The organism is Streptomyces sp. ADI95-17 (assembly GCF_003846175.1).
Classification (GTDB): domain Bacteria; phylum Actinomycetota; class Actinomycetes; order Streptomycetales; family Streptomycetaceae; genus Streptomyces; species Streptomyces sanglieri.
Genome location: NZ_ML123050.1, coordinates 775,287 through 832,957 on the forward strand (window position 1 = coordinate 775,287; position 57,671 = coordinate 832,957).

General features: G+C 72.4%; 45 protein-coding genes and 2 pseudogenes (2 of these 47 cut by a window edge). 26 read left to right on the forward strand and 21 right to left on the reverse strand.

From position 1 onward, the window contains the following. Together EES42_RS34255 and EES42_RS34260 are read right to left on the reverse strand one after the other, a co-directional pair. Positions 1-846 carry the 5' portion of a glycoside hydrolase family 13 protein gene (locus EES42_RS34255; RefSeq protein ID WP_164495422.1) on the reverse strand. The gene continues 777 nt to the left of window position 1, outside the view, so the window shows 846 of its 1,623 coding nt (coding positions 1-846); it begins with the start codon at positions 844-846; its stop codon lies off the left edge, out of view. Between the two features lie 108 nt (positions 847-954). After that, positions 955-1,440 (reverse strand): GNAT family N-acetyltransferase, encoded by a 486-nt coding sequence (locus EES42_RS34260; RefSeq protein ID WP_124722086.1) that lies wholly within the window; start codon positions 1,438-1,440, stop codon positions 955-957. Positions 1,441-1,640: 200 nt separating this feature from the next. Here EES42_RS34260 and pgm point away from each other — a divergent pair, with 200 nt between their 5' ends. Beyond that, positions 1,641-3,281 (forward strand): phosphoglucomutase (alpha-D-glucose-1,6-bisphosphate-dependent), encoded by a 1,641-nt coding sequence (gene pgm, locus EES42_RS34265; RefSeq protein ID WP_124722087.1) that lies wholly within the window; start codon positions 1,641-1,643, stop codon positions 3,279-3,281. A 46-nt stretch (positions 3,282-3,327) separates the two neighbouring features. Here the strand turns inward: pgm and EES42_RS34270 are convergent, their stop codons facing one another. Then, positions 3,328-5,025, reverse strand: a complete 1,698-nt coding sequence (locus EES42_RS34270) for a PHP domain-containing protein (protein WP_124722088.1) — start codon at positions 5,023-5,025, stop codon at positions 3,328-3,330. A 171-nt stretch (positions 5,026-5,196) separates the two neighbouring features. After that, on the reverse strand, positions 5,197-7,098 hold the full coding sequence (locus EES42_RS34275; RefSeq protein WP_124722089.1) for an alkyl/aryl-sulfatase: 1,902 nt from the start codon (positions 7,096-7,098) through the stop codon (positions 5,197-5,199). A gap of 294 nt (positions 7,099-7,392) precedes the next feature. Here EES42_RS34275 and EES42_RS34280 point away from each other — a divergent pair, with 294 nt between their 5' ends. Continuing rightward, positions 7,393-8,712: a DUF2254 family protein gene (locus EES42_RS34280; RefSeq protein WP_124722090.1), complete on the forward strand. Its 1,320-nt coding sequence runs from the start codon at positions 7,393-7,395 to the stop codon at positions 8,710-8,712. A 45-nt stretch (positions 8,713-8,757) separates the two neighbouring features. On the opposite strand, the gene EES42_RS34285 is transcribed toward EES42_RS34280, so the two are convergent. Further along, a complete protein-coding gene (locus tag EES42_RS34285) occupies positions 8,758-10,128 on the reverse strand; it encodes an MFS transporter (protein WP_124722091.1) in 1,371 nt (456 codons plus the stop codon). Then, the gene (locus EES42_RS34290) at positions 10,125-10,733 is read right to left on the reverse strand and encodes an ArsR/SmtB family transcription factor (protein WP_124722092.1); all 609 of its coding nucleotides are present in this window, start codon (positions 10,731-10,733) and stop codon (positions 10,125-10,127) included. Before EES42_RS34290 ends, EES42_RS34285 begins: the two co-directional genes overlap by 4 nt. Before the next feature lie 218 nt (positions 10,734-10,951). Here EES42_RS34290 and EES42_RS34295 point away from each other — a divergent pair, with 218 nt between their 5' ends. From EES42_RS34295 to EES42_RS34310, 4 genes are all read left to right on the forward strand, one after another. Continuing rightward, positions 10,952-12,991, forward strand: coding sequence for a SpoIIE family protein phosphatase (locus EES42_RS34295; RefSeq protein ID WP_124722239.1), 2,040 nt, complete (start codon positions 10,952-10,954; stop codon positions 12,989-12,991). A gap of 112 nt (positions 12,992-13,103) precedes the next feature. Beyond that, positions 13,104-13,715 (forward strand): TetR/AcrR family transcriptional regulator, encoded by a 612-nt coding sequence (locus EES42_RS34300; RefSeq protein WP_124722093.1) that lies wholly within the window; start codon positions 13,104-13,106, stop codon positions 13,713-13,715. A gap of 98 nt (positions 13,716-13,813) precedes the next feature. Next, positions 13,814-15,517, forward strand: coding sequence for an acyl-CoA dehydrogenase family protein (locus EES42_RS34305; protein ID WP_124722094.1), 1,704 nt, complete (start codon positions 13,814-13,816; stop codon positions 15,515-15,517). A gap of 135 nt (positions 15,518-15,652) precedes the next feature. Beyond that, positions 15,653-16,504 (forward strand): SCO6745 family protein, encoded by an 852-nt coding sequence (locus EES42_RS34310; RefSeq protein WP_124722095.1) that lies wholly within the window; start codon positions 15,653-15,655, stop codon positions 16,502-16,504. Here EES42_RS34310 and EES42_RS34315 read toward each other — a convergent pair. From EES42_RS34315 to EES42_RS34350, 8 genes and pseudogenes are all read right to left on the reverse strand, one after another. Then, positions 16,501-17,123 (reverse strand): annotated as a pseudogene (locus tag EES42_RS34315) (DUF6629 family protein). The gene EES42_RS34310 and the pseudogene EES42_RS34315 overlap by 4 nt on opposite strands. A 70-nt stretch (positions 17,124-17,193) precedes the next feature. Beyond that, entirely contained in the window at positions 17,194-17,886 is a 693-nt protein-coding gene (locus EES42_RS34320) for an SRPBCC family protein (protein ID WP_124722096.1), read from the reverse strand. A 19-nt stretch (positions 17,887-17,905) separates the two neighbouring features. After that, complete coding sequence (locus tag EES42_RS34325) at positions 17,906-19,063, reverse strand: XdhC family protein (RefSeq protein WP_124722097.1); 1,158 nt, start codon at positions 19,061-19,063, stop codon at positions 17,906-17,908. Beyond that, positions 19,056-19,634, reverse strand: a pseudogene (locus EES42_RS34330) (VWA domain-containing protein); the annotation flags it as partial. The gene EES42_RS34325 and the pseudogene EES42_RS34330, both read right to left, overlap by 8 nt. A gap of 57 nt (positions 19,635-19,691) precedes the next feature. Next, positions 19,692-20,555 carry an FAD binding domain-containing protein gene (locus tag EES42_RS34335; protein WP_124722098.1) on the reverse strand — a complete coding sequence of 288 codons (864 nt, stop codon included), beginning with the start codon at positions 20,553-20,555 and terminating at the stop codon, positions 19,692-19,694. Beyond that, positions 20,552-22,939 (reverse strand): xanthine dehydrogenase family protein molybdopterin-binding subunit, encoded by a 2,388-nt coding sequence (locus EES42_RS34340; RefSeq protein WP_124722099.1) that lies wholly within the window; start codon positions 22,937-22,939, stop codon positions 20,552-20,554. The genes EES42_RS34335 and EES42_RS34340 overlap by 4 nt, the downstream gene beginning before the upstream one ends. Further along, complete coding sequence (locus EES42_RS34345; protein WP_124722100.1) at positions 22,936-23,496, reverse strand: (2Fe-2S)-binding protein; 561 nt, start codon at positions 23,494-23,496, stop codon at positions 22,936-22,938. The genes EES42_RS34340 and EES42_RS34345 overlap by 4 nt, the downstream gene beginning before the upstream one ends. A 16-nt stretch (positions 23,497-23,512) precedes the next feature. After that, complete coding sequence (locus tag EES42_RS34350) at positions 23,513-23,812, reverse strand: DUF1876 domain-containing protein (protein WP_124722101.1); 300 nt, start codon at positions 23,810-23,812, stop codon at positions 23,513-23,515. Positions 23,813-24,079: 267 nt separating this feature from the next. Between EES42_RS34350 and EES42_RS34355 the strand changes: the two genes are divergently transcribed. The 3 genes from EES42_RS34355 (at position 24,080) to EES42_RS34365 (ending at position 28,021) form a co-directional block, all read left to right on the forward strand. Next, positions 24,080-24,910 carry a PP2C family protein-serine/threonine phosphatase gene (locus EES42_RS34355; RefSeq protein ID WP_124722102.1) on the forward strand — a complete coding sequence of 277 codons (831 nt, stop codon included), beginning with the start codon at positions 24,080-24,082 and terminating at the stop codon, positions 24,908-24,910. Positions 24,911-25,069: 159 nt separating this feature from the next. Beyond that, a complete protein-coding gene (locus EES42_RS34360; RefSeq protein WP_124722103.1) occupies positions 25,070-26,065 on the forward strand; it encodes an MASE1 domain-containing protein in 996 nt (331 codons plus the stop codon). A gap of 408 nt (positions 26,066-26,473) precedes the next feature. After that, positions 26,474-28,021 (forward strand): sugar transferase, encoded by a 1,548-nt coding sequence (locus EES42_RS34365; protein ID WP_124722240.1) that lies wholly within the window; start codon positions 26,474-26,476, stop codon positions 28,019-28,021. Between the two features lie 63 nt (positions 28,022-28,084). On the opposite strand, the gene EES42_RS34370 is transcribed toward EES42_RS34365, so the two are convergent. Continuing rightward, complete coding sequence (locus EES42_RS34370) at positions 28,085-29,068, reverse strand: GDP-L-fucose synthase family protein (RefSeq protein ID WP_124722104.1); 984 nt, start codon at positions 29,066-29,068, stop codon at positions 28,085-28,087. Between the two features lie 128 nt (positions 29,069-29,196). Here EES42_RS34370 and gmd point away from each other — a divergent pair, with 128 nt between their 5' ends. The 4 genes from gmd to EES42_RS34390 all read left to right on the forward strand — a co-directional run bounded on the left by gmd (position 29,197) and on the right by EES42_RS34390 (position 34,058). Then, complete coding sequence (gmd, locus tag EES42_RS34375) at positions 29,197-30,210, forward strand: GDP-mannose 4,6-dehydratase (protein ID WP_124722105.1); 1,014 nt, start codon at positions 29,197-29,199, stop codon at positions 30,208-30,210. Positions 30,211-30,280: 70 nt separating this feature from the next. Then, positions 30,281-32,545 (forward strand): LamG domain-containing protein, encoded by a 2,265-nt coding sequence (locus EES42_RS34380; RefSeq protein ID WP_124722106.1) that lies wholly within the window; start codon positions 30,281-30,283, stop codon positions 32,543-32,545. Further along, a complete protein-coding gene (locus tag EES42_RS34385; RefSeq protein ID WP_124722107.1) occupies positions 32,542-33,234 on the forward strand; it encodes a hypothetical protein in 693 nt (230 codons plus the stop codon). Before EES42_RS34380 ends, EES42_RS34385 begins: the two co-directional genes overlap by 4 nt. Next, on the forward strand, positions 33,231-34,058 hold the full coding sequence (locus EES42_RS34390) for a glycosyltransferase family 2 protein (protein WP_124722108.1): 828 nt from the start codon (positions 33,231-33,233) through the stop codon (positions 34,056-34,058). Before EES42_RS34385 ends, EES42_RS34390 begins: the two co-directional genes overlap by 4 nt. On the opposite strand, the gene EES42_RS34395 is transcribed toward EES42_RS34390, so the two are convergent. Further along, positions 34,030-35,220: a glycosyltransferase gene (locus EES42_RS34395; protein ID WP_124722109.1), complete on the reverse strand. Its 1,191-nt coding sequence runs from the start codon at positions 35,218-35,220 to the stop codon at positions 34,030-34,032. The two genes, EES42_RS34390 and EES42_RS34395, sit on opposite strands and share 29 nt — an antisense overlap. A gap of 106 nt (positions 35,221-35,326) precedes the next feature. Between EES42_RS34395 and EES42_RS34400 the strand changes: the two genes are divergently transcribed. Then, positions 35,327-36,838, forward strand: a complete 1,512-nt coding sequence (locus EES42_RS34400; RefSeq protein ID WP_206433732.1) for a hypothetical protein — start codon at positions 35,327-35,329, stop codon at positions 36,836-36,838. Here the strand turns inward: EES42_RS34400 and EES42_RS34405 are convergent. The 3 genes from EES42_RS34405 to EES42_RS34415 are packed head-to-tail and all read right to left on the reverse strand — an operon-like array spanning position 36,801 to position 40,983. Further along, positions 36,801-38,051 carry an MATE family efflux transporter gene (locus EES42_RS34405; RefSeq protein WP_124722110.1) on the reverse strand — a complete coding sequence of 417 codons (1,251 nt, stop codon included), beginning with the start codon at positions 38,049-38,051 and terminating at the stop codon, positions 36,801-36,803. The two genes, EES42_RS34400 and EES42_RS34405, sit on opposite strands and share 38 nt — an antisense overlap. Beyond that, positions 38,048-39,721 (reverse strand): lipopolysaccharide biosynthesis protein, encoded by a 1,674-nt coding sequence (locus EES42_RS34410; RefSeq protein WP_124722111.1) that lies wholly within the window; start codon positions 39,719-39,721, stop codon positions 38,048-38,050. Before EES42_RS34410 ends, EES42_RS34405 begins: the two co-directional genes overlap by 4 nt. Beyond that, positions 39,718-40,983, reverse strand: a complete 1,266-nt coding sequence (locus tag EES42_RS34415) for a glycosyltransferase (RefSeq protein WP_124722112.1) — start codon at positions 40,981-40,983, stop codon at positions 39,718-39,720. Before EES42_RS34415 ends, EES42_RS34410 begins: the two co-directional genes overlap by 4 nt. Before the next feature lie 222 nt (positions 40,984-41,205). Here EES42_RS34415 and EES42_RS34420 point away from each other — a divergent pair, with 222 nt between their 5' ends. Then, positions 41,206-41,646, forward strand: coding sequence for an adenylyltransferase/cytidyltransferase family protein (locus EES42_RS34420; RefSeq protein ID WP_124722113.1), 441 nt, complete (start codon positions 41,206-41,208; stop codon positions 41,644-41,646). Here EES42_RS34420 and EES42_RS34425 read toward each other — a convergent pair. Next, positions 41,621-42,352 carry a CDP-alcohol phosphatidyltransferase family protein gene (locus EES42_RS34425; protein ID WP_124722114.1) on the reverse strand — a complete coding sequence of 244 codons (732 nt, stop codon included), beginning with the start codon at positions 42,350-42,352 and terminating at the stop codon, positions 41,621-41,623. The genes EES42_RS34420 and EES42_RS34425 overlap by 26 nt on opposite strands. A 147-nt stretch (positions 42,353-42,499) precedes the next feature. Further along, complete coding sequence (locus EES42_RS34430; RefSeq protein WP_124722115.1) at positions 42,500-43,195, reverse strand: RNase H family protein; 696 nt, start codon at positions 43,193-43,195, stop codon at positions 42,500-42,502. A gap of 130 nt (positions 43,196-43,325) precedes the next feature. Between EES42_RS34430 and EES42_RS34435 the strand changes: the two genes are divergently transcribed. From EES42_RS34435 to EES42_RS34485, 11 genes are all read left to right on the forward strand, one after another. After that, entirely contained in the window at positions 43,326-43,517 is a 192-nt protein-coding gene (locus EES42_RS34435; protein WP_124722116.1) for a DUF6381 family protein, read from the forward strand. Positions 43,518-43,754: 237 nt separating this feature from the next. After that, a complete protein-coding gene (locus EES42_RS34440; RefSeq protein WP_124722117.1) occupies positions 43,755-44,717 on the forward strand; it encodes a DUF6807 domain-containing protein in 963 nt (320 codons plus the stop codon). Beyond that, positions 44,711-45,676, forward strand: a complete 966-nt coding sequence (locus EES42_RS34445; RefSeq protein WP_164495424.1) for a D-2-hydroxyacid dehydrogenase — start codon at positions 44,711-44,713, stop codon at positions 45,674-45,676. Before EES42_RS34440 ends, EES42_RS34445 begins: the two co-directional genes overlap by 7 nt. Before the next feature lie 13 nt (positions 45,677-45,689). Further along, complete coding sequence (locus EES42_RS34450) at positions 45,690-46,931, forward strand: mandelate racemase/muconate lactonizing enzyme family protein (protein ID WP_124722118.1); 1,242 nt, start codon at positions 45,690-45,692, stop codon at positions 46,929-46,931. A gap of 91 nt (positions 46,932-47,022) precedes the next feature. Then, on the forward strand, positions 47,023-48,093 hold the full coding sequence (locus tag EES42_RS34455; RefSeq protein WP_124722119.1) for a LacI family DNA-binding transcriptional regulator: 1,071 nt from the start codon (positions 47,023-47,025) through the stop codon (positions 48,091-48,093). A 182-nt stretch (positions 48,094-48,275) separates the two neighbouring features. After that, a complete protein-coding gene (locus tag EES42_RS34460) occupies positions 48,276-49,451 on the forward strand; it encodes a GntR family transcriptional regulator (RefSeq protein WP_124722120.1) in 1,176 nt (391 codons plus the stop codon). Positions 49,452-49,465: 14 nt separating this feature from the next. After that, on the forward strand, positions 49,466-51,100 hold the full coding sequence (locus tag EES42_RS34465; RefSeq protein WP_124722121.1) for an FAD-dependent oxidoreductase: 1,635 nt from the start codon (positions 49,466-49,468) through the stop codon (positions 51,098-51,100). Positions 51,101-51,203: 103 nt separating this feature from the next. Further along, positions 51,204-52,307, forward strand: coding sequence for a Gfo/Idh/MocA family protein (locus EES42_RS34470; RefSeq protein WP_266497169.1), 1,104 nt, complete (start codon positions 51,204-51,206; stop codon positions 52,305-52,307). After that, positions 52,304-53,029 (forward strand): polysaccharide deacetylase family protein, encoded by a 726-nt coding sequence (locus tag EES42_RS34475; protein WP_124722122.1) that lies wholly within the window; start codon positions 52,304-52,306, stop codon positions 53,027-53,029. The genes EES42_RS34470 and EES42_RS34475 overlap by 4 nt, the downstream gene beginning before the upstream one ends. A gap of 46 nt (positions 53,030-53,075) precedes the next feature. Further along, positions 53,076-56,081 (forward strand): alpha-mannosidase, encoded by a 3,006-nt coding sequence (locus EES42_RS34480; protein ID WP_124722123.1) that lies wholly within the window; start codon positions 53,076-53,078, stop codon positions 56,079-56,081. 106 nt (positions 56,082-56,187) lie between these two features. Further along, a protein-coding gene (locus EES42_RS34485; protein WP_241196767.1) for a serine/threonine-protein kinase crosses the window boundary here: on the forward strand, positions 56,188-57,671 show its 5' portion. The gene runs 274 nt beyond the window's last position; the window shows 1,484 of its 1,758 coding nt (coding positions 1-1,484); the start codon lies at positions 56,188-56,190; its stop codon lies beyond the right edge, outside the window.

The window sequence follows — 57,671 nt, forward strand, 5'->3', positions numbered from 1 at the left end:
GAAGGCGGTGTGCAGTTCGTCCGGGCGCAGATAACGGGCGAAGCGCTCGCTGTCCGGGAGCCAGACCTCACCGACGAAGACCGCCCCGTACTCGTCGGCGATGGCCCGCCAGGAGCGGTAGATGTCATGGAGTTCGTCGCGGTCGGAGAACGGGTGCGGGTCGCGGCCCTCGACGAAGTCGGGCAGCGCGGGGTCCTTGGCGAGCAGGGCCGCCGAGTCGATCCGTACGCCCGACACACCCCGCTCGAACCAGAAGCGGAGCACGTCCTCGTGTTCCTGGCGGACCGTCGGGTGTGCCCAGTTGAGGTCGGGCTGCTGCGCGGCGAACAGGTGCAGGTACCACTCGCCGTCCGCGAGCCTGGTCCATGGGACGCCGCCGAATTCGGAGACCCAGTCGTTGGGCGGCAGTTCGCCGTCCGGGCCGCGCCCGGTCCGGAAGTGGAACAGTTCCCGCTCGGGGCTGCCCGGCCCGGCGGCGAGGGCCGCGCGGAACCACGCGTGCTGGTCGGAGACATGGTTGGGGACGATGTCGACAATCGTTCGGATGCCCAGTTCACGGGCGTCCGCGATCAGTCCCTCGGCCTCGGTGAGGCTGCCGAACGCGGGATCGATGGCGCGGTAGTCGGCCACGTCGTATCCGCCGTCGGCGAGCGGCGACAGATACCAGGGGGTGAACCAGATCGCGTCCACGCCCAGTTCGACGAGGTGGGGCAGCTTGGCGCGTACTCCCGCGAGATCGCCGGTTCCGTCACCGTCACCGTCGGCGAAGCTGCGTACGTAGATCTGGTAGATGGCGGCGTCCCGCCACCATTCCACGGTGACCTGGGGCGCGGGGCCGGCTGCCACGTTGGCCTTCCTTTCGCGGGGAGTTGGCACGAAGTCCTCGGCCGGAACTCCGCCGGCGCGTGCCACACTCAACCACCGCACACGGTGGAGATCAACGTCTCGCGTGGATCACGCGCGATCGGCCGTCCACCGGTACCGGACGTCCGGTACCCGCTCCTCGTTGCGGCTGCCGTCGTCGAACTCGACGGCGGTGAACCCGTGCCGCTCGTAGAAGGCCCTGGCGTCCGTATTTCGCTGGAAGACGTACAGCGTGAGCTCACCGGCCGCGAGCCGGCGCGCCTCGGCCAGGAGCAGCGAGCCGATGCCCCGGCGCCGAACGTCGGGGCGCAGGTACAGGTGTTCCAGCTCGGTTCCGTCGAGGGAGGCGAAGCCCAGCAGTTCCCCGGTGCCGGTCTCGGCGATCCGCACCGTCGTGCCGGGCAGCACCACATGGGTCATCCAGGCGAGTGTGTCCTCGTCGCTGTGGACCTTCGGCAGATACGGCATCGACGCGGCACGCGAGTCGAGGAAGAGCCGGGTCAGCGGCCCGGCGTCCGCCGCGGTGGCCTCGCGCAGCAGTACCCGGCCGTCCGGCCCGGAATCGTCTCGTGACATCTCGTCTCTCCTGGTCCGGCAGGAAACCCGCCGTCGTACGCGATCCGCGGTGAACCGCTCGTGGTCGCGGACGAACCTATGCCGGGGCCCAGCCCGGCCGCCAGCGGAATTCGGCGGGGCAGTCACGGACCGGTGCGGGCCACCCGCGAAAATGTGACGGGGGAACACCGAACGACCGACCGACACGGAGGAGTGGGCAGATGCCGCACGAACGAGCTGGACAGCCGGCCCGGCCGGAGGATCTCATCGATGTGGCCCGGCTGGTGACGTCGTACTACGCGCTGCACCCGGACCCGGCCGAGCCGGACCAGCGGGTGGCGTTCGGCACCTCCGGTCACCGCGGGTCGTCCACGGCCACCGCGTTCAACGAGGACCACATCGCCGCCACCAGCCAGGCCATCAGCGAGTACCGGGCCATGCAGGGCACCGACGGGCCGCTCTTCCTCGGCGCCGACACCCACGCGCTGTCGGAGCCGGCCCGGATCACCGCCATCGAGGTGTTCGCCGCCAACGACGTGACCGTGCTCATCGATCCGGCCGACGGCTACACCCCGACCCCGGCCGTCTCGCACGCGATCCTCGGCCACAACCGGGGCCGGACGGCACGGCTCGCCGACGGTGTGGTGGTCACCCCGTCCCACAACCCGCCCGGTGACGGCGGGTTCAAGTACAACCCGCCGAACGGCGGCCCGGCCGGCTCCGACACCACGGGCTGGATCCAGGAGCGGGCCAACGAGATCATCGCCGCCGGGATGAAGGACGTGCGCCGGCTGCCGTACGCCCGCGCACGGGCGGCGTCGACCACCGGGACGTACGACTTCCTCGGCAACTACGTGGCCGACCTGCCGTCCGTGCTCGACCTGGACGCGGTCCGGGCGGCCGGAGTACGCATCGGCGCCGACCCGCTGGGCGGCGCGTCGGTGGCGTACTGGGGGCGGATCGCCGAGCAGCACCGGCTCGATCTGACGGTCGTCAATCCGCTGACCGATCCCACCTGGCGGTTCATGACGCTGGACTGGGACGGAAAGATCCGGATGGACTGCTCGTCGCCGTACGCGATGGCCTCGCTGATCGGGCAGCGCGACCGCTACCAGATCGCGACCGGGAACGACGCCGACGCCGACCGGCACGGCATCGTGACACCGGACGCCGGGCTGATGAACCCGAACCACTACCTCGCCGTCGCCATCGACTACCTGTACGCCCACCGGGAGCGGTGGCCCGCGGCCGCGGGGGTCGGCAAGACGCTGGTGTCCTCGGGAATGATCGACCGGGTCGCCACCGGTCTCGGCCGTGAGCTGGTCGAGGTGCCGGTCGGCTTCAAGTGGTTCGTGGACGGCCTGGTCGACGGATCGCTCGGGTTCGGCGGCGAGGAGTCCGCCGGGGCCTCGTTCCTGCGCCGCGACGGTTCGGTGTGGACGACCGACAAGGACGGCATCATTCTGGCGCTGCTCGCCTCGGAGATCCTCGCGGTGACCGGTGAGTCGCCGTCCGAGCGCTACGCCGCGCTCACCACCCGGTTCGGCGAGCCGGCGTACGCCCGGATCGACGCTCCCGCCGACCGCGCGCAGAAGGCGGTCCTCGCGCGTCTCTCCCCCGAGCAGGTCACGGCCGACACGCTGGCCGGTGAGCCGGTCACGGCCGTGCTGACCCGGGCGCCCGGCAACGGCGCGCCGATCGGGGGCATCAAGGTGACCACCGAGAACGCCTGGTTCGCGGCGCGCCCCTCGGGCACCGAGGACGTGTACAAGATCTACGCGGAGTCGTTCCTGGGCGCCGGACATCTCGGCCGGGTGCAGGAGGAGGCCAGGGCAGTGGTGTCGGCGGCGCTGGGGTCCTGAGCCGGGCCGGGGCGGCTTACGGGCCGCCCCGGCCGTCCGCGCGGGTTCAGCGCACCACGTCGACGAAGACCGGGTTGGTGTAGAACCAGGTGTCGAGCCACGGGTTGCCCTGTCCCGGCTCGTGCGGCAGCGGTCCGTGCGGGTCGATCGCGGAGCCGAGGAAGCCCGCTCCGTGGCGCTTGCCGTCGCTGCCGCGCAGCCGCAGGTAGAACGGCTCGTCCGCGCGCCCGACCGGGATGCGCAGGGTGTACGTGCCCCGGCGGCCCGAGACGTCGGCGGTGTGGGCGAGCCGGGTGTCGGGGGCGTGCCAGTCGTCGCGGTCGGCGGCCGGGCCGCGGACCGCGCCGCGGATGACGTCGACGTGCTCCAGGCGCGGCAGCACACCGTACGGGTTGCGGCGGGAGGCGGCGGTCACCGTGACCGTGAGGGTGAGCCGCTCACCGCGCCTGGCGCGCAGCCGGCCGCCGAGCGTGGCGCTGTTGCCGTGCTCGCCGCGCACCTTGACGTCGATGCCGTCGATGAGGTGGCCGTGGTCGACCCAGACCCGGCCGGCCCGCAGCCCCTCCATCACGTTGCGGTAGCCGTACCGGGTGACGCCGACGTGGGTACGGCTGAACTGGCCGGGCCAGAAGTCGCCGCCGGGCTGCGGTTCGGTGGTGTTGTACGGGTCGGGGAGGTGGCCGGTGTTGTCGAAGTCCCGGCCGGGCGGCCACTCGCCGTTGACCCAGGTGTCCTGGGCGACACGGTGGACGTCGGAGTTGGAGGTGATCGTGAAGAGCTTGCCCTCAGCGAGCATCGCGTCCCACAGGCCGCCGACGGTCGCGGTCGCCCAGTCGAAGCCGCCGTAGGTGACGTATGCCTCGCGCGGGTAGCCGGGCCAGGAGTCGGCGGAGGGTGAATTCGTGTACTCGCCGCGGACGTTGGTGTCCGGGTGCCAGCCCGGGATCGCACCGGCCTGGGCGCCGGGGGCGCCCTCCATGCCGATCATGATCCCGGGTGCGGCGTCGCGCCAGCCGCGCATCTCGTGCGGGGAGTCGATGCCCAGGCGCATGGGGTGGTTGGCGAGGACGAGTACGTCGTCGACGTACCGGGTGCGGCGCTGTTCGGCCAGCCACTTGAGGGCCTTGACCGCGTGCGCCTCGTTGCGCGGGGTGTCGGGGTGCGTCGGGCCGCCGGCCGTGTAGCCGAGCAGCTTGCCGTCGAAGGCCTCCTCGAAGCGGGTGAGGAGGTCGACCTCGTGCCGTCCGGGCGGCGAGAAGACGGTGCAGTGCTCGGCGCCGGGGATGTACCACTCCAGCCCCTGGAAGATCAGCATGCGCTTGTTGTCGGCGCGGGCCTTGAGGATCTCCCGGTGCTCCTGCGCGGCACCGAACTCGGCGTGGCCGATGTTGCTGTGCTCGGTGAAGACCATCCAGTCGAGGCCGAACTTCTGCCCTGCCGAGGCGAGTTGGGAGAACGTGTACTTGGCGTCGTGGCTGTAGACCGAGTGGTTGTGGTGGTCGCCGACCAGATAGACGAGATCAGGGGCGTGGCCGTGCCCGTTCCCGTGCCCGTTCCCGTGCCCGTGCCCGTGGGACCGTCCTCCCCGGCTGTCGGCCAGCGCGGGCAGTGGCAGCGAGGCGGCGGCGAAGGCCGCGCCGAACAGACCGGCGCGGCGCATCAGCCCCCGGCGGCTGAGGCCCTGGGGGTCGAGCGACTCCGCGGGAACCTGGGGGTCGGCCCATTCGGGCACGGGGTGGGACATGACGCGTCGTTCTCCTTCGTGCGGGCGGCGACGGTCCGGGGCCGGACCGCGGGGCCGCCGACAGAAGGATTTCCTGGTTCCGGAACCATCCGGTGAACCCGGGGCGAAGTGCGGGGGTCGCCGCCGTGGCACACCGGTGGCGACCGCGCGAGGTCTACGGAGCGACGGTGTTCACGGGGTGACGATGGCGAAGCCGGGGTCGGGCTCGCCGAGGTGGCCGAGCAGTTCGTCCACCTTCGCGAGATCACCGTCGGCCTTCGCCCTCCCCTGCTCCACCAGACCGGGGACGGACGCCTCGCCCAGGAGCACGGCGCGCAGGGCGTCCTCGTCGAGCGTCACCTCGACGTCCGGCTCGCCGGCCGCGGGCCCGATGCCCGTCACATGGGTGAGCACGCCGTTGCGCAGCCGCATGGTGACGGGTTCCCGGTCCTTCACGCTCCAGCGGACGCAGATGTCCGCGTCCCAGCTGCGGGGTCCGTCGACACGGATGGCGAGGGCGTCGAAGAGCTGGTCGAGCGTCAGGGCGCGCATGAAATCGGGGGCCGCGGTGGTGGTCGGGGTGCCGACCGGGCCGTGGCGAAGTTCCAGCGCCCCGGTGAGATAGAAATTGCGCCAGGTGCCGTTCTCGCTGCCGTAGCCGAGTTGTTCCAGGGCGTCGGCCTGGAGGTCGCGGGCCTCGGCGTTGTCCGGGTCGGCGAACACCACGTGGTTGACGACCTGGACCACCCAGCGGAAGTCTCCGGCGGCGAAGGACTCACGCGCCCGGCGCAGCACCTCGTCGGCGCCGCCCATGAACTCGACGTACCTCGTGGCGCTCTGGACCGGCGGGTGCTCCCACAGATGCGCGGGGTTCCCGTCGAACCATCCCATGTACCGCTGGTAGACGGCCTTCGTGTTGTGGCTGACCGATCCGTAGTAGCCGTGGGTGTGCCAGGCCCGTTCCAGGGCGGGCGGCATCTCCATCATCTCCGCGATCTCCAGCGGGGTGTGTCCCCGGTTGAGCATGCGCAGGGTCTGGTCGTGCAGATAGGCGTAGACGTCGCGCTGTTCGGTGAGGAACTCGACGGCGCGCTCGCGGCCCCATACGGGCCAGTGGTGCGAGGCGAAGGCGACGTCGGTGCTGTCGCCGAAGAGGCCGACGGCCTCCGTCAGGTACCGGGCCCACTCCCTCGGGTCGCGCACCTCGGCGCCGCGCAGCGTCAGGAGGTTGTGCAGGTTGTGGGTGGCGTTCTCCGCCATGCAGAGCGCCGAGCGGTCGGGGAAGTGGATGTTCAGCTCGGCGGGGGCCTCGGTTCCGGGTGTCATCTGGAAGACCATCCGGATGCCGTCCACCGACTCCGTCTGCCCGGTGCGGGTGATGTCCAGCGTGGGCGGGATCAGTCCGACGGAGCCCGTGGAGGTCGTCTGTCCGAGTCCCGCTCCGATCTGGCCCCGCTCGCCCGTCGGCAGCGCGGCACCGTACATGTAGGCGGCGCGGCGGGCCATCGCCGTGCCGGCGTAGACGTTCTCGCTGACGGCGTGCTCCAGGAACCCCCTGGGGGCGATCACCGGAACACCGCCCCCGATGTCGGCGTCGGTCACCACGCCCCGTACGCCGCCGAAGTGGTCGACGTGGCTGTGGGTGTACAGGACGCCGGTCACCGGGCGGTCACCCCGGTGTTCGCGGTACAGGGCGAGGGCGGCGGCAGCGGTCTCCGCCGAGATGAGGGGGTCGATCACCAGGACGCCCCGCTCCCCCTCCACCACCGTCATGTTGGACAGGTCGAAGCCGCGGATCTGGTAGATGCCCTCGACCACTTCGAACAGGCCGTGGTCGGCCGAGAGACGGCTCTGGCGCCACAGGCTGGGGTTGGCCTCGTCGGGGCAGTCCCCGGCGAGGAATCCGTAGGCTTCGAGGTCCCAGACCGTGCGTCCCGCGGCGTCACGGATCACCGGCTCGTCGGCGGTCCCGATGAATCCCCGGCGGGCGTCGTCGAGGTCGCGGGTGTCGTCGAAGGGGAATCGCCGCAGGATCGCGGCGTTGCCCTCCGCTATCCGGCGTTGCGCGGGCTTGCAGTCCGTCTTCCGGGTCATCTTTTCGGTCTCCCTCTCGCGCGGCCCCTCGGCCGAAGTGCGCGGACGCGTCCGGCCCACCCTCCGACGGCGGGCATCGGGGCACGATCGGGGCTGCTCCGAACGGGGGACGCGAGGGCGGGGCCGGGCCCGTTGCCGTACCGGGCCTCGTCGCCCGCCCGGAGCATCGCGGCTTGTGGGACCTGTGGCGGGGTTCCACGATGGCGGTCTCGGACGTGACGGCATCGGGGTCAGGAGAGGTATGAGCAGCGCCGCATCCCCGCCCGGCCCCGCGCACTCCCCGCACGCCCCACGATGACGCCGCCCGCCCGCGCCCGGGCACCCCGCCGCAGCAGGGGCTCCAACCGGGCCCGCAACGTACGCAGCCGCGGCGCGGCCGTTCTGCTGGTCGTGCTGGGCGCCTTCCTCGGGTGGGCCGTACCCCGCTGGGAGCAGCATCTGCCGTCGACGGGGCTGGGGTTCGACGCGTCGACGGCGCAGGCGACGCTCGCCGCCATCGCGGGCGGCATGATCACGCTCGCCGGTTTCATCGTCACGGCGATCACGCTCGTGATCCAGACCGTCCAGTCGATGTCGCCCCGGCTGGTCTCGGCGCTGGGGCATTTCAGCCGGTACCTGGTGCTCTTCGGACTGCTGATCGGCACCGCTCTGTACGCGCTCGTGGCCCTCAGCCAGGTGCAGAACGATCTGGTCCCCCGGGGAAGCGTCACCCTCGCCGTGGGGCTGGTGCTGGTCGATTCCGTCGTCGTGCTCCGTCTCCTGGCCTCCCTGCGGCACGCGGTGACGGGCGGCGGCCTCTCGCGCGGGGTCGCCGAACGGCTGCGCACCGTCATCGACCAGACGTATCCGCCGGGGCCCGCGGTGCCAGTGCCGCCCACCGCCGACGACACCCACCGCGGCGCCCGCGTACCCGTCGTCCACGGGGGCGGGCCGGCCGTCCTGCTCTCCGTCGACGAGCCGAGGCTGGTACGGCTCGCCGCCCGCCGCGGTCTGCGGATCCGCTTCGTCCGCGCGATCGGGGACTTCGCGGGGGCCGGTGCCACGATCGCGTTCGTGGAGCCGGTGGGCGGCGGGGGCAGTGTGGACGTCCGCCGGGCGGCGCGCGTCGCCGCCTGTGTCCGGTACGGCCCCAGCCGCACCGTGGAGCAGGACGCCGCGTACGGGTTCCGGCTGCTGGCCGACATCGCGATCAGGGCGCTCTCACCGGCCGTGAACGACCCGACGACAGCGGTACAGGCCCTGGACCAGATCGAGGACGCGCTCCTGCGGCTGTCGCGACGCTCCCTGGGCGACGCCTGGCTGCTCGACGGCAGCGGCACTCCCCGGGTGTCGTACCCGGCGCCCGGCTGGGCGGACTTCGTCTCCCTCGCCCTGGACGAGACGCTGCTGTACGGCTCGTCCAACCCGCAGGTCGTCCGGCGCCTTCGCGCGCTGCTGGAGCACGTGACCGCCGCCGCGCCGCAGTCGCGCAGGCCGGAACTCGCCCGGCGCACGGCCGCGTTGGATCGCCTGTCCGCGACGGCCCTCTCCGACCCCCTGCTGTCTGCGGTCGCGGACGTCCCCGACCACCAGGGTCTGGGCGGCTCGGCCCCTCGGGGGGACTCCCCCGGCTGAGGCCGGAGCGGTGTCCGTGGTCCGCACCGGGCCGCCGCCCATGTGTCATGGAGCCACCGGCCGACTGCCGGCGTCCGCGTCGTCGGTACCGCCCTCGGCGTTGTCCGGTGCGTTGTCCTCAGTGTTGTCCGGTGCGTTGTCCTCGGTGTTGTCCGGTGCGTTGTCCGGGGCCAGGGAACGGATGCGGGGTATCGGCGAGGGCAGCAGCCAGAGCAGCGACAGGGCTCCGCCGACGGCGGCGACGAGCAGCGTGGCCCGCAGGCCGACGAGGGTGGCGAGCAGCCCGCCGACGACGGCGCCGACGGGGCGTATGCCGTAGTTGATCGTGCTGTACGCACCGGCCACCCGGCTGCGCATGCCGTCGGGGATCACCGCGGCCTGGAGGGAGTTGAGGTTGACGTCGAACAGCATGACGCCGAAGCCCGAGACGAACTGGGCCGCGGCCAGGGCTCCGGCGCGGAGCCAGAGCGGGCCGCCCGCGGCGGCGGCGATGGCGAGCGGCGCCGGGAACAGCACCGCACCCAGGGAGATGCTGCGCCCCACGCCGAAGCGGAGCGAGATCCTCGGGGCGAGCACCGCGCCGAGGAGCGCACCGGTCGCGCCGATCCCGAACGCGATGCCGATCACTCCGGCGGAGAGTCCGAGGCTCCGGCTGGCGTACAGCACGAACAGTCCGCTGCCCGCCACGAAGGTGAAGAAGTTGACGGTGGCCGCGCAGCCGAGCCCGGCCCGCAGTACCGGATGCCGGACGACGAAGGCCAGGCCGTCCCTGGCGCGCCGCAGCAGTGAGGGCTCCGCGGTGGCGGCGGCCGGCGGTTCGGCGACCGGGACCCTGCTGATCAGGACCGCCGACGCCAGGAACGTCAGGGCGTCCACCACTATGGCCACGGGCGCGGTCAGCACCTGGACCAGTGGGCCGCCGATGGCCGGTCCCGCGACGAACGACACGGACCGGGCGGCGCTCAGCTTGCTGTTGGCGTCGACGTAGGAAGCGCGCGGCACCAGGCGCACGAAGAACGGCGGATAGGCGGTGTTGAACAGCACTCCCGCGGCGCCGGTCAGCAGCGCCACGACGTACAGCTGCCCCAGGGTCACCGCGTCCAGGAGGTAGGCCGCCGGGAGGCTGAGCAGCACCGCGGCCCGCACCAGGTCGGCGAGGATCATCAGTCGGCGTTTGCGGGCCCGGTGGTCGACCCAGGCCCCCAGGACCATGGCCAGCAGGTTCGGCGTCCAGATGAGCGCGGTCAGCCACGCCACCTCGTTGGCTGTGGCGTCCAGGGCGCCGACGGCGATCAGGGGCAGGGCCAGCTCGGTGATCCGGTCGCCGAACTGCGAGACGGACTGACCGGCCCAGAAGCGGCGGAACCGCCGGTCCCGCCACAGCGATGGCTCGGCGCTCCGCGCCGGGCCGGTCACGGTGTCCGCCCGGTCTGCTCCTCGGCGCCTTCCGGCAGGACGTAGCGCAGCAGCCGGACGCCGCGGGCCCCGGCGGGCCGCTCGGCCACGTCGCGGGTGACGTAGGGCGCGAGAAGGCGCTCGATGCCGTCCTCGATGGCCGCGAGTTCCTCGGCGGAGACGACGACGCGGGTGTTGGCCAGCCCGGCGTGCCCGAGCCAGGCCGGGTCGAGTCCGGGTTCGACCTCGGCGGCCCATCGTTCCGGGAGGCCGGCGGAGCGCCGGAACATCTCCTGCGACAGCACCCGCGCGGCCGACCGGCCCTCCTCGTCGGCCGGGTCCTGCGGCGTCTCGAACCGGAAGCCGCTCGCCACCGCCTCCCACCGCCGTTGACGGCGGTCCGGGCCCGGTTCGCTGTCGCGGACCAGTCCGAAGCCTGCCAGGTGGCGCAGATGCCAACTGGTCACGGATGGAGTCGCTCCCACGTCGGGCGCGAGCTGTGTGGCGGTCGCGGGCCCGTGCCGCTGAAGGTGGTCGAGGATTGCCAGCCGCACCGGATGTGCCAGTGCCCGCATGGCCTGCGGATCGGTGATCTCGATATCGCCCAGTCGGTTATTGGAATCCATAACGTGAGAGCTTCCTCTCATAATATGTGAGAGTCAACTCTCACATCTGTGCTCCGAGCGGCCTGCGGGCGGCCCCCGGTGGCGAAGTCCGCAGGGTGCGCCGACGCTTGTCCCTAACCTGCCGATCCGGGCGGGCGGCGGAGCCTGATGGGGGTGAATCCGTGTCGGACGTGTCGGACGCCGGTGCGCCGGTGCCCGCTTCGGCAGGGGCCGACGACATGGCGGCGGCGATCCTGCACAGCCTGTTCACCCAGTCCGCCGTGGGGCTGCATGTCCTGGACACGCAGTTGCGGGTGGTGCGGACGAACGTCCTCTCCGACGCCGTTCCGGCCGAGCGCCTGGCAGGGCAGTACTTCACCGACGCGTACCGGGTGGAGCGGCCGCACGAGGCGGAGCGGGTGCTGCGCGAAGTGCTGGACAGCGGGGTGGCCGTGCGCGATCTGGTGGTCCGCGGCCGGCTCGCGGACAGTCCCGGCCGCGATCGCAGTCTCAAGGTCTCCGTCCACCGGCTGGACGACGCGCGGGGGCGGACGCTCGGGCTGCTGGCCACGCTCGTCGACGTCGACGAGCAGGAGAAGGCGCGCACCCGGGCGGCCTGCCTGGCCGCGGTGCGTACCCGGGTGGGCAGGTCGCTCGATGTGGCGGCCACCTGCGAGGGGCTGGTGACGGCCGTGGTGCCGGTCTTCGCCGACCTGGCCGTCGTCGAGGTGGTGGACGAGGTGCTGCGAGGGTCGGATCCGCCGCCGGGGCCGTTGGGGCACGATGTGCCGCTGCGCCGGGTGGCCCTGCGGGGTCACGGTGCGGACGGCCACCGGGACGGCCTCGTGGGCGAGATGCGCCGGCTGCCCGCCCGTACGCCCTACGCACTGGCCGTGTCGGACCTCCGGCCCCGCCTGGTACGGATCGGTGCCCGTACGCCCTGGCTCGGCACGGCCCCCGAGAGCGCGCGGCTGATCGAGGCGACCGGGGCCCACTCCATGATCGTGGTGCCGCTGAAACTGCACGGCGCGGTCCTCGGCCTGGTGAGCCTCTACCGGTGCCGGGACTCGGAGCCCTTCGAGGAGAACGATCTCCCGCTGACACTGACGGCCGCCGCCCATGTCGCCCTCAGCATCGACAACGCACGGCAGTACGAGCGCGACCATGTGATCGCGTCCATCGTCCAGCGCCGACTCCTGCCGCAGAGCGACGACGACAACGTCGCCCTGGAGACCGCCCATGTCCTGCTGCCCGGACGCAACAGCGGCTCCTGGTTCGACACCATCGGTCTCTCCGGTGCCCGCACCGCGCTGGTGGTCGGCGCCGTCGAGGGTCCGGGGCTCCAGACGGCCATCACCATGGGCCAGCTGCGGACCGCCCTCCACGCACTGGCCGGTCTCGACCTGGAGCCCGACGAGGTGCTGGCCAGGCTGGCCGACACCGCCGACCGCCTGGCCAGGGAGCGGGAGGCGCTGCCGCCCGCGGACCGGCTGCTCGGGCAGTCCCTCACGGCCACGTGCATGTACGCCGTCCACGACCCGTTCGCCGGCACCTGCACCATCGCCCGGGCGGGGGACGCGACCGCGGGTCTCCTCGCCCCCGACGGCAGCACGGTCCCGCTGGACGTGCCCGAGGGCCCCCGGCTCTTCTCCGTCGACAGCGCCCCCTTCGCCACCGGCACGTTCGCGCTCGACGAAGGCAGCGTCCTGGCGTTCTTCTCCGGCACCCCCATGCCCGAGGGCCGGCGGCCGGCCGGTCTGCGCGAGGCCCTCTCCGATTCCGGCCGCGGCCTTCAGGACCTGTGCGACGACGTGGTCTACAACCTGCCGGCCGACGCGCACCGGGAGGGCGCGGCCCTGCTCCTCGCCCGCACCGGCGCCGTCCCGCCGGACCGGTTCTCGACCTGGGAGCTGCCCAGCGACCGGACTTCCCCCGGCGTCGCCCGCACGCTCGTGCGCGACCGGCTCGACGGCTGGCACCTCGACGAGGAGACGATCGAGGCGACCGAGCTCATCGTGAGCGAACTGGTCACCAACGCGGTGCGCTACGGCACCCCTCCACTGCGGCTCCGGCTGATCCTGGACCGCACGCTCACCTGCGAAGTGCACGACGGCAGCCCGGTCTCGCCCCATCTGCGCCACGCCCGCACCGTCGACGAGGGCGGGCGCGGGCTGTTCATCGTCTCCCAGCTCGCCGCCCACTGGGGCACCCGGTACGGCACCGACGGCAAGACCCTGTGGACCGAGCAGGAGATCGGGCCGGACGCGGACGGCTCCTGACCGGCGCGGGGCGGCTCCGGCGGGCAGCCGCCCGGCCGCGCGCCGGGCCATTGCACCCGGGGAACAACAGTGGTTGGCTGGACAACGGAAGATATGAATCGGGGTTCAGATCATGACCTACCGACCCACCGCCCGCACGGAGGCGACCCGCCTCGCCCACCGTGAGCGACTGCTCGACGCGGCGCGGCAGCTGCTCGCGGAGGGCGGATACCCGGCGGCCGGCATCTCCGCGCTCGCCCGGCGGGCCGGCGTCGCCACCGGCAGCGTGTACAACCACTTCGCCTCCAAGCAGGAGCTGCTCGCCGCGGTCTTCCGGCACGTCGCGGGCCATGAGCTGAGCGCGGTACGGGGGGCCGTGCAGGCACGGAGCGGTTCCACCGAGCAGCTGAGCGCGCTCGTCGAGGTCTTCTCGTACCGCGCGCTGAGCAGCCCCCGTACGGCCTGGGCACTGCTGGCCGAACCGGTCGACCCGCTCGTCGAGGAGGAGCGGCTCACCTACCGGCGCGGCTACCACCTGCTCGCCGAGACGGTCATCGTCGCGGGCATCTCGGCGGGCGAACTGCCCCAGCAGAACGCTCAGTTGTCGGCCGCCGCCGTGATCGGGGCGGTCGGCGAGGCGCTGCTCGGCCCGCTCTCGCCGGTCGGCGCGCGAACGGATCCGGAGCCCGTCGTGGCGAGCGTCACCGCGCTGTGCCTCAGAGCGGTCGGGGCCCGGAGTACCTGAACCCGGGCCGCCCGCCGCCGTACCGATTCCCCCGACTCGCTTCCCCCGCCGCGCCGACCATCCACCAGAACCCTCGACCCAGGACAGGACCACCCGCCATGACCGTCACCCAGCACCGGACCGACCCGCGGCCGGGGGCCCCCGCGCCGCACCTCACCCACGAGGTCACCAACCAGGCACCGCCCCGGGTGGACCTCGACGAGTACGGCACCAACCTGCCGCTCGCCGAGGCCGTCCGCACCTTCGGGGCGGCCTGGCACGAACCGGAACTGCACGGGATCGGCACCCTGGTCGGCTCCGGACGGTTCCAGCTCAACACGGAGCTCGCCCATACCTCGCCGCCGGCCCTGCGCACCCACGACCGGTACGGGAACCGCGTCGACGAGATCGACTTCCACCCCGCGTACCACGAGATCATCGGCGCGGCGGTCGCCCACGGCACGCACACCGCGGGCTGGGCCGACCCGAAGCCCGGGGCGGCGGTGGCGCGGGCGGCGTCGTTCATGCTGTTCACCCAGATCGAGCCCGGCCACGGCTGCCCGATGTCCATGTCGCACGCCGTGGTCCCGGTCCTCCAGCGCGACCCGGACGTGGGCCGGGACTGGCTGCCGGGTCTGCTCAGCCGCTCGTACGATCCCCGGCTGGTCGCTCCGGGCAGCAAGTCCGGGCTGACCTTCGGCATGGGGATGACGGAGAAGCAGGGCGGCTCCGACGTACGCGCCAACGCCACGCGGGCCGTCCCGCTGGCCTCCGACCCCGAGGGCCGGGCCCATCTGCTGACCGGTCACAAGTGGTTCTTCTCCGCCCCGCAGTCGGACGCCTTCCTGGTGCTGGCCCAGGCCGAGGCCGGGCTGACCTGCTTCCTCGTGCCGCGGGTGCTGGCCGACGGCACCCGCAACACGGTCCGGATCCAGCGGCTGAAGAACAAGCTCGGCAACAAGTCGAACGCCTCCTCCGAGGTGGAGTTCGACGGAACCTGGGCGGTACGGGTGGGCGAACCCGGCCGCGGTGTCCCGACCATCATCGAGATGGTCAACCACACCCGGCTCGACTGTGTGCTGGGCACCACCGCGGGGATGCGCCAGTCGGTGTCCGAGGCGATCTGGCATGCCCGGCACCGCAGCGCCTTCGGTGCCCGGCTGGCCGACCAGCCGGCCATGACGGCGGTCCTCGCCGATCTGGCGCTGGAGACGGAGGCCGCGACCTGGACCTCGCTGCGGCTGGCCCACGCGTACGAGAGCGGCAGCGGTGAGTCCGAGGAGATGTTCCGCCGGCTGGCCACCGCGGTGTCCAAGTACTGGATCTGCAAGCGCGGCCCGCACCACGCCTACGAGGCGCTGGAGTGCCTGGGCGGCAACGGCTACACCGAGGACTGGCCGCTGGCCCGGCGCTACCGCGAGCAGCCGGTGATGGCGGTGTGGGAGGGCTCCGGCAACGTCATCGCCCTCGACGTGCTGCGGGGCATCGGGCGCACTCCGCAGTCGCTGGACGTCTTCTGGGCCGAGCTGGAGACCACGGCCGGTGCCAGTTCCGTACTGGACGCGCATGTCGGCCGGTTGCGCCGGGAGCTGGCCGAGGACCTGCGCGACCCGCTGGCGGCGCAGACCCGGGCGCGGGCGTCGGTCGAGGGCATGGCGCTGGCCCTGCAGGCCTCGCTGATGCTCCGTCACGCACCGGCCGCGTCGGCCGAGGCGTTCGTGGCCGCCCGGCTCGGGGAGGGACGCGGCAACCAGTACGGCATCCTGCCGCGCGGCACCGACGCCGCGGCGATCGTGGAGCGGCACTTCGGCGCCGACGGCTGAACCCTCGGCCGGGTACGCCGGACGGGCGGACGGACCGGGGAGTGCCGACGAGGTCCCGTCGCACTCCCCCGGGGCCTGCGGCGCCCGCCCGCCGTCGCCGGGCGTGGTCGGCACATCGCGCGTTAGGTTGGCCGCATGGAGTCGAGACCCCGCACCCTGTGGCTGCGCACCGAGCCCCTCCACGCAGTGGTCTACTTCGACGAGGAGTGCCGGGGCATCGGGAGACCGGTCGGTCTCAAGGGCTTCTGGACGGGGTACTTCGCCACTCGTACGGCCCCCATGGGGCGGATCCTTCCCGAGGCCGCCGCCGCGGTCCTGGGGGTCTTCGCACCGGGCATGGTGGCCCGCGCACTGCCCGGCGCGTGGCGTGTCGTCACCCCCGAGAAGCTCACCGACCTGCGTGCCCGGCTGGCCGCCGGTGCGCTGCGCCGGCTGGTCCCGGGCATCGACTCCCTCGCCGGCCGGCTCGTACCGCCGCTCGCCGCGATGGTGGCGGACGCCGCCGCACCGGCCCGCCCGCTGTTCGCCGCCAACCGAGCGCTGTGCGACCGCACCGACCCGGTGGAGAACCTGTGGCAACTCACCACCGCGCTGCGGGAGTTCCGGGGTGAAGCGCACATCGCCGCGCTCGCCGACCACGGTCTCGACGCGCCCGAGGCACTGGTGCTCGCCGCGGCCACGGGGCGGGTCCCGCGCGAGGGCATCCGGCTCGACCGCGGCTGGAGCGAGGCGGAGTGGGCGGACGCCGGGGAACGGCTGCGCTCCCGGGGCCTGATCGACGCGGAGTCGGCCGCCACACCGCGCGGCCGCCGGGAGCGGGAGCTCGTCGAGGACACCACCGACCGGCTGGCCGCCCGCCTGCTGCGCCCGCTCACCGAGAGCGCGGTGGACGAGCTGCTCGCCGACCTGGAGCTGCCGACCCGGCTGGTGCTGGGGGCGGAGCTGCTGCCGTTCCCCAACCCGATCGGACTGCCCCGGCCGGTCTAGGGTTCGGGCACGGGGTCCGGGCGGGTCCGGACCAGCAGGATCACCGAGCACACCGCCGCGAAGGCGCACCAGGTCGACACGAACTCCAGCCGCCACAGCGCCACACAGACGACGGCCCCGGCTGCGGCCGGCGCCCCGAGCGACCTCAGCACCGGGTCACCGGACAGGAGCAGGGCGCCGACCGTGGCCAGGAGATATCCGGTGACGAGCAGTCCGGAACGGGGCAGGTCCAGGGCGTAGCCGAGGGTGTGGCCACGGATCTCGGCGGTCACCGGGCGGGTCGCCAGGCTGTACGCCAGCGGCACACGGCGGTGGCGACGGCGGCCGCGACGGGGATCAGCAGTCGGCGCCGGGCCTGCGGCGGGGCGGCGCACAGCACCCCCAGCGCGACCCACAACGGCAGTACGGGCAGGGCGACGACGGCCCAGGCGAGGGTGGCGGGGCCGGTTGCGCCGCCCGAGCGCCAGATCACGGACTCGATGATCTGGTGGGCGCCGAGCAGCAGCGGCAGCGCCGCCAACGGCAGGTCACGCACCCGCCGCACCCGCGCGACGCACGCCACCCCGATGGCGGCGATGCCCGTGCCGGCGACGAGGTCGGCGGTCGCACTCCAGCACATGGCGTCCCCCATGGACCCGGCGGTACGGAACCGGTCGCTTCCGTGGGCGACGCTACGGCTCCTGGGGCGGTCAGCCGCTGTGACACGTGCGGCACAGTCCGCCGCAGCGGCAGTGGCGGCAGCCGCGCCGGGCGAGCAGCACGGCGAGTGCGGCGAGTGCGGCCACGGCGAGGGTCCGCGCGGCGCGCCGTGCCACCGGTCCGCCCGCCGCGCGCAGCAGATCGATCGGCTCTACCCCGTCCGTCGGCGCGGTGTCCGTCACACTGTCCGACGTGTCGGCGGCGGCACCCGCCGCGGGTGTGGCGGAAGTGGCGGGTCGTGTCGCGGACAGCCGCTGTGCGAGGCAGTCGGCGAAGCGGCCGAGGAGGCCGTCGCTCACATCGCTCATGACGCCGCGGCCGAACTGGGCCGGCCGTCCGGTGACGGTGAGGTCGGTGGTCACGGAGACGGTCGTGGTGCCGTCGTGCTCGGTCAGGGTGCCGGTCACCGTGGCGCTCGCCGTGCCCTGGCCGCGTACTTCGTTGCCCCGGGCGGACAGGACCATGCGGTGGGCCGCGTCGTCCTTCTCCAGGAAGGTCGCCGTGCCCCGGTAGGTCACGGTGATCGGTCCCACCCGCACCTTCACGGAGCCCTTGACGGTGTCGCCGTCGAACTCCTCCACGGTCGCGCCCGGCATGCAGTGCGAGACGCTTTCGATGTCGAGCAGGGTCCGCCAGGCCTCGTCGGCCGGGACGGGCACGGTGAATGAGTTCTGCAGCTGCATGGTCGGCTCCTCACATGAATCACACCGGTCTCACCGGTCGCACCGGTCTCGAAGAAGGCCCGGGACCGTCCCGGTCCGGGGCATGGCGGTGGATCGCCCCGGCCGTGTCCGTGAGCGGGCTGCCCGTGCCGCCCCAGCGCAGGGCCACGATCTCCGCGGCGATGGAGACGGCCACCTCCTCCGGGGTGCGTGCCCCGAGGTCGAGGCCGATGGGGGAACGCAACCGGGTCAGTTCGCCGTCGCCCAGACCCGTCTCGCGGAGCCGGGCCAGGCGGTCCTCGTGCGTCCGGCGGCTGCCCATGACGCCGATGTAGGCGGCCGGGGTGCGCAGTGCCACCTCCAGCAGCGGTACGTCGAACTTGGGGTCGTGGGTGAGTACGCACATCACGGTCCGCCCGTCGGTCTCCGTTTCGCGCAGATACCGGTGCGGCCAGTCGACGACGACCTCGGCGTCGGCGGGGAAGCGCCGGGCGTCGGCGAAGGCGGGGCGGGCGTCGCAGACGGTGACCCGGTAGCCGAGGAACGCGCCGATCCGGGCCACCGCCGCCGCGAAGTCGATCGCGCCGAAGACCAGCATCCGGGGCGGCGGGGCGAACGACTGGAGGAAGACCGCGACGTCGTCCTCGCGCCGCTCGCCGTTCGGCCCGTAGTGCCGCAACCCCGTCGCGCCCTGGGCGAGTTCCCCCCGCGCGTCGGCGGTCACCGCGGCGTCCAGGCCGCTCGCGCCCAGCGATCCCGACACGGTGTCCGGCCGGACCGCGAGAGCGGCCCCGTGCGGTGCGGGTCCGTCGGTCACGGTGGCGGCCACCACCGGGCGGTGTGCGGCGACCGCCGCGGCCACCTCGCCGAAGGTGGGGTCGGCCGCCGCCGTGACCGGGCGCACGAGGAGGGTGATCTCGCCGCCGCAGGTGAGCCCGACGGCGAAGGCGTCCTCGTCGCTGTAGCCGAAGGTCTCCAGCCGGGCCCGGCCGGTCTCCACGACTTCCTTGGCGAGTTCGAAGACCGCTCCCTCGACGCAGCCGCCCGAGACACTGCCCACGACCTCGTCGTCCGGGCCCACGGCCATCGCCGCGCCGGGGCCGCGCGGTGCGCTGCGGCTCACCGCGACGACGGTGGCGAGCCCGAACGGCTCCCCCGCGGCGTACCAGCGGCCGAGCACCGGCAGGATCTCACGCATCGGACGCCACCCCCCGTACCACTGCGGCCAGTTGCTCCAGGGCCGCCAGACTGTGCCCTTCGACGAACGCGTCCACGTGCGGCAGCGCGGCCGCCATGCCCGCCGCGAGCGGTGCGTAACCCGGCTGCGCCTTGCGGGGGTTGGCCCACACCACGCGGTGCGCCAGCCGGTGCAGTCGGCCCATCTGGTCGGCGAGCAGCGCGGGGTCGGCGCGCTCCCAGCCGTCGGAGAGGACGACCACCACCGCTCCCCGGGCGCAGGAGCGCTGCCCCCAGCCGTCGAGGAAGGCGCGGAGCATCTCGCCGAGCCGGATGCCGCCGCTGCGGTCGGGGACGGCGGCGGCGACCGCGGCCAGTGCGGTGTCCGGGTCCCGGTGCGCCATCTCGCGGGTCACCCGGGTCAGCCGGGTGCCGATGGTGAAGACCTCGGTGGGGGTACGGGCCGCCGGGCCGTGCGCCGCGGCGTGCGCGAAGCGCAGCAGGGCGTCCGCGTACGGGTCCATGGAGCCGCTCACGTCCAGCAGCAGCACCACCCGGCGCGGCTTGGTGACGGGGGCGCGGTGTCGCAGCCGAGCGGACCCGTCCGTCGCGTCCGTCGTGTTCGCCCCGGCCGCCGGTCCGGTCACCGTTCACTCCGTCCCGGCCGCGGCCAGCACCGCTCGCCGGGTCAGCACCCGGGCGAGGTGTGCGCGGTACTCGGGTGTCGCGGAGAGATCCGTGGCGGGGCGGGTGCCCTCCGCCGCCGCGTCGGCGGCGGACGCCACCGCGGCCGGGACCGCCTCGGCCCCGGCGAGCGCCGCCTCGGTGGTCCTCGCGCGCAGCGGTGTGGAGCCCATGTTGGTCAGGCCGATGCGGGCCTCGGCGATACGGCCGTCGACGCGCCGTACGAGCGCGGCGACGCCGACGATCGCCCAGCCCTGGGCGACCCGGCTGAACTTCTCGTAGTGGAACCCCCAGCCGTCGGCCCTCGGCACCCGGATCTCCACCAGCACCTCGTCGTCGGCCAGGGCCGTCCGCAGGTAGTCGACGAAGAACTCGCGGGCCGGGACGGTACGCCTGCCGCGCGGCCCCGCGGCCACCATCTCGCCGTCCAGGGCGAGCAGCACCGCCGGGAGGTCGCCGGCCGGGTCGGCGTGGGAGAGCGAGCCGCCGAGCGTGCCGCGGTGGCGTACGGCGGGGTCGGCGACGGTCTCGGTGGCGGCTGCCAGCAGCCCGGCGTGGCGGCGTACCAGGGGGTCGTGGATGACGTCGTGGTGGGTGGTCATGGCTCCGATGACGAGCGACCCGGTGGCGGGGTCCTCGCGGACGCCGCGCAGCTCCGGAATGCGGCCGAGGTCGACGAGGAGTTCGGGGAAGGCGAGGCGCAGGCGGAGGATGGGGATCAGGCTCTGTCCGCCCGCCAGGACCTTGGCGTCCTCGCCGCCGTCGTGCAGGGTGCGTACCGCCTCGTCGATGGTGTCGGGCCGTACGTAGTCGAATGCGGCGGGAATCATGTCCTCGCCCCCTTCGCCCGTGCGTCCGTGACGGCCTGCCAGATGCGCTGCGGGGTGCAGGGCATGGCCACGTCCCGCACGCCGAGCGGCCGCAGCGCGTCCACGACCGCGTTGACGACGGCCGGGGTGGAGGCGATGGTCCCGGCCTCGCCAACGCCCTTGACGCCGAGGGCGTTGGAGGTCGCCGGGGTCTCGGTGCGGTCGGTGACGAAGTCCGGCAGGTCCGGCGCGGCGGGAACGAGGTAGTCGGCCATCGTCCCGGAGACCAGATTGCCCTCGGTGTCGTACACCGCCTCCTCGTACAGCGCCTGTGCGATGCCCTGGGCGAGGCCGCCGTGGATCTGGCCCTGGACGATCATCGGGTTGATCACCTTCCCGATGTCGTCGACGCAGACGTAGCTGCGGATGCGGGCCCGCCCGGTCTCGGTGTCGACCTCGATCGCGCACAGGTGCGTGCCGTGCGGGTACGAGAAGTTGTCCGGGTCGACCAGGTGTCCGGCGTTGATCGTCGGTTCCATCCCGTCGGGCAGGTCGTGGGACGAGAACGTCGCGTACGCCACGTCCTGGATGGTCTTCGTCGCCTCCGGCGATCCCCGCACCGAGAAGGTCCCGGCGGTGAACTCCAGGTCGGCCTCGTTCGCCTCCAGCAGGTGCGCGGCGACCCTGCGGGCCTTGGCCACCACCTTCAGCGCGGCGTGGTGGACGGCCAGTCCGCCGACCACCAGCGACCGCGAGCCGTAGGTGTCCATGCCCTGCGGGACCGCCCTGGTGTCGCCGTGCACGACCTCGATGTCGTCGAACGGCACCCCGAGCACGTCCGCGGCGATCTGGCTCCAGCAGGTGGCGTGGCCCTGTCCGTGCGGGCTGGTCCCGGTGGTGACCTCGACCTTTCCGGTGGGCAGCATGCGGATGGTGGCGGCCTCCCAGCCCCCGGCGGCGTACCGCAGGTCGCGCAGTACGCGGCTGGGCGCGAGGCCGCACATCTCGGTGAAGGTGGAGATGCCGATGCCGAGCCGCACCGGGTCGTGGCGGGCGCGGCGCTCGCGCTGTTCGGCGCGCAGGCCGTCGTAACCGAAGAGGGCGAGTGCCCGGTCGGTGGCCGCTTCGTAGTTGCCGCTGTCGTAGGTGAGTCCGGCGATGGACGTGTACGGGAACTCCTCGTGGCGGATCCAGTTCCGGCGGCGCAACTCGATGGGATCCAGGCCGAGTTCGGCGGCTAGTTCGTCCATGGTCCGCTCGATCGCGAAGGTCGCCTCGGGGCGGCCGGCGCCGCGGTAGGCGTCGGTCGGTGTCTTCGTGGTGAAGACGCCGGTGCACCGGAAGGTGTACGCGTTCATCTTGTAGATCCCCGGGTACATGAACGCGCCGAGCAGCGGAATGCCGGGGGTGATCAGCATCAGGTAGGCGCCCATGTCGGCGAGCAGGTCGACGCTCAGGCCGAGGATCTCGCCGTCCTTCGTCGCGGCGATCTCGATGTCCTGGATCTGGCCGCGGCCGTGGTGGGTGGCCTGGTAGCCCTCGGAGCGGGACTCGGTCCATTTGACGGGTCTGCCGAGCTTCCGGGCGAGGGCGAGCGCGACGGCCTCCTCGCCGTACACCTGGAGTTTGGAGCCGAATCCGCCGCCGACGTCGGGGGCGATCACCCGCAGCCGCTGTTCGGGGATCCCGGTGACCATGGACAGGATGACCCGGGCCACGTGCGGGACCTGGGTGGCGGAGTACAGCGTGTACTCGTTGGACGCGGTGGGCGGGGTGGCGACCACCGCCCGGGGTTCCATGGCGTTGGGGATGAGGCGCTGCTGGGTGTAGCGGCGACGAAGCACGACGTCGGCGCGGGCCTTCTGGGCGGCGTAGTTGCCCGTGTCCAGCGGCCAGGTGTAGCAGCGGTTGGTGCCCTTCCCGGCGTGTACGAGGGGTGCGTCGTCGGCCAGCGCGGCTTCCAGCCCGAGCACCGGTGGCAGGGGTGTGTAGTCGACCTCCACGGCCTCCAGCGCGTCCGCGGCGGCGTACCGGCCGCGGGCGACGACCACGGCCACGGGCTCTCCGGCGTACCGCACCTCGTCGACGGCGACGGCGGGGTGGTCGGGCATGACGATGTCCTCGGTCACCGGCCAGACGCACGGCATGGGGCCCAGCTCGTCGGCCAGGTCACGGCCGGTGAGGGCGGCGATCACCCCGGGGCGTTCCAGCGCCGGCGCCACGTCGATGCGGTCGATCCGGGCGGGGGCCATGGGGCTGCGCAGGATCGCCAGGTACAGCAGGCCGGGCGTGGTGATGTTGTCGGTCCAGGTGGTGCGGCCGGTGACGAGCCGTGCGTCCTCCTTGCGGGTGCGGGAGCGGCCCACCTCGGGGCGTGGTGCGTCGGTGGTGGCCTGGGCGGTCATGTCCGTGCCTCCTGCCCGGCGGTGGCCGGGGCGGGGGCGGGCCGCGTGTCCGGCCGGCCGGTGTCCGCGGACCGGGGTGCGGGGGCCTCGCGGCGACGCTCCTCGGCGGCCGCCGCCAGGACGGCGCGCACGATGTTCTGGTAGCCGGTGCAGCGGCAGAGGTTGCCCTCCAGCCCCCGGCGGATCTCCTCGGGCGTGGGGTCGGGGTTCTCCTTGAGCAGGTCGCGGGCGGCCATGATCATGCCGGGGGTGCAGTAGCCGCACTGCAGCGCGTGCTGTTCGTGGAACGCGGTCTGCAGCGCTGTCCATTCGCCGTCGGTGGCGAGGCCCTGGACGGTGGTCACTTCGCCGCCATCGGCCTGGACGGCCAGTACGGAGCAGCTCTTGACGCTGTCGCCGTCGAGTTCGACGGTGCATGCGCCGCAGTTGCCGGTGTCGCAGCCGACAGGAGTGCCGGTGAGTCCCAGGTGGTCCCTGAGGTAGTGGACCAGCAGCAGCCGGGGCTCGACCTCGTCCTCGTACCGGGTGCCGTCCACGGTCGTCGAAAAGCGGGTCATGGGTGCTCCCGGGGGCTCAGGCCGTGGTGTCGGTCCAGGCGTAGGGCGGGGCCACCGGGCCGCTCGCGGGTCCGGCGCCCACCGTTTCCAGGTCCGCGTCGGCGGCCTTCATCAGCTGTGCGGCCACGTCCTTCATGGCCCGGCTCGCCGCGAGCTCGTCGCCGATGGCGGGTACGTCCACGTCCTGCGGGTTGCAGCGGGCGACCCCGTGTCCGGTGAGCCGTGCGGAGCCGGTGTCCAGCACCGCCTCCGCCCTGGTCGTCCCGTCGTCCTCGGTCAGGCCGAGGCGCAGTCTCCACTCCAGCGTGCGGGTCATCGCGCACCTCCTGCGACCGCGTCCGGTCGCGATGCGCCGCCTCGACGCGGTCCTGCCACCAGGATCCACCCGGCCGGGCGCGTTCGCGCGTTCCGGCTCGTCCTGCGGAGATCACACCGCCGAAATAGGATGCAGGGTGTCCAATTCCACCGAAAGCGGGCGACGGCCGAACGTCGCACCGGGATCCGGCCCGTCGATACCCCGGACGGCCCAGCCGCGGCATGCCCCGGGTTGCGCCGCGCCGACGAGCGCAGTGCGGAGCGGCCCATGAACCGGCGTCGTCCTCCCCGTTCGGCGAGTGCCGAGGAGTTGCTCACCACGCTGCAACAGCTCACCTCCCGGGCGCGCCGCGAGGTGGAGTTGCACCAGGCCCGGGTGGAGCTGGCCGAGGTGCTGCAACGCGAGATGCTCCCGGCGGCGCTGCCCGCCCGGCCCGGACTCCAGACCGCCGCCCGGTACACACCGGCCCGCAGCGGGCTGGACATCGGCGGTGACTGGTACGACGGTTTCGTGCTGCCGGACGGTGCGCTGGCCTTCGCCATCGGGGACGTGCAGGGGCACGACGTCGAGGCCGCCGCGTTCATGGGCCAGATCCGGATCGCCATGCGGGCGATAGCCGCCACCGCCGCGGACCCCGGCGAGGTCGTGGGCCGGACCAACGACCTGCTGGTCTCGGTGGGCTCCGGTCTCTTCGCGACCTGTACGTTCATCCGTCTCGACCCGGTGTCCCGGGAGCTGCAGAGCGCCCGGGCCGGGCATGTCGCGGCGGTGTGGGCCACGGCCGACGGGCGGTCCGGGGTGACCAGCGACGAGGGCGGGCTGCCCCTGGGGATCCAGGCGGGCGAGCACTATCCGGTCACCCGCCGGCGGCTGACCGCCCCCGGCGCGTTCGTCCTGGTCACGGACGGCGTGGTGGAGGGGCCCTCGTTCCCGATCGACCGGGGCCTGGACGCGGTGACCCGGCTGGTGCACGCGAGGGTCGGCGCCGACGCCGGCGAGCTGGCCGACGCGGTACTGCGGGCGGCGGAGCAGACCGGGCACCAGGACGACGCCGCGGTGCTCGTGGTACGGCACGGGACCGTACCCGGCCGGTACTGAAGGTGCGTCACCGGGCCGCCCCGGCCACTGTCGAGGCCGCGGACGGGAGCGTTCCGGCCGCTGCCGGATCCGGGGCCGTCCGGCCCGGGCCGGGTCCGCGGACCCGGCCTAGCGTGTCAAACAGCCGCCACCCGTCCGGGGCGGTGTCTGATGAGATGTGTGATCCGCAGCGAGAGAACCAGACGTGCGGCCGTGGCCGTACTACGTGTCCTGGCCGTCACCGCTGCCTACTACGCGGCCGGAGGGCTCGGCCTCATCCGGGAGGTGTCCGTCCACGGTGCGGTCGTCACACCGCTCTGGCCGCCGACGGGCATCGCGCTGGGGGCCCTGATCTACCTGGGCCTGAGCGCCTGGCCCGGGATCGCGCTGGGCTCCCTGCTCGTCGTCACCACGCTCAGCGGCTCGGTCACGCCCTCCACCTTCGCCGTCGTGGCGGGGAACACCGCGGCCCCGGTCTGTTCGTACCTGATACTCCGCAGAGCGGGCTTCCGCAAGGAGCTGGACCGGTTGCGCGACGGGGTCATGCTGGTCTTCCTGGGCGCGCTGGCCGGGATGGTCATCAGCGCCACCGTGGGCGCGGGCATGCTGGTGCTGGACGGGAAGCTGCCCCCGAGCGGGTTCTGGCCGGTCTGGGCGGCATGGTGGTCGGGGGACGCGATGGGGGTGCTCGTGGTCACTCCCATGCTGCTCGTGCTGCGCAGACTGCGGATGCCCCGGACCACCGACCGGTGGATCGAGGCGAGCGCGCTGCTGGTCGTCTCGGTCGTGGTCTCGCTGGTGGCGACCCGGAGTTCACTGGCGATGATCTATCTGGTGTTCCCGCTGCTCATCTGGGCCGCCCTGCGCTTCCAGCTGGCGGGGAGCGCGCCCTGCGCGCTGCTGGTGTCGGTGCTGGCGGCGATCGCGGGAACGGAGGGGGTGGGTCCGTTCGAGGGCCAGACGATCCTGCATGTGATGGTCAACCTCGCCGTGCTCAACGGGTGTGTGGCGCTGACCGCGCTGTTGCTCGCGGCGGTCGTGACCGAACAGAGCAACATCCGGCACCGGATCGAGCGCGCCTGCGAGGAATTGGCCGAAGTGGTCGACCATCTGGCGCCGGGGAGGGCGGAGGCCGCCTGGCCGTCCCGGCCCGACGACGAACTCGACAGCCGCTGAGCACCACGCGTCGCTCCGGCACCACCGATGGCCCCGCCTCCACACCGAAACAATCCGGCCATCGGCCGTCACCACATGCGCACTCGCTCGTTTGTTGGCCGGGGAAGGTCTCCCGACAGCACACCGCTGCGGACGAACCTGGTGGACACGCCGGACAGTTGACCGGCGTACATGTCCGCACACAACCCGATTCAGGTGCATTCCAAATGCCAACACTTACTCACAGACCCAGCGATCCGGCGCGGAACGGGACGAGATCCGAGTCAGTGCGCATGTCTGAACTTCACGAGAACTCCAGCGAAATGGCACGTCTGTGGATATCGTGCACCGAGCGAGGGCGCATCCGTCAGTCCATGAGATCGGCGGATGCGCCCCGTTTGTGACGATGCAACTGTGACTGGGGGGTTCATGGGGCATGTCGAGCTACCCGATTCGGACAGAACAGGACCCGTGGGACTGGTGGGGGCACCACGTCCGCGCACCGTCTCGAATCGGCCTCGCAGCAACGGACTCGACGAATTGTGGCAGGCGCCGGCCGCACCGCGTGAGCGTTCCGGGCCGGCCGCCGCGAAGATCAGGGCGACCGGGTGCATACCCGTGGTCGCCGGTGTGGAGCTCCTCGGCCTCGGAGTTCCGGCCCTGCTCGTACTGCGCGCGGGCGGACAGTCCCGGGCCGTGCTGGCCGCGGCCGCGGCCGCACTGGCGTGGTCCGCGCTGCGGGCCGTGCGCGGCCGGTACGCGCAGCGGCCGCCGGGCGGACCGTCGGGGGTGCTGAGCACGGCCGGCGACTGGCTGCTGTTCCTGGGCGTGCTCGCCGTGCTGCACACCGCGACCGGCGGTGCGCTCGACCCCACGACGGCGGTCGTGGCACTGCTGCCCGGACTGTCGGCGGGAATCGGGGCGCAGGCCCTGCGGCGGCTGCCGTGGCCGGGACGCCGCCCGCGGGCGGTCCGGCGGGTGCTGGTGGTGGGCGAGGCTCCGGGCGTGGACCGCGCCGTCCGGCTGCTCGCGGCCCGCGCGGATCATCCGTACTCGGTCGTGGCCGCGGTCCCGGTGGGTACCGCGCCGCTGGAGTGCGGGGTGCCGGTGCCGGGCCGGCTGGCACCGGCACCGGCCGACGACGATGTGTCGACCGTGCTGGGCGGGGCCTTCGCCCAGGACGCGGACCTGGCACTGGTGGTCCCCGGGCCCCAGCTCTCCGAAGAACGGCTGTGCCGGCTCTCCTGGGGACTGCACGACGGCGGGCTCGCGCTGTCCGTTCTCCCGGGCCTCTCCGGCATCGCGGCCGGCCGGGTGCGGGCCACCGCCGCGGCCGGGCTCACCCTGCTGCACATCGCGCCGCCGCTGCGCCGGGGGCCGCAACCGGCCCTGAAGGCCGTCGTGGACCGGGTCGGCGCCGCTCTGGGCCTGCTGGTCCTGACCCCCCTGCTGGTGCTGATCGGGGCGGCGGTACGGTTCGGTTCCGACGGGCCGGTGTTCCACCGCCAGGTCCGGCAGGGGCAGCACAACCGGCCATTCACGATGTGGAAGTTCCGCACCATGGTGGCCGACGCCGAGGCCCGCAAGGACCGGCTCCGCACCGCGAACGAGATCGACGGCCCGATGTTCAAGATGCGCCGCGATCCCCGGGTGACCGGAATCGGCCGCCTGCTGCGCCGGACGTCCCTCGACGAGCTCCCACAACTTCTCAATGTGCTCCGCGGCGACATGTCCCTCGTCGGACCGCGCCCGCCGTTGCCGGAGGAGGTGTCCCGCTACGACGAACGCGAGTTCCGGCGGCTGTCGGTGAAGCCCGGACTGACCGGCCTGTGGCAGGTCAGCGGCCGCTCGGACCTGTCCTGGCAGGAGACCGTCTCGCTCGATCTGTGGTACGTCGACAACTGGTCGATGGCCACGGACATGGGACTCATGGCCCGTACGCTGCGCGCCGTCACCGACGGCCGCGGGGCCTACTGAGAGCGGCGGCCGTCCATGCGAGTGGCGCGAAGTCCCTCACGCATCACCGGCGTCGGGCCGGAATCAGATCTGCGCGGGCTGCCGGTCCAGCCACCATGCGTAGGTCTGGGCGATGCCGTCACGCAGGGCGATCCGCGGTGCGAAACCCAGCGAGGCGAGCCGGGAGATGTCGAGCAGTTTGCGCGGGGTGCCGTCGGGCTTCGTCGTGTCCCATTCGACAGCACCCTGATATTCCGTCACATCCTGTACTGTGGCGGCCAGTTCGCGGATCGTCAGATCGTCTCCGCAGCCGATGTTGACCGGCTCGTCGCCGTCGTACCGCTCCAGCAGCAGAAGGCATGCGGCGGCCAGGTCGTCCACGTGCAGGAACTCCCGGCGGGGACTGCCGGAGCCCCAGAGCGTGACCGTGGACGAACCGTCCCGGCGCGCCTCGTGGAAGCGCCGGATCAGCGCGGGCAGCACATGCGAGGACTCCAGGTCGAAGTTGTCGCCCGGACCGTAGAGGTTGGTGGGCATGGCGCTGATGTACGAGGCGCCGTACTGCCGGCGGTAGGAGCGGGTCTGCACGATTCCGGCGATCTTGGCCAGCGCGTACGCCTCGTTGGTCGGCTCCAACGGGCCGGTGAGCAGAGCGCTTTCGGGGATCGGCTGCGGGGCGTGCCTGGGGTAGATGCAGGACGAGCCGAGGAAGAGCAGCCGCTCGACCCCGGCCGCGTGCGCCCCGGCGACGACGCTCAGCTGGATGCGCAGATTGTCCTCGATGAACTGCACCGGATACGTGTGGTTGGCCATGATCCCGCCGACCTTGGCGGCGGCCAGCACCACCGCGTCCGGACGGGCCTCGCGGAGAAACGCCTCGGTCCGGACGGCGTCGCGCAGATCGAGCCGGTCGCGGTCGCGGGTGACCACCTCGTGCCCCTCGGTGGTGAGGCGGCGCACCACCGCCGAACCGACCAGGCCGCGGTGGCCCGCGACGAACACACGGGCACCGGATCGTAGGAGGGAACGGACGGATTCCTGCGCAGGGCCGGGGAGATCAGTCGTCATGGCCCGGATTCTGCCAGCACCCGCGGCCTGCGGTGATGTTTTGCCGCAGAACGCTCAATCCCGGTATTTCGACGGGAAATATTCGGTGCGGAACAACAGCCGCTGAGGCGACCAGAGAAGGGGGAGTCGTGGCGAAGACCGCGCTCATCACCGGTGTGACCGGACAGGACGGCTCGTACCTGTCCGAGCTGCTGCTCGACAAGGGGTACACGGTCCATGGCCTGATACGCCGCTCGTCGAGCTTCAACACCGAACGCATAGACCACATCTACCAGGGACCGGAGGAGGAGAACCGCTCGTTCGTCCTGCACCACGCCGATCTCGCCGACGGTGTCGCGCTGGTGAATCTGCTGCGTGACATCCGGCCGGACGAGGTCTACAACCTGGGTGCGCAGTCGCACGTCCGCGTCTCGTTCGACGCACCGCTGTACACGGGTGACATCACCGGACTCGGCACCATCCGGCTGCTGGAGGCGGTCCGCGCGAGCGGCATCGACACCCGTGTCTACCAGGCGTCGTCGTCCGAGATGTTCGGCGCCACCCCGCCGCCGCAGAACGAGGCCACCCCGTTCCATCCGCGGAGCCCGTACAGCGTCGCCAAGGTCTACTCGTACTGGTCCACGGTCAACTACCGTGAGGCGTACGGCATGTTCGCGGTCAACGGGATCCTGTTCAACCACGAGTCCCCGCGCCGCGGCGAGACCTTCGTGACCCGGAAGATCACTCGCGGGGTGGCCAGGATCAAGGCGGGCCTGCAGACCCGTCTCCACCTGGGCAACCTCGATGCCGTACGCGACTGGGGGTACGCCCCCGAGTACGTCGAGGCGATGTGGCGGATGCTCCAGTGCGACGTCCCGGACGACTATGTGGTGGCCACCGGCGAGGGTGTCAGTGTGCGGCAGTTCCTGGAGTACGCCTTCGCACACGCGGGTCTGGACTGGCGCGAGCACGTCCGGTACGACGCCAAGTACGAAAGACCCAGCGAGGTCGACGCCCTGATCGGGGACGCCACCAAGGCCGAGGAACAGCTCGGCTGGAAACCGGTCGTGCGGTCGCGGGAGCTCGCCAGGATCATGGTCGAGGCGGACATCCGCCAGCTGTCCGACCAACTCGCCGGAGCCGCCGTGCGGGTGGACCGATGAGACCGCCCGGCACCGGTACAACAGCCACCGCGGCGGTCCGGCCGCGGCCCGTTCACACCTTCGGAGCTGAATGATGTACGCAACCACGGGCCGCGGACGCGCCGGCCGCGGCCGGGTACGTGCCGCCGCCGGCGCGCTCTGCCTGCTCGCCGGAGCACTGTCCGCAGCCGCCGCGTCCGGGGGCTCCCCGGCCGCGGCCCTGACCCCGCCGGTCTCCCTGACCGCGGACGACCTCACCACCTGGCAGACCAACGGCATCGTGTGGTCGATGGCCGCGTCGGACGCCGGTGTCGTCTACACCGGCGGCACCTTCTCCACCGTCCGGCCGCCGGACGCGGCACCCGGCACCTCGGAGCGGCCCGGGGTGAACTTCGCCGCCTTCGACGCCGCGACCGGTGCGCCGACCGGTTGCAGCCTGTCGTTCACACTCTCGTCCGGCACGGCGACCGTACGGGCGCTGGCACTCTCGCCGGACCAGAAGACCCTTTACGTCGGCGGGCAGTTCGGGTCGGTGAGTGGTGTCGGGGTGAGCAACATCGCCGCGATCGACACCGCGAGCTGCACCCCGCGCAAGGACTTCAAGGTCTCCGTCTCGGCGACGGTGCGGGCCCTCGCCGTGACCGCCGACACCGTGTATCTGGGCGGTGACTTCAACACGGTGGCCGGGCAGACCAGGAACAAGTTCGCCGCGGTCACCACGGGTGCCGCGCTGAAGCCGTGGAAGGCGAACGCGGACGAGATCGGCCGGGCCGTCGAGCTGACGCCCGACCGCAAGCACGTACTGCTCGGCGGCAACTTCTTCAAGGTGAACGGCACCACGTCGCACGCGCTGGCGGTGGTGGACGCCACGACCGGGGCGGTGACCAAGAGCTATCCGGCCGGGTTCATTCCCAACACCTCCACGGTGCAGGACCTGACCACCGACGCCACCGGTTTCTACACCGCCAACGAGGGCACCGGAGGGGGCGTCTTCGACGGCCGGATCGCACTGGACCTGAGCGACTTCGAGCAGCGCTGGCGGGACACCTGCCTCGGCGCCACCCAGGCCGTCCTGGTGCACGACGGCGTGCTGTACAGCGGGAGCCACGCCCATGACTGCGCCACCATGGGCGAGTTCCCCAACCAGCCGCGCAAGCATCTGCTGGCCCAGTCCGTGGACGACCCGAAGCTGCTGCCCTGGTTCCCGGACACCAACGACGGGATCGGGGAGCCGGTCGGGCCCCGGGTGATGGCGCAGACCGACAAGGGCGGCCATCACTACCTGTGGGTCGGCGGCGAGTTCACCACCGTCAACGGCTCCGCCCAGCAGGGCCTGACCAGGTTCGCCGACGGCCCCGACACCGGGGCCCCGTGGGTGCCCAACGTCACCCTGTCCACGCTCACCCCGGGGAAGGTGGTGGTCGACTGGCAGACCAGCTTCGACACCGACGACGGGGAACTCACCTACCGGATCTACAAGGACGGCGCGAGCACCCCGGTGCACACCACGACCGGCTACTCGCTGTTCTGGGACCGGCCGCAGCTGAGCTGGACCGACACGGACGTGGCGCCTGGCGAGACCCACTCGTACCGGATCAGTGCGAGCGACGGCACCAACACCAGTGCCAAGTCGACCGCGGTGTCCGCCACCGTGGCGTCGGCGGCGCAGAAGTACCCCGCCAAGGTGCTCGCGGACGGCGCTTCGCTCTACTGGCGTTACGACGAGGCCGCCTCGACCCTCGCCGGCGACAGCAGCGGCGGGCGGGACAACGGATTCGTGCGCAACTCCCCCACCCGGCGGGTGACCCCGGCCGCGGTCGCGGGCCCCTCGACCGCGATCGGCCTCAACGGTTCGACGCAGTACGTGTACAGCAACAAGCGCCATCCGCAGCCGGCCAGGTTCTCGGTGGAGACCTGGATCAGGACGACGAGCACCAAGGGCGGGAAGATCGTCGGCTTCGGCAGTCTGACCATGCAGAACAGCACCCAGTACGACAAGCATGTGTACATGCGTGACAACGGCCGGCTGGTCTTCGGGGTGAAGAGCGGCAGCGCCCGGACCGTCACCACACCCGCCGCGTACAACAACGGCGCCTGGCACCACGTCGTCGCCACCCAGGGCCCCGGTGGCATGGCGCTGTACGTCGACGGGCAGCTCCGCGCCTCCAACGCCCTGTACACCGGCAACGAGAAGTACGACGGCTACTGGCGGGTGGGCGGGGACAACCTGAACGGCTGGCCGAGCAGGCCGACGAGCGACTTCTTCGCCGGGCAGATCGACGAGACCGCCGTCTACCCGGCCGCGCTGAGCGGCTCGCAGATCAGTGCCCACTACGCGCTGAGGACAGCCGGATGAGGCATCCGTTCCGGGTCGGTGCCGCCGTCGTCGTACTGACGGCGGCGCTGGCCGCCTGCGGCTCGTCCGCCGAGGGGCGGGGCGGCGCCGACGGCGCCGGACCGGCGGCCGCGCGGGCCCCGATCGCCGCCCCGTCGGCCGGGCCCGGCACCACCGCCGCCGACGGCCCCCCGGCGCCGCGCACGAGTGAGCCGCCGAAGCTTCCCAGCGACGAACTCACCCCGGCCACCGGCTCGTTCAGCAGGAAGCAGAAGGAGTATCTGGTCGACCGGGTACCCAGAGGCATGGACCCGGCGGCCGTGCTCCAGACCGGTCAGGAGACCTGCGACAGGCTGCGGTTCCTGGTGAAGGCCGACCGCGACGTCGCGGTCGGTGCGATCGTGACGGGTGAGATCGCCGACGCGAAGCCCGCCGTCGAGCACCTCTGCACCCAGCACCGGAACCTGCTGCGGGAGGCCGACCGGGGATACCCGGACGGCACGTACAGGAACGATCAGATCCGGCCGGGCCGCTACCGCGATGTCTCCCCCACCGGAAGCTGCACCTGGCAGATCACCGGGGCGGACGGCAGAACCCTGGACTCCGGCTCCGCCGCCGGGAAACGGACCTCGATCACCGTGCCCCGGCAGGCCCGTGTCTTCACCTCCACAGGCTGTTACGCCTGGCTGCCCGAAGGGGACCTCGGATGAGCAGGCTGCCGATAGCCGTGGCGATCCCCACGAAGAACGAGGGGCTCAACATCGCCGAGGCGGTGACATCGGTACTCGGCCATTTCGAGGCGGTCGTCGTCGTCGATTCGCACAGCACGGACGAGACGGTGAAGATCGCCGAGGAGTGCGGGGCCGAGGTGATCACGTACACCTGGGACGGGGGTCATCCGCGCAAGAAGCAGTGGTGTCTGGACCATGTCCGCACCGACCTGGACTGGATCCTGCTGCTCGACGGCGACGAACGGATCGGTCCCGGGCTGCTCGCCGAACTGCGGCAGATCTTCGCCGACCCGGCAGCACCGAAGCCCGCGGCGTACGACATCCCGCTCGGCTACTGGTTCTCCGGGAAGCGGCTGCGACACGGCTACACCATCCGCAAGCGCTCGCTGACCGACCGCACCCGCTGCCGGTATCCGGAGGTGGGCGATCTGGACGCGCCGGGCATCGGTGAGGTCGAGGGCCACTACCAGCCGGTCGCCGACTCGGTCGGTTCGCTCCGCAATCCGATCGAGCACCAGGATCTCGACCCGGTCACCGCCTGGTTCGAGCGGCACAACCGCTACTCGGACTGGGAGGCATGGCTGGAGCACCATCCCGAGGTCAAGGAACAGGTGCGCAGGGTGAAGTCGCGCCAGGGGCAGCTGTTCCACAAGGCGCCGTTCAAGCCACTGGTGTCGTTCGCGTACATGTATCTGTACCGGCGGGGGTTCCTCGACGGGCGGGCGGGGTTCGACTTCGCGCTGGCGATGAGCTTCTACCGCTGGCAGATCGCCCTCAAGTCCCGTGAGGGAAAGACCGTTTGACCCGATCGCCGCTCCGGCGGGCCACGTCCTCGTAGGTCCGCCGGAGCGTCGCGGTCACGGCCTCGATGGTGAAGTCCTCGTTCACGAGGTTCCAGGCCGCCTTGCCCGTACGGGTGTTGGTCTCCGGTTCTAGGAGTTCCAGGATGGCGGTGGCGACCTTGAGGGCGTTCTTCCCGTCCTCGCCGACCCGGCTGTCGATCACCCGGCCCGCGCCCGCGCGCGCCACGTCTGGGCCGAGTCCGCAGGTGCGGGTGATGACCACGGGGGTGCCGACCGACATCGCTTCGAGGACGGACACACCGAGGGGTTCCTCGATCGACGGCAGCACGTACACATCGGCGCACCGGGCCGCCGCCAGGACCTCCTCGTGACCGAGCGGCCCCACATGGTCGAGCGATGCCGTCACCCCCAGAGCACGGGCGAGTCCGAGGGTGGCGGGGAGCGCGCCGGTGTCGGGGCCGGCCAGCACGAAGCGGGCGTCCGGGTGGCGCGCCAGGACCGCGGGCATCGCCGCGACGAAGTCCTCCGGGCGCTTGCGCTCCTGGATCCGGGCGAGGAAGAGGACCGTCGGCGGCCGTCCCGGCTCGCGGGCGGGCTTGATCTCCTGCGGGCGCACCCCGTTGACCAGCCGTACGGCCCGGACCGGCGGGACCGGTGCGGCGACGGCGTTCACATCGAGGCGTTCCGTCTCGGTGAGGTGCAGCAGGGCGTCGGCCCGGCGCAGCACCCTGCGCACCCCGAGCAGATCGGTGAGCCGGGCGACGCGGTTCTCGGTGGGGTCCACCATGCCGTGCGTCTGGACGACCAGGGGGGTGCGGGAGGCCAGGGCAAGCAGCGCCGCGGGCAGCGTCACCAGGTCGCGCATCAGATGAACATGGACGATGTCGGCGCCGCGCATCATGCGCAGTGCGGTGAGCAGGAGCGCTCCGGAGGTGATGCCGCTGACCTCGAAGGCGGGGAGCAGATGGCGGGCCGGGAAGAGATGGGCCGGCACTCCCTCGATCTCGCGCGGGAGGGGGCCCACGAAACCGTCTCCGAGTGCCATGATCCTGGCGTCGTCACCGGCGGCCCGCTGGACCTTCGACAGGTTGAGCGCCACCCTGGTCGGACCGCCGAACGCGTGGTCCGGGGTGTGCAGTGTGACGATGTGCAGGATCTTCACCAGGGTTCCCCTCGACCGCGGCCGACGCTTTACAGACTAGTCATCCAAACCCCCCAAGTGGGTTGATTCGTTAGAGTGTTCACAGGTCCACGGAAACGGGGAGCACATGACGTCCGTGCACGAGGCGGCGCCGTCCGCACCCGTACCGGAGCACGGCCTGCGGGAGCCGGGCCACGCGCAGGCGGAGCCCAGGTCGTGGACCATGCTCTCGCGCGCGCTGGCCGTGCCCCTCATTCTGGCCCTGGTCTGCTTCCTGCCCGCGGTGATCGCCGCGCAGCCGGGTACCGGGGTCCGTGACACCGCTTACTGGCTCCAGCTCGTGCTGACCTGTTACGCGGGGATCCGGCTCGCGACGATGATTCTCTCCACCCGGCGGCGTCTGCTGCAGGGTGTCTTCTGGATGTTCGTGTACATCGCGATGGGCGTGGCGCCGTTCGCCCAGGCCGTCATCGGGCAGACGCCCACCCCGATGGTCGGGCCGCGGTCGGATCTGGTGACGGCCGTCGCGCTGATCCTGGTGGGCTGTGCCGCGTTCGACCTGGGGGCCCTGCTGGCGTCCCGGCGGCCGCTGCGGCGGCGGGTCGCCGTGCGCTCCGGGAGGCGCCCGGCCGTGGCGCACCGGGGGCGGCTCGGGCTGCTGGTGCTGCTGGCCTTCGCGGCGAGCGGCTACTACGTCCTGAAGGTCGGCGGGCCCGCGGTCTTCTTCACCAGCCGTCAGGAGATCAGTGCCTCGGTCGCGGGGAGCGGGGTGGGGTCGGACGGGTCCAATGTGGGATCGGCGTTCCTCAAGGGCTTCGGCACGGTGCCCGCGCTGCTCGCGCTGCTCTTCTTCACCCGCCGGCTGGTGACCTCGCGCGCGGCCCGGCGCTCCCCGTCGGCGGTGCTGGTCTGGGCCGGACTTCTCGTCCTCAATGTGATCGTCAACAACCCTGTCTCCAATGCCCGTTACTGGTTCCTGACAGTGCTGGTCTCGTTGCTGTTCACCGCGTTCCCGAGCAGTGCGGCGATGTACCGCTCGGTGCTGGCCATGGGGGTGGTCGGGGCGCTGGTGCTGTTCCCGTACGCGGACCGGTTCCGGTACGACAGCGCGGGGTACCGGCCGGTGGACTCCTCGTCGGTGTTCGAGCCGCTGGCCACCAAGGACTACGACCAGACGGTGATGTTCGCCAACACCATCACCTGGGTCGACACCCGCGGCCACGCCTACGGGCGTCAACTGGCGGGCACCGCCCTCTTCTTCGTGCCCCGGTCGGTGTGGAGCGGCAAGCCGGAGGACACGGGAGTGCGCGTCGGTCAGTGGATGGGGATGAACATGACCAACCTGTCATCGCCGTTGTGGACCGAGCTCTGGGTCGACTTCGGTGCGCCGGGCATGGTCGGTGGCCTCGCACTGATCGGGTACGCCGCCGCCCGTACCGACCGGCGGTACGCGCGGGCGGTCTCCAGGGACGGTCCGGGCCCCGGCAGCGTCCTGGCCGTCACCGCACCGCTGGTCGCCGGGTACACCTTCATTCTGCTGCGCGGGCCGCTGTTGCAGTCCGCCGGCAAGCTTGCCGTCGCGGCGCTCTGCCTGCTGCTGGTCACGAGCTTCCGTCGGGACGTGCGGCGCCCGCGCTGACGGGCGCCCGCGCCACGCCGGTACGGACCCCGAGCCGGGCCACCCTGGTCCAGGTGGCGACGGCCTTGCACCCGGATCCCAGGCACAGGCCCCAGGCGGCGCCCGGGACTCCGGCCAGCGCGTAGCCGCCGGCCAGGAAGGCGACTGCGGCGAGCGAGAAGACCACCTGGATGGCCAGCGTGGTGCGCGGGTCGAGCATCCGCAGGGCCAGCAGCCCGCAGGTGCCGACGGCCATCGCCGCGTACTGGCTGCCGGTCGCCGGGAGCAGAGCTGCGGCCGTGGGCCAGGTGTCGCCCAGCAGCCGGCGTCCGACCGGGTCGGGCAGCAGGGACAGTACGGTGGCCCAGGCGGCGGCGACGGCCGCCAGGACGGCCGCGAGGACGGCGGCGGCCCGTACCCTGCGCCGTTCGCCGGCGAGCCTGCCCAGCAGCGGTGGGCCGAAGCCGGTCGCCGAGGTGAACAGCACGTTCAACGGCCCGAAGAGGGTGGTCGCGCCGCGCAGTGCGCCGACCACCAGCGGGTTGCCGACCGTGCCCAGTCCGAGGACGGAGAGCTGGCCGGTGGCGTTGCCCACCGCGAACTCCACCACGAAGCGCCGCCCGAGATGGCCGCGCCGAAGCAGGACCTTCAGCCGCAGTGGTGTCCCGGCCGCCCTCCGGTGCAGCAGGGCCGCCGAGAGCAGCAGGGCCGGCAGCGCGGCGAGCCCCCACACCAGGACGAGCCGGGCCGCCGGGGCGCCGTGCGGCTGGAGGGCCAGCGCGCCCAGCACACCGGCCAGTCGGAGCACGTCGCCCGCCAGCGCCAGATTCGGCAGCTGCAGGGTCGAGAAGGCGTAACGCATGGTGTCCTGGCCCAGCACCACCGGCAGGACGAGTCCCAGCGCCATCAGGGCCTGCGCGGTGGCGCCCGGCAGCAGCAGGCAGACCCCGGACAGCAGCGCGCCGAGCGCCGCCGACGCGAGCAGCGTGAAGACCACCGCCGAACGGCAGGCACCACGCACCTCCTCGCCCTCGCCGCGCCGCAGCACGAGCGGCTGCCCCGTGTAGGCGCCGGACACCCCCAGCAGCACCGTGAAGACGAGGTAGACCGCCGAGAAGCGGGCGAAGTCGGCCACGGTAGAGAGCCGGGCGGCCGTCACCAGCACCAGGATGTTGGTGAGCGCGGCCACCCCCTGGTCCGCGACCGAGCAGAGGATCGCGGTGCGTGCCCTCATCTGTGTCCGGCGGTGGAGTCGAAGGCGCGCAGCCCCAGCGTCTCGGTGGGGTCACCGGTCTGTTCCGGCCCGCTGCCCGTCTCGTCGCGGCCCGGCCGGCCGCCGCCCGGGCGGCGCTTGGCGGCCTTCCTGCGGGCCCGGCGCTCGTGGCGGCTCAGGCCGGGGTGCAGCAGGGCGCCGAGCACGGAGCCGCCCGCCGCGCCGATGATCTCCCGGATCCGCTCCAGGTCGCTGCGGTGCACCTCGCGCGGGTCGCAGACCACCACGACGCCCTCGACCCGGTCGATCAGCGCGACGGCGTCGGCGTACGACAGCACGGGCGGAGCCAGCACGATGACGACGGCACCGGGCCGGTCGCCCTCGGCGACGATCCGGCCGACGGGTGCCGACGTCAGGGCGCGCGGCACGTTGTCCGTGCGCCGGCCCGCTATCAGGGTGAAGGCGCCCGAACCGGGCACGTCCACATTCATCTGGCTGTCCGAGGGCCAGGCTCGCCGGCCTCGGGTCGCCCAGCGCGGCCGGGAACCCTGCGCCGCCGGACCCAGGTCCCTGGCCAGGGCGGGGGTACGCAGATCGGCCTCGACCAGGATCACGTCGCGGCCCATCTCGGCGAAGGCCGCGGCCAGGTTGGCAGCGGCGGCGGCCGCCGCGGCGCCGTCCCCGCGCGGGGCGGTGACCAGGAGCCTGCGGCGCTCGGCGAACGACGGATCGTAGGCGAGCCGGAAGGCCACCGCGCGGTACTCCTCGGCGAGCCTGCTCCCGCTCCGTCCGATGGCCAGCAGCGAGCCGCCGTACCCACGCTCCCTGGGCAGGGTGCCCAGCAGCGGCGCGCCGAGCGAGCGGACCAGCTCCCGGGTCGAGCGCACGGCCGGGTCGAAGACCAGACGCACCCAGGACAGCAGCAGTCCCAGTGCGAGACCGACGACGCCGCCGAGCCCCAGCAGCAGTGACAGTCCGGCCCCGGTGGGCTTGCTCGGGGCGGCGGGCCTCTTCGTCAGGTATCCGGGGGTGGTGTCCAGCGCGCGCAACTCGGAGATCTTCCGGTTGAGTTCGGAGATCGCGACCACGAGGTTGGCCCGTGCGCTGGTCACGTCGTTGCCGCCGCCGGTCTGCGCCGCGAGTTGGTCGCGCTGTTCGGTGAGCGGGCTGAGCTGGGCGCGGTAGCCGTCCACCATGTTGGCGATGCTGTTCTCGGTGCGCTGGCGGCGAATCTCCAGATAGGCGTCGGCGAGCGCCTGGGCCCGTGCCTTCGCCAGTGCGGGGGTGCGGCCGGTGTAGGAGAAGCGGAGCACGAGGGTGTTGGGCGGGTTGGTGACCTGAAGGCCGGAGAGCAGCGGCCCGACCGCCACCCGGTCGCCCCTTCCGGCCAGGGTGGTGACGGCCAGGGTGCCCACGGTGTCGCTGACGGCGGTCTGCCGTTCGGAGCCGATGTTGATGCCCTTGTCGGCGGAGGCACCGGCGGCGAAGGGGTCCGAGGCGGCGGAGCGTACGACGACCTCGCCCGTCGATGTGTAGTTCTCCTCGCCGCTCAGCGCGAGCCAGCCGCCGCCGATGAGCCCGGCGACCACGCCGGAGGCGAGCAGGGCCCGGTAGCGCAGGAGCTGACGGAACTGGTCTCTCAGCAGCGCGGGTTCGTCCTGGTCCTCCAGGGTGCGGATCGGCTGGTTCATCGACGTGGTCTCCCTTTGGCGTCCGCGAGGACCTCGGTGAGCAGGGCGTCGAAGCGGGCCAGGCCCGCCTCACGGCTCAGGTGACGTGCGACGTACTGCGGCCCCCTGGCGCCGAGCGCGTTCGCTCCCGCCGGTGCTTCGACGAGCTTCCGTACGGCGGAGAGCAGCGCCGCGGGGTCCTCCGGGGCGACGAGGAGCCCGGCGCCGGACCGCTGGACCTCCTGTGCGGTGCCTCCCCCGTCGGCTACCGAGGCCACCACGGGCCGGCCCGAGACGAAGTAGGAGGTGAGTTTGGACGGGACGCTCATGTCGAGCACGGAGGCCTTCTGTGTCACCGCGAGCACGTCGGCGGCGGCGAGGACGTCCGTGAACTCGCCAGCGTCGGCCGGGGGCAGGATGTCGAGGTTGCGCAGTCCCGCGGCGCGCGCCAGCAGCGCCTCGCGCTGATTGCCGTCCCCCATGAGCACCACGCGTATCTCGGGCGCCAGCCGGGCCGCGTCGACGAGGACCTCCAGGCCCTGTTTGAGCCCCATGTTCCCGGAGTGCAGGACCACCGGTGTGCCCTCGTCCCAGCCGAGCCGTGCCCGGGTGACGGCCCGGTCGGTGGAAGGGGCCCGCACATGCGACCAGTTGGGCACCGTACGGATGCGGCCCGGGTCCACTCCGTAGGCGGTGACGCGGGGCACGAAGGTCTCGTGGATGACGCCGACGAGGGCCGCGGAGCGCAGCGCGTACCGTTCGGCGGCGGAGGCGACGGCCGCGGCACGGTCCCCGCCCCGGATGCCGCTCTGCGCGGCGGCGGCGCCCATCAGGTCCTGCACGACGGGTATGTACGGGACCTTGTGCCGGCCGGCCAGCCGGGCACCGATGACGCCCCCGGCGAGACTGGGAATCTGGGAGACCACCGCGTCCGGCGGCCGGGCGGCGGGCGGCGACAGCAGACCATGAACCAACACCGTAGCCTCGAACGCCGCTCTGCGCAGGGCGGTCTGACGGGACGGCACATAGTGTCTTCGCCGGTGCACGGTGACCCCGGCCCGCTTCTCGGCCACCCGCCACACCCCCCGGTACTCCGCGTCGGTCCGCCAGGACGGGTAGTGCGGCATCCCGGTCAGCACGTGGGTCTCCGCGCCGGCCTCCGCCCAGTGCTCGGCGAGCTGCGCGGCGTACGGGCCGATGCCCGTCAGCTCGGGTGCGTAGTTCGTCGAGACGACCAGCAGGGTACGTCCCTCGAACAGCTTGTGACGATCGGCATCGGACATGGACGCCCGCCTTCCCCCCGGAACATTCCGTGTTCCCCCGGGTTCCTCCCCGGAGAACAGCCCCAAAAGCGAGCTTATCCGTTCACGTGATGCGCAAGTGGTCTTCACAGTAAGGTCGTTGCTCCATCAACACCGATACCGATATCCCACCGCACCGGATGCCATGTCCGGAAAACTGCTGCGGGACACGGACATCACGTTCACCGTGGGGGGAGAGAACGGATGGTGCACAGGGTCGGCTACGCGCCGGGGGTCTACGACCTCTTCCATGTGGGACACCTCAACATCCTGCGGCACGCCCGCAGTCAGTGCGACTACCTCGTCGCCGGAGTCGTCTCGGACGAGATGGCCGCGCTCGCCAAGGGCCATCGGCCGGTGATTCCGCTGCCTGAGCGTCTGGAGATCGTACGCAGCGTGCGGTACGTGGACGCGGCCTTCGTCGAGACGGTGCCCGACAAGGTCGAGACCTGGCAGCAGGTGAGGTTCGACGTGATCTTCAAGGGGGACGACTGGCGGGACACGGAGAAGGGGAAACGGCTGGAACGCGACTTCGCCGAGGTCGGCGTGGAGGTCGTCTACTTCCCGTACACCGTGCACACGTCCAGCACCCAGCTGCGCCGGGCGCTGGACACGCTCGTCAGTCCGCGGTCCGGAGCGCTCTGAGCTCCCTGAACCACTTGGCGAGGAAAGCCACCAGGAACAGTGCGTGCACGGCGGCGAGCGCCGCATATCCGACGCGGAACGCGGTGCGGTCGCCGAGGAGCAGGAAGACCAGGCAGAACACTCCGTAGTCGGCGGGCAGCAGCACCACTGCCCGCAGCCGCGAGACAGGGGCGGCGGTACCGGTGTCCGCCGCGGGCCGGGCGGCCGCCTTTCCGAGCTGTTCGCGCAGCAGTCCCGCGCAGAACGTCAGCACCGCAGTGAACAGGAAGGCCAACGGCAGCAGCAGCCAGCCCTCGCCGGGCAGTCCGGAGAACCGCTGGAAGGAGATCAGTACGGCGGTGTGCACGAGGATCATCTTGGCGCAGTCCACGACATGGTCCAGCCACTCGCCGTCCGGGCCTCCCCCGCCGGTGAGCCTGGCCAGCTGGCCGTCGGCCGAGTCGAGGGCGAAGCCGATGACGAGGCCCGCGTACACCGCGACCGCCAGCCCGGTGGACGGCCGGACGAGCGCCACCGAGGCGATCGCCGCGAAGGTGAACGCCGCACTGACCAAGGTGACTTGATTGGGTGTCAGTCCGATCCGGTACGCACCGGCCGCGAAGACCCGGCCGACCGGCCGGTTCACGTATCGCGAGTAGAGCGACACCCCCTTGGCCGTCTTCTGCGCGCCGCGCAGCTCGCGCAGGACCGTGCCCGTGTTTCCCATCCGCCCCCCAGCGTCCAGCTGTCGCGAGCGGCGCCGCACCGGTGCCGGCCCGGGCCTCGGCACAGCGGTGCGCGGACGCCGCCGTCAGAGCCGCATCATGGCACGCGGGCCGGGTCCTTCGCGGGCCTCCGGGGCCTTTCGTCCGGATCAGGCGGGGGCGGTTCGGCACTCCGGGTGGCCCCAGCCGTTGGGGTTCTTGGCGATCATGTCCTGTGCCGCGTAGGGCTTTCCGCAGTGGCAGCGGCCGGCGAACCTGGCCTTGATGGTGCCCCCGGAACGGGCGGGGCGTGCCGCGCCCGTCGTCTTCTTCGCCGCCTCGCCGCCGCGCCGGGCCTCGGTCGCCCGGGCGGGGGCGGGGGTCGGCAGCTGCGCGGAACCGTGCGCGGTTCCGGCCGGCCGCTGCGCCACCGCGGCCTCGCTGGCCGCCTGGTCGGCGAGCGCGTTGAGCGGGTCGCCGTCGACCTGGTGGGCCGGGACGTAGGTGAAGCGCACGGTCCGGCCGGTCAGCCGGTCGTCGATGGCGGTCACCAGGTCCCGGTTGGCGACGGGCTTGCCGGCCGAGGTCTTCCAGCCGTTGCGCTTCCATCCCGGCAGCCACTTGGTCACCGCGTTCATCGCGTACTGCGAGTCCATCCGTACCTCGATCGGCACGGCGGGATCGGTCGACCCCAACAGCTCAAGCAGCGCGGTGAGTTCGGCGATGTTGTTGGTCGCGTTGCCCAGCGGTCCCGCTTCCCAGCGCTCGGGCCGGCCCTGCGCGTCGGCCACGACCCATGCCCAGGCCGCAGGTCCCGGGTTGCCCTTGGACGCCCCGTCACACGCGGCGATGATGCTCTCGTTCATGTCCTCGATCATGCCAGCGTCGCGACCTCCCTCCGGAACCGTGACCCTGAGTGACGATTCGAGGTGCGGTGGCCCGGCGGCGCTGGTTCTCTGATGGAGCCCGCTCTTCCCAACCGCACAAGGAGCGATGATGAGCGTTGCACGTGAATCCGGTGACCGTGCGCAGCAGCTGCGCGAGAAGGCCCGGCACATGACCGAGGCCGCCGAGCGCACCACCGACCCTGAGCAGCGCCAGCGGCTGCAGGAGAAGGCCCGCAAGCTCCAGGAGCAGTGCGAGCAGCAGGGCGACATGGGCGGCGGAAGCATCCGTCCGCCCAAGTGACACCTGCCTCACGCCAACGGCCGACGTCTTGTCGCTCTTCCATGAGTGGGCGGCAAGCCGTCGGCCGCCGTGTTGTCACCGGCATTCATCAGGGGCTGTCGGCGTCCCTCCGGGCTGGTGACGTTCTGTTGACGTTCCGTAGGGCTGTGGACGTTCCTCCGGGCTGTTGACGTTCCTCCGTCGCAGGCCCTAGGTTGCGGTAAGCGCTTTCCAGCCGCACCCAGGAGATCTCGGGACATGAGCAGTCCACTGCGCATCACGCACGCCCACGGTGACCGGATCACGGTCACGGAGGAGCACGGCGGTATCGATCTGATCAGCTACGTCTACCGGCCGGAAGCGGCCTGGGAAGCCCCCAAGCCGTACATCCACCCCATGCGCACGCTGGCCGACAACGTTGTCACCGACTATCGGCCCAACGATCACCGTTGGCACAAGGGCCTCCAGATGACGGCCTCCCATCTCTCCGGGCAGAACCTGTGGGGCGGCAACACCTATGTGCACGGCCAGGACTACGTGCCGCTGCCCGAGCGGGTCGGGTCGATGGCGCACATCGGATTCGACGAGGTGTCGGCCGAGGCCGGGCACGCGGTCGTCGCGGAGCGGCTGAGCTGGCGCCACAACGACGGCACGCACTGGGCCGACGAGCTGCGCCGGGTCGAGCTGCACGATGTCGAGCACGCCCGATCCGGCTCCGGTGCCACCGATGCGGGCCCCGGTGGCAGCTGGACGCTGACCTGGTCCAGCGCGATCACCAACCGGCGTACCGAGCCGCTGCTCTTCGGCAGCCCGACGACCCACGGCCGGGAGGCGGCGGGCTACACGGGCCTCTTCTGGCGCGGACCGCGCGCCTTCCGCGGCGGCCGGATCCTGGGTCCGGACGGGGAGGGCCCGGGGCTGATGGGGACGCAGGCACCCTGGCTGGCGTACAGCGGCGAACACGACGGCGCCGACGGGCACGCCACGCTGATCTTCCGGCACGCCCCGGAGAACGATCACACGGGAGCGGGCGGCACCCACCCGGCGCACTGGTTCGTCCGCGACGAGCCCTTCGCGGCCGTCGCCCCGTCCTTCGCCTTCCACGAGGAGCTGGAGCTCGCCCCGGGCGACACCCTGTCCCGCCGCTACCGGGTCACCGTCGCGGACGGCGCCTGGGACCGGGAGCGGATCACCGACTACCTGGCGGCGCACCCGTGGTGAACAAGGACACCGACGGCCCCGGCCTGTACGTGGAGCTGCCGCTCGACGATTCCGGCCGGGCCCGGCTGCGCGGTCTGTGGACCGGCCCCGTGTGGTTCGCCGAGCCGGGAACCGCCGCCGCGGCGGACGCCCGGGCGCTCGCGGGCGCCGGCATCGCGCTCGGCAATCCCCGGGCGGCCTGGGTGGCCGAAGCGCCCCGGCTCCGGTGGCTGCAGCTCGCCTCGGTCGGGATCGACGGCTATCTCGGCCTGGACTGGCCGGTCCTCGGCCGCCGGCTGACCGTCACCAACCTGGGTGACCTCTTCGCGGGATCGGTGGCCGAGTCGTGCCTGGCGGGCGTCCTGGCGCTGCACCGCGGCATCGATGAGCTCGCGGTGCTGCGTACCCGCGGCACCTGGGCGCAGTCCGCCGTCCGGCCGCGGCTGCGGCTGCTGTCCGGATCACGGGTCCTGGTGCTGGGCCGGGGGTCCATCGCCCGGAGGTTCGCCGAGCTGCTCGGACCGTTCGGCTGCCGGGTGTCGCACTTCGCACGCGGCTCGGGCGACATCCGCACACCCGCCGAACTCGACGAGCGGCTGCCCGGCTTCGACGTGGTGGTGGGGCTGCTGCCCGGCACGCCCGAGACAAACCGGCTGCTCGACGCACGCCGGCTCGCGCTCATGCGGCCGGGGGCCGTTCTGGTGAACGCCGGCCGGGGTTCGCTGGTGGACGAGGAGGCACTGGTCCGCGAGCTGTCCTCCGGGCGGCTCGGCGGTGCGGTGCTGGATGTGACGGGGCAGGAGCCGCTGCCCGCCGGGCATCCGCTGTGGTCCTGCCCGAACGTCATCCTCACCCAGCACACCGCGGGTGGCTCCACGGACGAGAGCGCACGGGTCGTCGACCTGTTCGCCGACAACCTGCTCCGGTTCGGGGCCGGTGAACCGCTGCGCAACCCCGTGCAGTGGACCAGAGGATTCTGAGGACGCGACCGACATGCCCGAATCAGCTTCCGCGTACCCCGGTGCGCTCGTCGACGACGGGGTGCGTATCGCGGCACTCCGGCCGGTGCTGCTCAGCGCGCCGTACGCCGATCCGGAGAATCTGGAGGTGCGCGTGGCGCTGCCCACGGGGTGGCGCACGACGGGGCTGGTCGAGGTGACCCTGGACGACGGGACGACCGGTCTCGGCGAGGGCTATCTCGCCGTCTTCGCCCCTCAGGTCTTCGTCTCCACGGTCGAGCTGCTCGCCCCCTACCTGGTCGGGCGTCCGGCCGGGGACCTGGCTGGGCGCTACCGGGACATGGTGGACATCACGGGGTACTGGAGCCTTCAGGGAGCGGCCCGCCATGTCGTCTCCGCCGTGGAGGCGGCCCTGGTCGACGCCCTCGGGAAACGGGCCGGTGTGCCGGCGTACGAGCTGCTGGGCGGCCGTCGTACGGACCGGATCCGGCTCTACGCCAGCGGGGGCGACTCGACCTCCCCGGCAGCGATGAGGGACGAGATCGCCGCTGTCGCCGCTCTCGGGATCGACACCTTCAAGATCAGGGCACGGGGCCACGAGGCGGACAAGGCGGTGTGGACGCTTGAGCACGCGGCCCCGCACGGAGTCGGGATCGCCGTCGACATGGCGCAGAACCTTCATGACCCCGGCCAGTCGGCGGCGGACGCGCTGGCGTTCCTCGACGCGGTGCGGGCCGGCACCCGGCGGCCCCTGCGTTTTCTGGAGGAGCCGCTGGGCCCCGCCCGTACACATGAGTACCCCGAGCTGCGGCGGGCGGCCGGTTGCCCGGTGGCGGGCGGGGAGACCGTCACCACCGCGCGAGAGCTGCTGGAACGCATGGCCGCCGGTTGCTACGACATGGTGCAGCCGGACGCCACGGTCGTCGGTGGGCCGGTGCAGACGCTGGCCGTCTTCGCGGGTGCCGCGGAACACGGCGTCGACCCGGTCGTGCACTGCTGGGGCAGTGCGGTGTGCCAGGCGGCCAACTACCACGCCGCGTTCGCCGGTGGCGGTCGGCTGGCCGAGTGGCCGATGCCCGCATACCCCCTGCGGTCCGAGCTCCTGGTCGAGCCCTTCCGCATCGAGGCGGGCCACCTGCTCGCTCCGCAGGCGCCCGGGCTCGGCGTCCGGCTCACCCCGCAGACCGAGCGGCGGTACGCCTTCCGCGGTGATGCCGTCTACCGCTGCCTGGCCGCACTGCCACCGGCCGCACCGGGCCGGTGGAGCGCCGGCTGACCGGGAGACCGGGGCGAGAGCGTCGGCGGCGGGGCCGGATCCTCTTGTTTACACAATGGGAAAACGCTTTCAGTGCGGCTATCGTAGTCCTATGCAGAGCCAGGTCAATCGACGTTCCGCCCGCCCCCGCCCGTCGTCCGCCGTGACGCTCCAGCAGGTCGCGCAGGACGCCGGGGTCTCTCTCGCCACGGCTTCGCGCGTCCTCAGCGACAGCGACCGCAACGTGACCCAGGAGCTCCAGGAGCGGGTCCTGGAGGCGGCCGCCCGGCTCCGCTACGTGTCCAACGCGCCCGCCCGCGCGCTGGTGCAGTCCACGACGTCCATCGTCGGCCTGGTCGTGCACGATGTGAACGACGCCTACTACTCCGCCATCGCGGCCGGCGTCATGGAGGTCGCCCGCGACCACAAGCTCCTGGTGATGCTGGCGGGCACCTTCCACGAGCCCGGACTCCAGGCGGAGTACGTGGCCCGGCTGCGGGCGCAGCGGGCCCGCGCCGTGGTCCTCGCCGGATCGGGTTTCACCGGTGCGAACCCCGCGCTCGCCCAGGAGCTGGAGGCCTTCGCGGCACAGGGCGGCCGGGTGACCGCGGTCGCGCACCAGGACCTTCCGGTGGACACGATCGTGCCGGGCAACCGCGAGGGCGGCCGGGCGGTCGCCGAGCACCTCGCCGCACTGGGGCACACCGAGATCGGCGTCATCTGCGGTCCGCTGGCACTGGTCTCCGTACAGGAACGGCTGCACGGCTTCCTGGAGCGGGCCGCCGAGCTCGGCGTCGTCGTGCAGGAACACCATCGCGTCGAGGCCGACTTCACCCGGGAGGGCGGCCGGGCCGCGGCGGTGCGGCTGTTCCGCAGATCGCCGGGGATCACCGCGCTGTTCGCGCTCAACGACGCCATGGCGCTGGGGGCGCTCGCCGCGCTCCGTGACGACCTCGGCAGGGGCGTTCCCTCCGATGTCTCCGTCGTCGGCTTCGACGACCTGCCCGTGGCCGGCGACGTCACGCCCGCGCTCACCACCGTGCGGCTGCCACTGGAGGAGATCGGCCGCCGGGCGCTGCTGCTGGCCCTCGGCGACGCGACGGCCTCGCCGCGCACGCTCGCCGTGCCTTCGCGCCTGGTGGTGCGGGCCAGTACGGCTCCGCCGCCCCGGGTGACCGCCTGATTTCCTGCCCGGCCACGGAGCTGCCGGGAGGAGCGAGTTGACGCATCAAAGAGGCGGACTCCCCGCTTGATGCACCAAGTTGCCGATCCTTTCCCTGCAACCCTCTTGAAATAATGCATTAACCCCCAGCACACTGAGGTCAACGCCGATTGACGCGTCAAATCCGAGAGGGTGGTGGCTGGATGGGTACGTCCGGGCCCAAGTACCAGCGCATCAAGGACGAGTTGCGGGCGGAGGTGGCTCGTGACGAGTACGAGACCGGTGCTCCGTTCATCACTCAGAACCAGCTGCGCGAGCGCTTCCAGGTCAGCTCCACCACCGCCGTCCGGGCCCTCAACGACCTTGTCGCCGAAGGGCTGTTGGTCCGGCGGCGCGGCCAGGGGACCTTTGTCGCCGACCCCGGTGACCGGGCGGCCCCGGAGCCCTCACCGGCACACCGGTCCGGGGTGATCGCCTGCGTCATCAGCGGCCAGGGGCCCTACCAGTCGGAGGTGCTGCGCGGGATCGAGTCCGGCTCCTCGGAGCGCGGGATGCGGCTGTTCTTCTCCGACTCCGCCGTCCACATGACCGAGACCGGGCACGCCGCGCACGACGCCTCGCTGGCCCGCCAGGACCAGGCGCTGCGCCAGGCCGTCGAGGACCGGGTCGACGGCATCATCCTCTATCCCGTCCAGGGCGCGCCCGATTCCGATGTCCTCGACGAGATCAGGCGCCTGCGCATCCCCATGGTGCTGGTCGACAGGTATTTCCCCGGCCGCGCCATCGACGCGGTCACCGCCGACAACTACGACGTCGGCTACCGGCTCACCGAACATCTGCTGGCCGACGGCCATGAGCGGATAGCGACGCTCTGGGGCGAGACGCAGTGCACCAGCGTCCACGACCGGATGACCGGGCACAAGCAGGCGCTGCGCGCCCATGACCAGCCGCTGCTCCCCCAGTTGACCGCGCTGCGCTCGTACACGGCGCTGTCCGAGGACGAGCGCAAGCAGTTGCTGACCGACCTGCTCGGCTCGCCCGAGCCGCCGACCGCCCTGCTGTGCGCCCACGGTTTCGCCGTCGCCACCGCCGCCGCCGATCTGGCCTCGCTCGGCATCGCCGTGCCCGACGAGATCGTGCTGGCCGGGATGGACGACGCCGGACCCTACGACCTGCTGCCGCTCACCAGCTTCGCCGCCCGGCTCCCCGCCAGGGAGATCGGCCTCCGGGCGGTCGAGCAACTGGTCACCCGGATCGCGGAGCGCACGACGGGCGAGGACCCGTACCGCAGCGCCGAGCAGATCGTGCTCCCCGTCCGGATCAGGACGCGCGAGTCCGTGCCGGTCCGGCTCCGTACCGTCGCCGCCCGCCGGCCCTGAGGGAGGAGACTCCTGTGTTCGCCGCCCCCACCCCCCGTACCCGCGAACTCGGGACCGATGTCCTGGTGGTCGGTGCCGGTCTCGGCGGTCTCGCCGCCGCGCTGACCGCCGCCCGGTTCGGACACCGCGTCGTGCTGACCGAGACGACCGACTGGCCCGGTGGCCTGTTCACCGCGCAGGCCGTGCCGCTCGCCGACGGCCACCGCATCGAACTGGACCCCGTCTCCCCGGGCTATCGCGATCTGCGCGAGCGGATACGCGACTTCTACCGGCGCAACTACCCGCTGTGCCCCGAGCCGTTCGCCGATCCACTGCTCGACCCCGGCCTCAGTACCACCGGCCATCTCAGCCACGAGCCGCGCGCCGCACTCGCGGTCGTCCAGGAGCTGCTCACCCCGCACCTCGCCTCCGGCAGGCTCACCCTGCTGCTCGGCCACCGCCCGGTCGCCGCGCAGGCGGACGGGGACCGGGTGACCTCGGTGACCCTGGCGGCGGCGGACGGCGAGCCGGTGACGGTCAGCGCCCCGTACGTCGTCGACGCCACGGACCTGGGTGAGCTGCTCGGCCTCGCGGGCGTCGAGCACGTCACCGGCGCCGAGTCCCGCGAGGAGACCGGCGAGCCGCACGCGCCCGCCGTCGCCGATCCGCTGGACCAGCAGCCGGTCTCCTGGGTCTTCGCCCTGGACCACCGCCCCGGCGAGGACCACACGGTGGACCGCCCGGCCGGCTACGACCGGTGGTCCGAGGCCTTCTCCTGGGACACCGCTGAGCCGGGCGGCGGACCGGCCCGCTCCGTTCCGCTGTTCCTGCACGAGCCGGACGACGTCCCGCCCTGGGCCGCGCCGCCCAACGACCGCTGGCACCAGCTGCGGGCGCTGGCCCGGAGCCGGTATCTGCCCGGCACGTTCGACAGCGACATCACCCTGGTCGACTGGGAGCAGACCGCCTACAGCCGGCTCCCGCTGACCGGTACCGACGACGCGGTACGGGTCCGGGCCGAGCAGGAGGCACGGGAGCAGGCCATGTCGTTCCTCCACTGGATGCAGACCCGCGCGCCCCGGCACGACGGCGGTCACGGCTACCCCGAGCTGCGGCTCAGGCCCGATGTCACGGGCACCGAGGACGGGTTCGCCAAGGCCGCGCACGTACGTGAATCCCGGCGCATCCGGGCCGAGTTCACCCTCCTTGAGCACCATCTGACAGCCGAGGCGCGGGCCGGGGCGCCGGGCGCCGAGACGTTCACGGACAGTGTGGGCACCCTGCGTTCCCGGATCACCCTGCACCCCAAGGCGGGTGGCGGCCCCGGGCTGGACCTGGAGTGCCTGCCGTTCCAGCTGCCGCTGGGTGCACTGCTGCCGGAACGGGTGGAGAATCTGCTCCCGGCCGGGCGGAACATCGGCGCCACCCATCTCAGCGCACCCGCGCTCGGCGGGCACGCGGGCCAGTGGAGCATCGGTGAGGCCGTCGGCGCACTGGTCTCCTACTGCCTGGAGCACCGGCTGCCGCCGCGTGCGGTCCGCGCGGGCGAGCATCGGCTCGCCTCCTTCCAGGACCGGCTGAGCGGTTCGCTCGGTCTCGCCCTCGACTGGCCGGACCGGCTCCGCACCGGACCCGTGACCAGTGCCGGGGCGCTCTACGCCACGCTCTGAACCCCACTGCCCTTCCCTCGGGAAGGGCACGTTCCCGACCTGCTGGAAAACGCTTACCAATCCCGGCGGCTCACGCCCTCAGCCTGGACGGCCCTCTGTGACTGTGACTCCTTACCGTGTACTGCTCGTCGGCGCGGGCAACATCGCCCGTGCCGTCCATATGCCGGCGTTCCTCGAACTTCCCTCGGACTTCGCGGTGGTGGGCGCCGTGGACGCCGATCCCGCGGCCGCCCGCTCCTTCGCCGCCGACTTCGCGCTCCCCCACCACTCCACCGATCTCGCCGCCTCGCTGAGCGAGGTCCGTCCCGATCTCGTCGTCATCGCCTCGCCGCCCGTCGCCCACCGGGAACAGGTCGTCGCCGCCCTCACCGCGGGAGCCTGGGTCTGGTGCGAGAAGCCGCCCGCACTGAGCCTGGCGGAGTACGACGCCATGACCGCCGCCGAGGGCGAGAAGGGACCGTACGCCCCGATCGTCTTCCAGCACCGGTTCGGCTCGGGCGCCGAGCACGCCAGGGCGCTCATCGCCTCCGGGGAGCTGGGGGCGCCGCTGGTCGCCCACTGCCAGACCACCTGGTACCGCGACGACGCCTACTACGCGGTCCCCTGGCGCGGGAAGTGGGCCACCGAGGGCGCGGGCCCCGCAATGGGGCTCGGCATCCACCAGATCGACCTGCTGCTCGAACTGCTGGGTGACTGGGCGGAGATCCGGGCCATGGCGGGGAGGCTGGCCCGTGACGTCGAGACCGACGACGTCACCACCGCCACCGTGCGCTTCGCCTCGGGCGCACTGGCCACCGTGGTCAACAGCGCGCTCTCGCCCCGCCAGCTGAGCCATCTGCGGATCGATCTGCGGGACGCCACCATCGAGCTGAACCATCTGTACGGGTACGGCAACGGCGACTGGACCTACACCCCGGCTCCGGGCGTCGAACCCGGCCGGGCGGCCGGCTGGGCCTCCCCCGCCGAGGACGTCCCCAGCTCGCACGGCGCCCAGCTCCGGTCGCTCCTGGCCGACATGCGGGCGGGAAGGCGGCCCCGGGCGAGCGCCGGGGACGGCCGCCGCTCCCTGGAGCTGATCACCTCGATGTACAAGGCCGCGCTCACCGGCCGCCCGGTCCTGGCCGGTGAGATCGGACCGGGCGACCCGTTCTACACGGCGCTGCACGGCTCCGTCCCCGGCTGGGCCCCGCAGGGGTCCGGGCGATGACCGACCGCCCGGAAAGCGGCGTGGACCGTGCCCTGCTGCTCACCTTCGACGACCGGCACGTGCACGAGTGGGCCGCGGCCGCGCCGCTCTTCACGTCGTACGGCGCACGGGTCACCTTCTTCATCTGCGAGCCCGACCGGCTGGACCGGGAGGAGGTGCGGCTGCTGCGCCGGCTCGCGGACGACGGCCACACCATCGGCTGCCACGGCCTGCGGCACGAGCGCGCCCCGGAGTTCGTCGCCGCGCACGGCGCGGGCGCCTATCTCGACCGGGAGGTGGTGCCCGCCCTCGACGCGCTGCGCCGCCTCGGCTTTCCGTCCCGCAGCTTCGCCTACCCGTGCAGTGCCCGCGACGAGGACACCGACCGGCTGCTGCTCACGCTCTTCGACCGGCTGCGCGGCGGGGTGCCGGCCGGCCGTCGCGCCGATCCCTGCCTCGCGGACGAACTCCACGTCCCGGCCGGTGATGTCCCCGCCCGGCGGGTCCTGCCGGGGTGCTCGGTGGACTCCGGGCGCGGGAGCGTCGCGTACGGGGACGATCTCGGCGGTGTCGAGGCGGCACTGCGCCGCAGCGCCGAGCACGGCGGCGTGACCACGCTCTACGCCCACTGCGTCGCCGACGCCCACGAGGCCAACCATGTGACCCCGGCCCGGCTGGAGAAGCTCCTGGCCACGGCCGACGGGATGGCACTGCCCTGCGTGGGCTTCGACGACCTCCCGTGAACCACTTCCGCGTCGCACACATTTCATCCAGAGGGGCCCTTCACTCATGCATGACGACCGCACACTGACCGAGGAACGGCTCGACCGCGCCCTGCGCGAGCGCATCCGCCCCGCCGTCCACCCCCGCACCACGCCCCTGGAGTTCGAGGTCTGGCACGCCCCCGGCGAACCGGTGCCGTTCATCGAGGCGGTGGCCGCCCCGTACAAGCCGGGCGCACTCGGCGACGACTGGGGGCCGGCCTGGGGCACCAGCTGGTTCCGGGTGACCGGCCGGGTTCCGCAGGGCTGGGCCGGTGAGACCGTCGAGGCGGTGATCGACCTCGGCTTCGCCAAGGACCGGCCCGGCTTCTCCGCGGAGGCGCTGGCCCACCGGCCGGACGGCGGCGTGGTCAAGGCGCTCAACCCGCGCAACACCTGGCTGCGGGTCGGTGAACCGGTCGCGGGCGGCGAGGAGTTCACGTACTACCTGGAGGCCGCCGCCAATCCGGAGATCCTGGACGGGGTCAGCCCGCTGGGCGACCGGAAGACCGCGGGCAGCGAGCCGCTGTACCGCGTCGAGCGGATGGATCTCGCGGTCTTCGACCGGCAGGTGTGGGAGCTGGTCCAGGACCTGGAGGTGCTCGACCAGCTGATGCGGCAGCTGCCGCTCGGCTCCGCGCGCCGCTGGGAGATCCTGCGCGCCGTGGAACGCTGCCTGGACGCCCTGGACCTGGACGCCGTGGGGGCGAGCGCGACCGCCGCCCGGGAGCGGCTGCGCGACGTGCTCGACTCGCCCGCGAACGCCTCCGCGCACCGGCTGTCCGCTGTGGGCCACGCGCACATCGACTCGGCCTGGCTGTGGCCGCTGCGCGAGACGGTGCGCAAGGTGGCCCGCACCACCTCCAACGTGGTGGCGCTGATGGACGACCGGCCGGAGTTCGTCTTCGCGATGTCGCAGGCCCAGCAGCTGGACTGGCTGCGGGAGCACCAGCCCGCGCTGTACGCCCGGGTGAAGGAGAAGGCCGCCGCCGGCCAGTTCGTGCCGGTGGGCGGGATGTGGGTGGAGTCGGACACCAACATGCCCGGGTCGGAGGCGCTGGCCCGGCAGTTCGTCTACGGCAAGCGGTTCTTCCTGGAGGAGTTCGGGGTCGAGACCGAGGAGGTGTGGCTGCCCGACTCGTTCGGCTACTCGGCGGCGCTGCCGCAGCTGGTGAAGCTCTCCGGCTCGCGCTGGTTCCTCACCCAGAAGATCTCCTGGAACACGACGAACCCGTTCCCGCACCACTCGTTCCTGTGGGAGGGGCTGGACGGCACCCGGGTGTTCACCCACTTCCCGCCGGTGGACACCTATGTGGCCGAGCTGTCCGGCGAGGAGCTCGCGCACGCCGAGGCGAACTTCCGGGACAAGGGCCACGCCACCCGTTCGCTGGTGCCGTTCGGCTGGGGCGACGGCGGTGGCGGCCCCACCCGCGAGATGCTGGCACGCGCCGAGCGGCTCGCGGACCTGGAGGGCTCCCCCCGGGTGACGATCGAGGCGCCCTCGGAATTCTTCGCGGCCGCCGAGGCGGAGTACGAGCGGCCGCCGGTGTGGCTGGGCGAGCTGTATCTGGAGCTGCACCGCGGTACGTACACCTCGCAGGCGCGGACCAAGCAGGGCAACCGGCGCAGCGAGCATCTGCTGCGGGAGGCCGAGCTGTGGGCGGCGACCGCCGCGGTGCGGGCCGGATTCCCGTATCCGCAGGAGGAGTTGGACCGGATCTGGAAGAGCGTGCTGCTGCACCAGTTCCACGACATCCTGCCGGGTTCGTCGATCGCCTGGGTGCACCGTGAGGCCGAGGCGACGTACGCCCGGATCGCCGAGGAGCTCGAAGCGGTGATCGGAGCGGCGCAGCGGGCGCTGGCCGGCGCCTCGGAGGGCGGCGGCACGGTGGTGTTCAACTCCGCTCCGCACGGCCGCGCGGGCGTGGTGGCGGGGGGCGCGGCGCTCGCGCCGCAGCAGCCGGAACAGCCGGTGGAGGTCGAGGAGTACGACGGCGGCTTCCGGCTGGACAACGGGGTCCTGCGGGTGACCGTGGACGCGCGGGGGCTGGTGGTCTCCGTCGTCGACCTGGTGGCCGGGCGCGAGACCGTCGCGCCGGGGGGCGCGGCGAATCTGCTCCAGGTCCACCCGGATCTGCCCAACCGCTGGGACGCGTGGGACGTCGATGCCTTCTACCGCAACACGGTGACCGATCTGACCGAGGCGGACGTGGTGCGCCGCAGCGGTGACGGCGTGGAGGTGGTGCGCAGCTTCGGTTCGTCCCGGGTCACCCAGTTGCTGACGCTGCGGCCCGGTGCCCGGCGCCTGGACGTCGACACCGAGGTCGACTGGCACGAGCAGGAGAAGTTCCTCAAGGCGGCGTTCCCGATCGATGTGCGCGCCGATCACTCCACCGCGGAGACCCAGTTCGGGCACGTGCAGCGGCCGACGCACACCAACACCAGCTGGGAGGCGGCCAAGTTCGAGATCTGCGCCCACCGTTTCCTGCACGTCGGCGAGCCGGGCTGGGGGGCGGCGCTGATCAACGACTCGACGTACGGGCACGATGTGACCCGTACGGTCCGCGAGGACGGTTCGACCACGACCACGGTGCGGCTCTCGCTGCTGCGGGCGCCCCGCTATCCCGACCCGGCGACCGATCAGGGGGTGCACCGGCTGCGGTACGCGCTGCTGCCGGGCGCGACGATCGGTGACGCGGTCCGTGAGGGCTGGTCCTTCAGCCTGCCCGAGCGCCGGGTACCGGGGAGCGCCGAGGTGGCCCCGCTGGTCTCGGTCGACGATGACGCGGTGGTCGTGACGGCGGTGAAGCTCGCCGACGACGGCAGTGGGGACGTGGTGGTCCGGCTGCACGAGGCGCACGGCGGGCGGGTGTCGGCGCGGCTGACGGCGGGCTTCGCGCTGGCCGGGGCGAGCGTGACGGACCTGCTGGAGCGTCCGCTCGCCGACGAGCGGGCCGAGGTGGACGGCGATGCGGTCCTGCTGGGGCTGCGGCCCTTCCAGATCGTGACGCTGAGGCTCACACCGAACGACTAGGGTCTTTCGTTTGGATCAGCCCGGCATGATCCGGACGAGAGGCCCCAGATGTGAGGCGTACGGGGTGGGTGCGCACCGCCGCGAACCCGCCCCGTACTCTTTTTCCATGAACGCTGGGGGGCCTGTGCGCCGTGTGATCGACGACCGTTTCGAGCTGGTGAACCGGCTCGGCAGTGGCGGGATGGGCATGGTGTGGCGGGCCCACGATTTGGCGCTGCACCGCGATGTGGCGCTCAAGGAGGTCCGGCCTCCGGACCCGGCGCTCAGCGAGAACGATCCGGAGTCGGCCAGGCTGCTGCGTGAGCGGGTGCTGCGCGAGGCCCGAGCGCTGGCCCGGCTCGACCACCCGGGCGTCGTCACGGTCCACCACATCGTGGACGGCGGTGACGGAACGTACCCGTGGATCGTGATGGAGCTGGTGCCCGGTGCCTCGCTCGCGGAGCGGCTGGCCGAGGGGACGCTCTCCCCGGTCGAGGCCGCGGAGCTGGGCCGGGGGGTGCTGTCCGCGCTGCGGGCCGCCCATGCCGCCGGAATCCTGCACCGCGACGTCAAGCCCGCCAATGTGCTGCTGCGGGCCGACGGGAGCCCGGTGCTCACCGACTTCGGCATCGCGGCGATCCGCGAGTCCACCAGTCTGACGGCGACCGGTTCCATCATCGGCTCCCCCGACTACATGGCCCCCGAGCGCATCCGCGGCGAGGAGGGCGATCCCTCGTCGGACCTGTGGTCGCTCGGCATGATGATGTACGTCGCCGTGGAGGGCCGGCATCCGCTGCGCAAGGCCACCACGCTGGCGACGCTGGCGGCCGTGCTGGACGAGGAGATCCCGCCGCCCCTGCAGGCCGGTCCGCTGACTCCGGTGCTGAACGCGCTGCTGACCCGGGACACGTCCGTCCGGCCCGGTACCGAGGAACTGGACCGGATGCTGGCGGCGGTCGTCGCGCCGGTGGGCGAGCCGGCCGGGGCCGCGCGGCCGCGCCCCGCGGCTCCGCAGGACGCCGTACCGCCCGGTCCGCAGGCGCCCACCCGGCAGGACGCGGTGCCGCCCGGCTTCGGTGGGCCCGGCCCGACCACGGTGCTGCCCACCGCCCCGGTCCGGCGACCGGCGCCCGCGGGCGGAACGGGCACCACTCCCCCGCGTCCGGCGCCCGCGACGCTGGGGAGCCAGGAGATCCGTCGCCGGCTCCGACGGGGCCGTGCCTTCACGGTCACCACCGCTCTCGTGGGGACCGCCCTGACCGGGGCGCTGGTGTGGTCGCTGCTGCCCGACGCGGACACGGAGGCTTCAGGCACGAAGCCTCCCGGCACCGTGTCGGGCACTCCCGACACCTCGTCGTCCACCTCGGGCCGGCCCTCCGGCGGCGCGTCGCCCGACGGGGCCGACCGGGCGCAGGGCTCGTCGCGGGTGGACCGGAAGAACCTGCTGACACCCGCCGGGGCACGGTCCGTCGTCGCGGCGCTCAAGCCGGTGATGGGCACCACCGAGGTCACGTCGTTCACACTGTTCGACGTACACGCGAGCATCGAGGCCCCGGTCGCCAAGAACAAGGCCCTGTACGACGTCTACACCTACCGGGACGGCAAGGCCGC

Coding starts and splice junctions, on each gene's coding strand:
- EES42_RS34290 (WP_124722092.1), bottom strand. CDS start 10,733: ATGGATTCCAATAACCGACTGGGCGATATCGAGATCACCGATCCGCAG.
- EES42_RS34390 (WP_124722108.1), top strand. CDS start 33,231: ATGAGCAGGCTGCCGATAGCCGTGGCGATCCCCACGAAGAACGAGGGG.
- EES42_RS34365 (WP_124722240.1), top strand. CDS start 26,474: ATGGGGCATGTCGAGCTACCCGATTCGGACAGAACAGGACCCGTGGGA.
- EES42_RS34340 (WP_124722099.1), bottom strand. CDS start 22,939: ATGACCGCCCAGGCCACCACCGACGCACCACGCCCCGAGGTGGGCCGC.
- EES42_RS34475 (WP_124722122.1), top strand. CDS start 52,304: ATGACCGACCGCCCGGAAAGCGGCGTGGACCGTGCCCTGCTGCTCACC.
- EES42_RS34345 (WP_124722100.1), bottom strand. CDS start 23,496: ATGACCCGCTTTTCGACGACCGTGGACGGCACCCGGTACGAGGACGAG.
- EES42_RS34450 (WP_124722118.1), top strand. CDS start 45,690: ATGCCCGAATCAGCTTCCGCGTACCCCGGTGCGCTCGTCGACGACGGG.
- EES42_RS34310 (WP_124722095.1), top strand. CDS start 15,653: ATGGAGTCGAGACCCCGCACCCTGTGGCTGCGCACCGAGCCCCTCCAC.
- EES42_RS34260 (WP_124722086.1), bottom strand. CDS start 1,440: ATGTCACGAGACGATTCCGGGCCGGACGGCCGGGTACTGCTGCGCGAG.
- EES42_RS34435 (WP_124722116.1), top strand. CDS start 43,326: ATGAGCGTTGCACGTGAATCCGGTGACCGTGCGCAGCAGCTGCGCGAG.
- EES42_RS34295 (WP_124722239.1), top strand. CDS start 10,952: ATGGCGGCGGCGATCCTGCACAGCCTGTTCACCCAGTCCGCCGTGGGG.
- EES42_RS34300 (WP_124722093.1), top strand. CDS start 13,104: ATGACCTACCGACCCACCGCCCGCACGGAGGCGACCCGCCTCGCCCAC.
- EES42_RS34440 (WP_124722117.1), top strand. CDS start 43,755: ATGAGCAGTCCACTGCGCATCACGCACGCCCACGGTGACCGGATCACG.
- EES42_RS34425 (WP_124722114.1), bottom strand. CDS start 42,352: ATGGGAAACACGGGCACGGTCCTGCGCGAGCTGCGCGGCGCGCAGAAG.
- EES42_RS34270 (WP_124722088.1), bottom strand. CDS start 5,025: ATGTCCCACCCCGTGCCCGAATGGGCCGACCCCCAGGTTCCCGCGGAG.
- pgm (WP_124722087.1), top strand. CDS start 1,641: ATGCCGCACGAACGAGCTGGACAGCCGGCCCGGCCGGAGGATCTCATC.
- EES42_RS34420 (WP_124722113.1), top strand. CDS start 41,206: ATGGTGCACAGGGTCGGCTACGCGCCGGGGGTCTACGACCTCTTCCAT.
- EES42_RS34455 (WP_124722119.1), top strand. CDS start 47,023: ATGCAGAGCCAGGTCAATCGACGTTCCGCCCGCCCCCGCCCGTCGTCC.
- EES42_RS34335 (WP_124722098.1), bottom strand. CDS start 20,555: ATGATTCCCGCCGCATTCGACTACGTACGGCCCGACACCATCGACGAG.
- EES42_RS34280 (WP_124722090.1), top strand. CDS start 7,393: ATGACGCCGCCCGCCCGCGCCCGGGCACCCCGCCGCAGCAGGGGCTCC.
- EES42_RS34410 (WP_124722111.1), bottom strand. CDS start 39,721: ATGAACCAGCCGATCCGCACCCTGGAGGACCAGGACGAACCCGCGCTG.
- EES42_RS34480 (WP_124722123.1), top strand. CDS start 53,076: ATGCATGACGACCGCACACTGACCGAGGAACGGCTCGACCGCGCCCTG.
- EES42_RS34305 (WP_124722094.1), top strand. CDS start 13,814: ATGACCGTCACCCAGCACCGGACCGACCCGCGGCCGGGGGCCCCCGCG.
- EES42_RS34370 (WP_124722104.1), bottom strand. CDS start 29,068: ATGACGACTGATCTCCCCGGCCCTGCGCAGGAATCCGTCCGTTCCCTC.
- EES42_RS34385 (WP_124722107.1), top strand. CDS start 32,542: ATGAGGCATCCGTTCCGGGTCGGTGCCGCCGTCGTCGTACTGACGGCG.
- EES42_RS34415 (WP_124722112.1), bottom strand. CDS start 40,983: ATGTCCGATGCCGATCGTCACAAGCTGTTCGAGGGACGTACCCTGCTG.
- EES42_RS34430 (WP_124722115.1), bottom strand. CDS start 43,195: ATGAACGAGAGCATCATCGCCGCGTGTGACGGGGCGTCCAAGGGCAAC.
- EES42_RS34350 (WP_124722101.1), bottom strand. CDS start 23,812: ATGACCCGCACGCTGGAGTGGAGACTGCGCCTCGGCCTGACCGAGGAC.
- EES42_RS34325 (WP_124722097.1), bottom strand. CDS start 19,063: ATGCGTGAGATCCTGCCGGTGCTCGGCCGCTGGTACGCCGCGGGGGAG.
- EES42_RS34320 (WP_124722096.1), bottom strand. CDS start 17,886: ATGCAGCTGCAGAACTCATTCACCGTGCCCGTCCCGGCCGACGAGGCC.
- EES42_RS34275 (WP_124722089.1), bottom strand. CDS start 7,098: ATGACCCGGAAGACGGACTGCAAGCCCGCGCAACGCCGGATAGCGGAG.
- EES42_RS34380 (WP_124722106.1), top strand. CDS start 30,281: ATGATGTACGCAACCACGGGCCGCGGACGCGCCGGCCGCGGCCGGGTA.
- EES42_RS34405 (WP_124722110.1), bottom strand. CDS start 38,051: ATGAGGGCACGCACCGCGATCCTCTGCTCGGTCGCGGACCAGGGGGTG.
- EES42_RS34400 (WP_206433732.1), top strand. CDS start 35,327: ATGACGTCCGTGCACGAGGCGGCGCCGTCCGCACCCGTACCGGAGCAC.
- EES42_RS34460 (WP_124722120.1), top strand. CDS start 48,276: ATGGGTACGTCCGGGCCCAAGTACCAGCGCATCAAGGACGAGTTGCGG.
- EES42_RS34355 (WP_124722102.1), top strand. CDS start 24,080: ATGAACCGGCGTCGTCCTCCCCGTTCGGCGAGTGCCGAGGAGTTGCTC.